Origin of the sequence: Paraburkholderia sp. IW21 (genome assembly GCF_041321145.1) — a bacterium.
Lineage (GTDB): Bacteria > Pseudomonadota > Gammaproteobacteria > Burkholderiales > Burkholderiaceae > Paraburkholderia.
Map to the genome: position 1 here is coordinate 114312 of NZ_JBGGWA010000010.1, position 57671 is coordinate 171982.

The 57671-nt window shown below is 59.1% G+C and carries 30 protein-coding genes, 1 tRNA gene, 1 pseudogene and 3 riboswitches (2 of these 35 cut by a window edge); of the genes and pseudogenes, 18 read left to right on the top strand and 14 right to left on the bottom strand.

All coding sequences use genetic code 11. The features are described from left to right. The 4 genes from atpG to ACAX43_RS23090 form a co-directional block, all read left to right on the top strand. A protein-coding gene (atpG, locus tag ACAX43_RS23075) for a F0F1 ATP synthase subunit gamma (protein ID WP_115781412.1) crosses the window boundary here: on the top strand, window positions 1-723 show its 3' portion. 162 nt of this gene lie to the left of the window's left edge; 723 of the gene's 885 nt are visible here — the last part of the coding sequence; its start codon lies beyond the left edge, outside the window; it ends in the stop codon at window positions 721-723. 115 nt (window positions 724-838) lie between these two features. After that, window positions 839-2233 (top strand): F0F1 ATP synthase subunit beta, encoded by a 1395-nt coding sequence (gene atpD / locus ACAX43_RS23080; RefSeq protein ID WP_074281813.1) that lies wholly within the window; start codon window positions 839-841, stop codon window positions 2231-2233. A 212-nt stretch (window positions 2234-2445) separates the two neighbouring features. After that, on the top strand, window positions 2446-2871 hold the full coding sequence (locus tag ACAX43_RS23085) for a F0F1 ATP synthase subunit epsilon (protein WP_012434800.1): 426 nt from the start codon (window positions 2446-2448) through the stop codon (window positions 2869-2871). A 231-nt stretch (window positions 2872-3102) separates the two neighbouring features. Beyond that, a complete protein-coding gene (locus tag ACAX43_RS23090) occupies window positions 3103-4833 on the top strand; it encodes an AMP-binding protein (protein ID WP_370710726.1) in 1731 nt (576 codons plus the stop codon). A gap of 883 nt (window positions 4834-5716) precedes the next feature. On the opposite strand, the gene ACAX43_RS23095 is transcribed toward ACAX43_RS23090, so the two are convergent. Next, the gene (locus ACAX43_RS23095) at window positions 5717-6514 is read right to left on the bottom strand and encodes a transporter substrate-binding domain-containing protein (RefSeq protein ID WP_370710727.1); all 798 of its coding nucleotides are present in this window, start codon (window positions 6512-6514) and stop codon (window positions 5717-5719) included. Between the two features lie 218 nt (window positions 6515-6732). On the opposite strand from ACAX43_RS23095, the gene hemE reads away from it, so the two are divergent. Both hemE and ACAX43_RS23105 read left to right on the top strand, forming a co-directional pair. Continuing rightward, window positions 6733-7833, top strand: coding sequence for a uroporphyrinogen decarboxylase (gene hemE, locus ACAX43_RS23100; protein ID WP_370710728.1), 1101 nt, complete (start codon window positions 6733-6735; stop codon window positions 7831-7833). 464 nt (window positions 7834-8297) lie between these two features. Then, window positions 8298-10544, top strand: a complete 2247-nt coding sequence (locus tag ACAX43_RS23105) for a primosomal protein N' (RefSeq protein WP_370710729.1) — start codon at window positions 8298-8300, stop codon at window positions 10542-10544. A 75-nt stretch (window positions 10545-10619) separates the two neighbouring features. On the opposite strand, the gene ACAX43_RS23110 is transcribed toward ACAX43_RS23105, so the two are convergent. After that, the gene (locus ACAX43_RS23110) at window positions 10620-10811 is read right to left on the bottom strand and encodes a hypothetical protein (protein ID WP_370710730.1); all 192 of its coding nucleotides are present in this window, start codon (window positions 10809-10811) and stop codon (window positions 10620-10622) included. A gap of 314 nt (window positions 10812-11125) precedes the next feature. Between ACAX43_RS23110 and putA the strand changes: the two genes are divergently transcribed. The 3 genes and pseudogenes from putA to ACAX43_RS23125 all read left to right on the top strand — a co-directional run. Beyond that, window positions 11126-15067, top strand: coding sequence for a trifunctional transcriptional regulator/proline dehydrogenase/L-glutamate gamma-semialdehyde dehydrogenase (gene putA / locus ACAX43_RS23115; RefSeq protein ID WP_370710731.1), 3942 nt, complete (start codon window positions 11126-11128; stop codon window positions 15065-15067). 89 nt (window positions 15068-15156) lie between these two features. Continuing rightward, a complete protein-coding gene (locus ACAX43_RS23120) occupies window positions 15157-16305 on the top strand; it encodes a branched-chain amino acid ABC transporter substrate-binding protein (protein WP_370710732.1) in 1149 nt (382 codons plus the stop codon). Window positions 16306-16460: 155 nt separating this feature from the next. Continuing rightward, window positions 16461-16622 (top strand): annotated as a pseudogene (locus ACAX43_RS23125) (phytanoyl-CoA dioxygenase family protein); the annotation flags it as partial. 44 nt (window positions 16623-16666) lie between these two features. Here ACAX43_RS23125 and ACAX43_RS23130 read toward each other — a convergent pair. The 10 genes from ACAX43_RS23130 to ACAX43_RS23175 all read right to left on the bottom strand — a co-directional run bounded on the left by ACAX43_RS23130 (window position 16667) and on the right by ACAX43_RS23175 (window position 45545). Then, window positions 16667-23428 carry a cytotoxic necrotizing factor Rho-activating domain-containing protein gene (locus tag ACAX43_RS23130; protein WP_370710733.1) on the bottom strand — a complete coding sequence of 2254 codons (6762 nt, stop codon included), beginning with the start codon at window positions 23426-23428 and terminating at the stop codon, window positions 16667-16669. A gap of 522 nt (window positions 23429-23950) precedes the next feature. Continuing rightward, window positions 23951-32908 carry a cytotoxic necrotizing factor Rho-activating domain-containing protein gene (locus tag ACAX43_RS23135; protein ID WP_370710897.1) on the bottom strand — a complete coding sequence of 2986 codons (8958 nt, stop codon included), beginning with the start codon at window positions 32906-32908 and terminating at the stop codon, window positions 23951-23953. 1564 nt (window positions 32909-34472) lie between these two features. Then, window positions 34473-36188: a thiamine pyrophosphate-binding protein gene (locus ACAX43_RS23140; RefSeq protein WP_370710734.1), complete on the bottom strand. Its 1716-nt coding sequence runs from the start codon at window positions 36186-36188 to the stop codon at window positions 34473-34475. 39 nt (window positions 36189-36227) lie between these two features. Continuing rightward, on the bottom strand, window positions 36228-37616 hold the full coding sequence (locus ACAX43_RS23145; RefSeq protein ID WP_370710735.1) for an L-serine ammonia-lyase: 1389 nt from the start codon (window positions 37614-37616) through the stop codon (window positions 36228-36230). Window positions 37617-37644: 28 nt separating this feature from the next. Next, window positions 37645-38775 carry an alginate lyase family protein gene (locus ACAX43_RS23150; protein ID WP_370710736.1) on the bottom strand — a complete coding sequence of 377 codons (1131 nt, stop codon included), beginning with the start codon at window positions 38773-38775 and terminating at the stop codon, window positions 37645-37647. 128 nt (window positions 38776-38903) lie between these two features. Then, the gene (gene gcvP / locus ACAX43_RS23155; RefSeq protein ID WP_370710737.1) at window positions 38904-41840 is read right to left on the bottom strand and encodes an aminomethyl-transferring glycine dehydrogenase; all 2937 of its coding nucleotides are present in this window, start codon (window positions 41838-41840) and stop codon (window positions 38904-38906) included. A gap of 94 nt (window positions 41841-41934) precedes the next feature. Continuing rightward, window positions 41935-42315, bottom strand: a complete 381-nt coding sequence (gene gcvH / locus ACAX43_RS23160; RefSeq protein ID WP_370710738.1) for a glycine cleavage system protein GcvH — start codon at window positions 42313-42315, stop codon at window positions 41935-41937. Window positions 42316-42378: 63 nt separating this feature from the next. Continuing rightward, entirely contained in the window at window positions 42379-43497 is a 1119-nt protein-coding gene (gene gcvT / locus ACAX43_RS23165) for a glycine cleavage system aminomethyltransferase GcvT (RefSeq protein ID WP_370710739.1), read from the bottom strand. A gap of 79 nt (window positions 43498-43576) precedes the next feature. After that, window positions 43577-43730: riboswitch (glycine riboswitch) on the bottom strand. Between the two features lie 32 nt (window positions 43731-43762). After that, window positions 43763-43864, bottom strand: a riboswitch (glycine riboswitch). A 142-nt stretch (window positions 43865-44006) separates the two neighbouring features. Further along, on the bottom strand, window positions 44007-44357 hold the full coding sequence (locus ACAX43_RS23170) for a hypothetical protein (RefSeq protein WP_370710740.1): 351 nt from the start codon (window positions 44355-44357) through the stop codon (window positions 44007-44009). 138 nt (window positions 44358-44495) lie between these two features. Continuing rightward, the gene (locus ACAX43_RS23175; protein ID WP_370710741.1) at window positions 44496-45545 is read right to left on the bottom strand and encodes an oxidoreductase; all 1050 of its coding nucleotides are present in this window, start codon (window positions 45543-45545) and stop codon (window positions 44496-44498) included. Window positions 45546-45859: 314 nt separating this feature from the next. On the opposite strand from ACAX43_RS23175, the gene ACAX43_RS23180 reads away from it, so the two are divergent. Next, complete coding sequence (locus ACAX43_RS23180; protein ID WP_370710742.1) at window positions 45860-47959, top strand: UvrD-helicase domain-containing protein; 2100 nt, start codon at window positions 45860-45862, stop codon at window positions 47957-47959. A 214-nt stretch (window positions 47960-48173) separates the two neighbouring features. On the opposite strand, the gene ACAX43_RS23185 is transcribed toward ACAX43_RS23180, so the two are convergent. Further along, window positions 48174-49073 carry a cytochrome c5 family protein gene (locus ACAX43_RS23185; RefSeq protein ID WP_370710743.1) on the bottom strand — a complete coding sequence of 300 codons (900 nt, stop codon included), beginning with the start codon at window positions 49071-49073 and terminating at the stop codon, window positions 48174-48176. 285 nt (window positions 49074-49358) lie between these two features. On the opposite strand from ACAX43_RS23185, the gene ACAX43_RS23190 reads away from it, so the two are divergent. Beyond that, window positions 49359-49434 (top strand) — tRNA-Arg (locus tag ACAX43_RS23190). Between the two features lie 127 nt (window positions 49435-49561). On the opposite strand, the gene ACAX43_RS23195 is transcribed toward ACAX43_RS23190, so the two are convergent. After that, window positions 49562-50581, bottom strand: a complete 1020-nt coding sequence (locus ACAX43_RS23195) for an NADP-dependent oxidoreductase (RefSeq protein WP_370710744.1) — start codon at window positions 50579-50581, stop codon at window positions 49562-49564. 104 nt (window positions 50582-50685) lie between these two features. Then, a riboswitch (yybP-ykoY riboswitch) is annotated at window positions 50686-50857 on the top strand. Between the two features lie 106 nt (window positions 50858-50963). Here ACAX43_RS23195 and ACAX43_RS23200 point away from each other — a divergent pair. From ACAX43_RS23200 to ACAX43_RS23230, 7 genes are all read left to right on the top strand, one after another. Beyond that, a complete protein-coding gene (locus ACAX43_RS23200; protein ID WP_370710745.1) occupies window positions 50964-51974 on the top strand; it encodes a sodium:calcium antiporter in 1011 nt (336 codons plus the stop codon). 792 nt (window positions 51975-52766) lie between these two features. Next, on the top strand, window positions 52767-53546 hold the full coding sequence (locus ACAX43_RS23205) for a hypothetical protein (RefSeq protein WP_370710746.1): 780 nt from the start codon (window positions 52767-52769) through the stop codon (window positions 53544-53546). Between the two features lie 24 nt (window positions 53547-53570). Then, window positions 53571-53726 (top strand): hypothetical protein, encoded by a 156-nt coding sequence (locus tag ACAX43_RS23210; protein ID WP_370710747.1) that lies wholly within the window; start codon window positions 53571-53573, stop codon window positions 53724-53726. A 28-nt stretch (window positions 53727-53754) separates the two neighbouring features. Beyond that, a complete protein-coding gene (locus ACAX43_RS23215; protein WP_370710748.1) occupies window positions 53755-55239 on the top strand; it encodes a DUF1254 domain-containing protein in 1485 nt (494 codons plus the stop codon). Window positions 55240-55340: 101 nt separating this feature from the next. Beyond that, window positions 55341-56309, top strand: coding sequence for a transporter (locus tag ACAX43_RS23220; protein WP_370710749.1), 969 nt, complete (start codon window positions 55341-55343; stop codon window positions 56307-56309). A 15-nt stretch (window positions 56310-56324) separates the two neighbouring features. Further along, window positions 56325-57506 (top strand): BamA/TamA family outer membrane protein, encoded by a 1182-nt coding sequence (locus ACAX43_RS23225; protein ID WP_370710750.1) that lies wholly within the window; start codon window positions 56325-56327, stop codon window positions 57504-57506. Window positions 57507-57655: 149 nt separating this feature from the next. Further along, on the top strand, window positions 57656-57671 hold the start of the coding sequence (locus ACAX43_RS23230; RefSeq protein WP_370710751.1) for an alkyl/aryl-sulfatase. The gene runs 1967 nt beyond the window's last position; only the first 16 of its 1983 coding nucleotides appear in the window; the start codon lies at window positions 57656-57658; its stop codon lies beyond the right edge, outside the window.

A 57671-nucleotide genomic window follows, 5' to 3' on the forward strand; every position in this document is an offset into this window, starting at 1 on the left:
CACATGAGCCGTGCGAACCCGGAGTATCGCCACCCGTTCATGGTGTCGAACGAAGGCGCGAAGACGGCCGGCATCATCCTCGTCACGACTGATAAAGGTCTGTGCGGCGGGATGAACACCAACGTGCTGCGTGCATCGCTGCAGAAGTTCAAGGAGCTGGAAGGCCAGGGCAAGACGATCGAAGCAACTGCGATCGGCACGAAGGGCCTGGGTTTCCTGAACCGTCTGCGCGCCAAGGTGGTGTCGAATGTCGTGCATCTGGGCGACACGCCGCATCTGGAAAAGCTGATCGGCGCGGTTAAGGTGCAGCTCGACCTGTACTCGGAAGGCAAGGTTTCGGCGGTGTACCTGGCGTACACGCGCTTCGTCAACACGATGAAGCAGGAGCCGGTGATCGAGCAACTGCTGCCGCTGTCGGCAGATCAGTTCGAGCGCAAGGACGAAGACGGCACGACGCCGAGCACGCAGTGGGACTACATCTACGAGCCTGATGCGCAGGCAGTGGTGGACGAACTGCTGGTGCGTTATGTCGAAGCGCTGGTCTATCAGGCCGTCGCGGAAAACATGGCATCGGAGCAATCGGCACGGATGGTTGCGATGAAGGCCGCTTCGGACAACGCGAAGACGGTCATCAATGAACTGCAGCTCGTGTACAACAAGAGCCGTCAGGCTGCGATCACGAAAGAACTGTCGGAAATCGTCGGTGGCGCAGCGGCAGTCTGACCATAAAGGTCAAGCATGCCGCTACGGGTGCGCCCTCGTGGTGCACCCGTCTAGGCGACCCCATCGAAACTGCGCCTTTGCGCGAGTGAAGAATTGAGTATCTAAAGGAAAAGCGATGAGTACTACTGCTTTGGTAGAAGGCAAGATCGTACAGTGCATCGGCGCGGTGATCGACGTGGAATTCCCGCGTTCGGACATGCCGAAGATTTACGACGCGCTCATTCTCGAAGGTTCAGAACTGACCCTCGAAGTCCAGCAGCAGCTGGGTGACGGCGTCGTCCGTACCATCTGTCTGGGTGCATCGGACGGTCTGCGCCGCGGCACGACGGTGAAGAACACCGGCAAGCCGATCAGCGTGCCGGTTGGCAAGCCGACCCTCGGCCGGATCATGGACGTGCTGGGTCGCCCGATCGACGAAGCCGGCCCGATCAACTCGGACGTGGTTCGCGGTATTCACCAGAAGGCGCCGGCGTTCGACGAACTGTCGCCGTCGACGGAACTGCTCGAAACCGGCATCAAGGTTATCGACCTGATCTGCCCGTTCGCCAAGGGCGGTAAGGTTGGCCTGTTCGGTGGCGCCGGTGTGGGCAAGACCGTGAACATGATGGAACTGATCAACAACATCGCTAAGGAGCACGGTGGTTACTCCGTGTTCGCCGGTGTTGGCGAGCGTACCCGCGAAGGGAACGACTTCTATCACGAAATGAAGGACTCGAACGTTCTCGACAAGGTCGCGCTGGTGTACGGCCAGATGAACGAGCCGCCGGGCAACCGTCTGCGCGTCGCGCTGACCGGTCTGACGATGGCTGAGCACTTCCGTGACGAAGGCCTCGACGTGCTGTTCTTCGTCGACAACATCTACCGTTTCACGCTGGCAGGCACGGAAGTGTCGGCACTGCTCGGCCGTATGCCGTCGGCAGTGGGCTATCAGCCGACGCTGGCTGAAGAAATGGGTAAGCTGCAAGAGCGTATTACGTCGACCAAGACCGGCTCGATTACGTCGGTGCAGGCTGTGTACGTCCCTGCGGATGACTTGACCGACCCGTCGCCGGCTACGACTTTCGGCCACCTGGACGCAACGGTCGTGTTGTCGCGTGACATCGCTTCGCTGGGTATCTACCCGGCAGTGGACCCGCTCGATTCGACCTCGCGTCAGATCGACCCGAACGTGATCGGCGAAGAGCACTACGCGATCACGCGCGGCGTGCAGCAAACGCTGCAGCGCTACAAGGAATTGCGCGACATTATCGCGATTCTGGGCATGGACGAGTTGGCGCCGGAAGATAAGCTCGCCGTGGCGCGCGCTCGTAAGATTCAACGTTTCCTGTCGCAGCCGTTCCACGTCGCTGAAGTGTTCACAGGCTCGCCGGGCAAGTACGTGCCGCTGAAGGAAACGATCCGTGGCTTCAAGATGATCGTGGAAGGCGAGTGTGACCACCTGCCGGAACAAGCGTTCTACATGGTCGGCACGATCGACGAAGCCTTCGAAAAGGCCAAGAAGATCCAGTAACGGTCGGGTGTAACGAAGCGGGCGCCGCTCGCGCCGAAATACTACCCAAACGGTAGCGTTTCGCGAAAACGGCGCCTCTTACTACGCTCAACCCAGCCTTGCATGGGACGAGGCGCGCTAGCGCTGCATGGGACCGCAGTAAGTGCTAAAGCACTAACTGCGGTCGACATAAGCGCTAAAGCGCTAACTCTCGTCTACAGGAGTCGACACTTATGGCAACAATCAAGGTAGACGTCGTCAGCGCGGAAGAGCAGATCTTCTCGGGCCAGGCGAAGTTCGTCGCGCTGCCGGGCGAAGCGGGTGAACTCGGCATTCTGCCGGGCCACACACCGCTCATCACGCGGATTCGTCCGGGTGCGGTGCGCATCGAAGCCGAAAACGGCGAAGAAGAGTTTGTGTTCGTCGCCGGCGGCATTCTCGAAATCCAGCCGGGCGCTGTGACGGTTCTCGCCGACACGGCGATCCGCGGCAAGGATCTCGACGAAGCCAAGGCTGAAGATGCCCGCAAGCGCGCGGAAGAAGCGCTGCAGAACACGGGTTCGAACCTCGAATACGCCACCGCGCAAGCGGAACTGGCGTACGCGACGGCTCAGCTCGCTGCGATCCAGCGCCTGCGCAAGCTGCGCGGTCAGAACTAAGCAATACGTATCAGAGAGAGAAAGCAGCCTTCGTGGCTGCTTTTTTTTGACCTCTACTTGACGTTTACGGAAAGGTCAGCAAAATTGAGTGTTCGGAGCGACCGGTAATCCGTCGCCGCAGCCGCCCATTCGCTGCGGGTAAGACTTGATGCCGTATGGACATACGCCGGTGGCACAATCGGTTTCAAATTCATTTCAATAGGGCGAGCTTCCGCTCACGGAGACAACACCATGGCAACGCACGTGTCGGGCGAAGGCGCACTTATCGAACCCCAAGACGGCCTGTCTTACGTTCGCGGGTCGACCGAGATCCCGTTGAGCGAAGCACCGGTCGGGGAGTTTCTGCGTGACACGGCGGAGCGCTTTCCTGATCGACCGGCCGTGGTATTTCGTGAGCAAGGCATCCGCTGGACGTGGAAGGAGTTTGCGGAAGAGGTCGACGTGCTGGCGTCCGGACTCCTCGCGCTCGGCATCGTGAAGGGCGACCGTGTCGGCATCTGGTCGCCGAACCGGGTGGAATGGCTGCTTACGCAGTTCGCGACCGCGCGCATCGGCGCCGTGCTCGTCAATATCAACCCAGCTTATCGGCTCGCGGAACTCGAGTACGCACTGAACAAGGTCGGCTGCAAGGCGATCATCGCCGCTGAGCGTTTCAAGACGTCGATGTACCTCGAGATGCTGCAAGAACTAGCACCGGAACTTGCGACGCAGGCGCCGGGCGAGTTGCACGCCGCTCGCTTGCCTGACCTACGCTACGTGATCCGAATGTGCGACACGGAAACGCCCGGCATGCTGACCTTCTCCGACGTGATCGAGCAGGGCCGCGCGACGCTCGACGTCGCGAGACTCGACGCGATCGGTGCGAACCTGTCCTGCCACGAACCGATCAACATCCAATTCACCAGCGGCACGACGGGCAATCCGAAGGGTGCGACGCTGACCCATAGCAACGTCGTCAACAACGCGCGCTATATCGCGATGGCGATGCGTCTAACCGAGCAGGACGGCCTATGCATTCCCGTCCCGCTCTATCACTGCTTCGGCATGGTGCTGTCAGTGCTGGCGTGCGTATCGGTCGGCGCGAATATGGTGTTCCCGGGCGAGGGCTTCGATCCGGTTGCGACCCTGGCTGCCGTCTCCGAAGAGCAATGCACCGCGTTGCACGGCGTGCCGACCATGTTCATCGCCGAACTCGATCACCCGAACTTCGCCACCTACGACTTCTCGCGTCTGCGCACCGGCATCATGGCCGGTTCGCCTTGCCCGATCGAAACGATGAAGAAAGTCGTCTCGAAGATGCATCTGAACGAGATCACCATCGCCTACGGCATGACGGAAACGAGTCCGGTGTCGTTCCAGAGTTCGACCACCGACCCGCTCGACAAGCGCACCACGACGGTCGGCCGTATCCAGCCGCATCTGGAAGTGAAGATCGTGGATCCGCTCGGCGAAATCGTGCCGGTGGGTGAAACGGGCGAACTGTGCACCAAAGGTTATTCGGTGATGCAAGGCTACTGGGGCGACGAAGCGAAGACTCGGGAAAGCATCGTCGACGGTTGGATGCATACCGGGGATCTGGCGACACTCGATGCCGAAGGCTACTGCAACATCGTCGGCCGCCTGAAGGACATGCTGATTCGCGGCGGCGAAAACATCTACCCGCGCGAGATCGAAGAGTTTCTTTTCCGTCACCCGAAGATCCAGAGCGTGCAGGTGTTTGGCGTGCCCGACGCGAAGTACGGCGAGGAAGTGTGTGCCTGGATCGTATTGCGCTCAGGAGAGCAGGCCACGGCTGAGGAAATCCAGCAGTTCTGCCAAGGGCAGATCGCGCACTACAAGGTGCCGAAGTACATTCGTTTCGTCGACGAACTGCCTATGACGGTGACCGGCAAGGTGCAGAAATTCATCATGCGCGAACGGATGATCAGCGAGTTGAAGGTGAGTGAAGACAAGACGGCTTGACGGCCCGCTGGTTCGGCGCCGGGCGAAGACTCTCGCGGCGCTGGCCAAACATTTTGTGGGGAAAACCGTGCGTTGAAATGAGCCAATAAGCGAAGAACCAGCGCGGCTGGATCAACCGCAACATCGACCCGCCCAAAGCGGGCAAACGTTTGACAGACGAAAAAAAAGCGGGCCTGGAGCCCGCTAAAAACCACACGCTACGGGGTTAGCGCGAGGAGACCAAAGTTGGAACCGACTGAAATGACAACTCTTCGTCGACGACGGTCCCAGCAGGGATGCCCCTTCACAGGGCTTCGGCATAGGCCGACCGGCAAGTGCATCGTATCCGCTCACACCACGCACCCAGCCACATCCGTGTTGAAACCGTTGAGGGCATTGTGGGCGAATTAACTTACCAGCGCGGTAACAAAGTGTTTCAGGTTGTAACGCCCGCCAGATAAGGCATTGCGGGCTCTATTACTCGGCTGAAACGGTTTAAAGGTAATTTTTGCCTATGCCGGGCTGGCAATTTCATACACATGATTGGTGTTATTTGCGACGCACGCTGCGGCGTAATCCGTTCAGTCAATTTCGCATGAAATGGTTGCATGCACATCTTTTTTGGAAGCAATCCGCCTGCTATGGGCGCTTTTCCGGCTGCAGCAAAACCATCGGTGTGCAATCGAGCAGCGTGTTGCATCGCGACATTTTCACTCAGGGATGAAAGGTGCGCAGAGGGTGGATTCGCTTGAACTCTCCCTAAGCGCATTGTTCGGTTTTTGCTTAACACCTTGGCGCCCGGTTACACGATTGTGCCAGGATGCGAATCTATTAATGCTATTGCCAGTCAAACCGCCTGCTTTTCCGGTCGAGAGGGAACCAGGCGGCCAAACAGCGCGGCCCCTCACTTCAGCCACTTATCCGAGATCGCCTGATACTCACCGGTTGCCCGTGCCAGGTGCAGCCACTGGTCCACGTACTGCTGGAACGCCACATCGCCGCGCGGCAGCAGCCAGGCCTTCTCGCCATACTGGAAGGGCTTGTCCGGGTGCACCGAGCAAAGACCCGGATTCAGCTTTTGCTGCAACAACGTCTCCGACGCATCCGTCACCATCACATCGGCTTTCCCGGCAAGGATCTGTTTGAAGATCGTCACGTTGTCCGGATAGACGGCGAGGTTCGCATGCGGGAAATATTGCTTCGCGAAACGCTCATTGGTGCCACCCGGATTGACAATTACTCGCGTAGCCGGCTGGTCGATCTGCGCCACCGTTTGATATTTGTTGACGTCGTCGCACCGAACGATCGGCGTCTTTCCGTCGACCATGTAAGCCTGCGTGAAAAACGCACGCTTCTGTCGTTCGAGCGTCGGCGATACCCCGCCCACGCCGATGTCGCATTTCGCAACGAAGTCGTTCATCAGATTCGGCCATGACGTTTTGACGAATTCCGCCTTCACGCCGAGTGATTTGGCGAGCGATTCGCTCATATCGATATCGATGCCTTCGAACTGGCCGTCCGTTTTGTAGAACGAGTACGGTTTGTAGTCGCCGGTCGTACAGGCGCGCAGCGTGCCGCGCGCGAGAATTTCGTCGAGCCGCGAGGGCGGCGCGGCGGTGGCGCTCGTCTGCGCCTGGACGGCGCCTGTATGCATCAAAATTCCGGCCAAAACGCCGAGCAGTGCGAGTGCTGCCTTGTTCATCGAGTCTCCTGGGTTGCGCGTAATTGTTTGATAAAGCCGTCGGATGATAGCCCGGCAATTCCCGCTTGAACATTAGCCGTTCAGCTAAGTCATGGCGCTGCGGAAGGCAGAACAAAAGCCGTCCGCACGCAAGGCTCGTGACAGTTATTGCCCGCATCAAGCGCGATGCGGCGAGCCGGGTCCGGTAAAATGCTCCTTTGCCCTCAGTCGTACGCAACGTGGCCCATAAACTCCTGAACGACACTTTCCTGCGCGCGCTGCTGCGCCAGCCGACCGACTACACGCCGATCTGGCTGATGCGGCAGGCTGGCCGCTATCTGCCGGAGTACAACGCCACGCGGGGTCGCGCGGGCAGTTTTCTTGGTCTGGCCAAGAATCCGGCTTACGCAACGGAAGTCACGCTGCAGCCGCTCGAGCGTTATCCGCTCGACGCCGCGATTCTGTTCTCCGACATTCTGACGGTGCCGGACGCCATGGGTCTCGGCTTGGAATTCGTCGCCGGCGAGGGTCCGAAATTCGCCCGGCCGGTGCGCACGGAAGATGACGTGACGCGCCTCGCGGTGCCGGATATCGACGCCACGCTGCGCTACGTGACCGACGCGGTGCGCGAAATCCGCACCGCGCTTACCGACGCGCAAGGCCGTCAACGCGTGCCGCTGATCGGTTTTTCCGGCAGCCCGTGGACCTTGGCGTGCTATATGGTCGAAGGCGGCGGCTCGGCGGATTTCCGCACCGTCAAGTCGATGCTGTATGCGCGTCCGGATCTGATGCACCGCATTCTCGACGTCAATGCGAAGTCGGTCGCGGCGTATCTGAACGCGCAGATCGAAGCGGGTGCACAAGCCGTAATGATTTTCGACACGTGGGGTGGGGCGTTGGCAGACGGCGTCTACCAACGCTTCTCGCTGCATTACATCCAGCAGGTCGTGAGCCAGTTGAAGCGCGATCACGACGGTGAAAAAGTACCGGTGATCACCTTTACGAAGGGCGGCGGCCTGTGGCTCGACGAGATTGCCGAGATTGGCGTGGACGCGGTCGGTCTCGACTGGACCGTGAATCTGAGCCAAGCGCGCGAGCGCGTTGGCGGCAAGGTGGCGCTGCAAGGCAATATTGATCCCTCGGTGTTGTTCGCTCCGCCGGCTGCAATCCGCATGGAAGCGCGCGCCGTGCTCGACAGCTTCGGCAATCATCCGGGCCATGTTTTCAATCTTGGCCACGGCATTTCGCAGTTCACGCCGCCGGAGCACGTCGCCGAACTGGTGGACGAGGTGCACCGTCATAGCCGCGCGATTCGCAGCGGCACGCATGCACCAGTGTGACGCCGTAATCGTTGCCGTTTTTGCGGCGGTGCAACGAACTGGGCTCTCGCTCTAAGGTGAATTTTGCAGTGAGGGGGCCGTCAGATGGCGCTCTCACGAAAGTCAAGACTTGACTTATGCACATTCATCACGCTGCGGCGCGGTAGAAGCTTTCGCCTTGTCCCGGCCCGCGCACAGTGCAGGCGCATTTGATCTAAGCCTTGTCTGGCAAGGGTTTCACGGTTTCACAACACAATGTGCGGAATCCCACAGAAGGCCGCTGCGGCGCGGTTCCTGGCCCTTCTGGGCGAAGTTCTCAACAAAGTTATCCACAGGCAAGCGGACCGATTGCAATTGTTCAGCCGAATCCAAAACTTAGCGCCGAAATTGAAGTTTTACTTTAACTTCGATGGGCTCGCCGTTTGCCCCAAGTGCACCGCGACGGGGCGTCGTGCTGCATCCGGTGCCTCGACCTGCACCCCCGCGTGAGCGAAGTGTTCGTCCGCGTCGCGCTGGATCACCCGCTGCCGACTCTGTTCGACTACCGCTACGACGCCCCCGAGCATGTCGCGCCGGGCATGCTGGTGAGCGTGCCGTTCGGCAAGCGTCATGTGGTCGGCCTGGTGTGCGAAGTGACCGCTCACAGTGACGTGCCGGCCGAGCGCTTGCGGGCGGTGAGCAGCGTTTGCACCGCTTGCCCGCCGGTGTCGACGGAATGGCTGGCGCTCACCGCTTTCGCAGCCGACTACTATCAACGCGGTCTCGGCGAAGTCGCGCTGCCCGCATTGCCGCAAGCCCTGCGTGACGCCTTGCGCTGGACGCGCCTGTTCGCGCCGGAAGAGCGTTTCCGCCTCACCGCCCCAGGTCGTGACGCACTGCCGGCCGTATTGCCCGTCCGGGCGAGCGCCTTGAGAAAGCTCGCTCAGGCGCTCGCCGACACGGAATTCCTGCTTGCCGCCGACGCCCGCGCGATCCATCCCAAAGCGATCGCAACCTTGCAGTCGTGGCAAACGGAAGGCTGGGTTGCGCTGGACGTCATCGAAGCCGCGGCGGCGATCGCCACCCCCGTGTCACATGGCGCATCCGCGCCCAGGCTACCCACCCTCACTGACGAACAGGCGGCCGCAGTCGAAGCGGTCCGCGACGCGAGCGGCTTTGCGCCGTTCCTGCTGCACGGCGTGACCGGCAGTGGCAAAACGGAGGTGTATCTACGCGCGCTCGCCGAGATTCTTGCCGCGAGGCCTGACGCGCAGGCGCTCGTCCTGGTCCCGGAAATCAATCTGACGCCGCAGTTCGAGGCGGCCTTCCGCGCGCGCTTTGCGGCGCTGGAAGGCACATCGATCGTCACGCTGCACAGCGGCCTCGCGGAAGGCGAACGCGCCCGCAACTGGTTCGCTGCGCACACCGGACGTGCCCGCATTGTGCTCGGCACGCGGCTGGCAGTGCTCGCATCGTTGCCGAAGCTCGCCATCATCGTCGTCGACGAGGAACACGATCCGGCCTACAAGCAGCAAGAAGGCTTGCGCTATTCGGCACGCGATCTGGCGATCTATCGCGCCAAGCAACTCGGCCTGCCGGTCGTGCTCGGCTCGGCCACGCCGTCGCTGGAAAGCTGGTGGCAGGCCGACCAGGGACGCTACACGCGCCTCACGCTGTCCCGCCGTGCCGTCGCCGAGGCGGTGCTGCCGACCGTCAAGCTGATCGATCTGGAAGAAGAGCGGCGGCGCGGGCGCGCCTCGGTAGAGGGTTTGTCGGGCCCACTGATCGCCGGGTTGAAGGCGCGGCTTGAGCGCGGCGAGCAAAGCCTCGTATTCCTGAACCGGCGCGGTTACGCGCCACAGCTGGCCTGCGACGCCTGCGGCTGGGTGGCCGGTTGTCCGCGCTGCAGCGCCTACGTCGTCCTGCACAAACCCGAGCGCGCACTGCGCTGCCATCACTGCGGCTGGGAATCGCGCATTCCACGTTCGTGTCCGGAATGCGGCAACGTCGACATCGCGCCGATGGGACGCGGCACGCAACGCGTTGAAGAAACGCTGGCGAGCGCGGTTCCCGGCGCCCGCGTGCTGCGCATCGACGCCGACAGCACGCGCCGCAAAGGCAGCGCGCAGGCGTTGTTCTCCGATGTACACGCCGGCGAGGTCGATATCCTCGTGGGTACGCAGATGATCGCGAAAGGGCATGACTTCCAGCGGGTGTCGCTGGTGGGCGTGCTGAACGCCGACACGGCCTTGTTTTCACACGACTTCCGCGCGAGCGAACGCCTCTTCGCGCAATTGATGCAGGTGAGTGGACGCGCGGGTCGTGCCGGTTTGCCGGGCGAGGTGCTGGTGCAGACGCGCTATCCACGCCACGCGCTTTACCATGCGCTGGGGCGGCACGATTACGTCGGCTTCGCCAATTCGACGCTGGCCGAGCGGCGCGATGCCCATCTGCCGCCGTTCGTCTATCAGGCCTTGTTGCGCGCCGAAGGTCGCACGCTTGAGGCTGCGCTCGCCTTCCTGCAGCAGGCGGCTGCGGCGCTGACGGAGATCCCGGCCGCCGAACGCGTGACGGTCTATGACGCCGTGCCGCTCACCATCGTGAAGGTGATGCACGTGCATCGCGCGCAACTGCTGATCGAAAGCGCCTCGCGCGCCGCGCTGCAGGCGACCTTGCGCGCATGGCAACCGATGCTGCGCGGCGTGAAAGGCGTGCTGCGCTGGAATCTCGAAGTCGACCCGCTCGACATCTGACGCCCGGCGCCGGCCGTCGGCGGGGAGCACTCCCTGTTCATTGTCAGTCGAGGAACGGAGTCTCTGTGTCTATCGCTAGCCGCCGGACTTAGCCACTGTGTCGTTCAAAGCCGCCCGCGCCTCGCCAGCCGAGGCGCGCGATGCCGGGCGCGCACGCCCTTCGTCAGGCTCGCGTTTGCCCGAACCACCCGTCGCGCCACGGATGAACAGCACGGCACAAGTCGCGCACATTGCCCAGATGCCCAGTACCACCAACCACTTTTCCATTTCGCCCGTCCTCTAAAGCCCCGTACGCTTTTATGTGTGTGCCTTGCGGCCGCGACCATCCATGTTCTGTATAACGGCCCGCCAAGCGATCTGATAAGGGTAAATGCAAAAAGAATCACGCCAGGGAAAATACTGATCGCAACCGCCGCTGCCAAACGTGGCGCCATCAGGCGCAAACCCCTGCAGCACAAGGCTTTTAGTGCGGTGCAACCAATGCGATCAGCATGGTTGCACCTTTTTATTGGGAGGCGTACGATTCGCCCAACTTTTAGTCTTTCACCAGCATAGATCGTCTGGTATCCGAAGAAGGAAACATGGCTAGCACCACCCTTGGCGTTAAGGTCGACGACCTCCTGCGTTCCCGGCTGAAAGATGCCGCCACGCGTCTCGAACGCACTCCGCATTGGCTGATCAAGCAGGCGATTTTTGCGTACCTCGAAAAGATCGAGCACGGCCAATTGCCTCCTGAACTGTCGGGCACAACGGGCTCGGCAGAGCTGGCCGACGGCGCCACGGTCGAGCAGGAGGAAGACGGTGCGTCGCACCCGTTCCTCGAATTCGCGCAGAACGTGCAACCGCAATCGGTGCTGCGCGCGGCGATCACCGCTGCGTACCGCCGTCCCGAGCCGGAATGCTTGCCGTTCCTGATCGGTCAGGCGCGTTTGCCGGCCAACCTCGCGGGTGACGTGCAGGCGATGGCCGGCAAGCTGGTCGAAACGCTGCGCACCAAGAGTAAGGGCGGTGGCGTGGAAGGACTGATCCACGAATTCTCGCTGTCGAGCCAGGAAGGCGTCGCGCTGATGTGCCTCGCCGAAGCGCTGCTGCGCATTCCCGATCGCGCCACGCGCGATGCGCTGATCCGCGACAAGATCAGCAAGGGCGACTGGAAATCGCACGTGGGCCAGGCACCTTCGCTGTTCGTCAACGCCGCGACGTGGGGCCTGATGATCACCGGCAAGCTGGTGACCACCAACAGTGAAACGGGTTTGTCGTCGGCGCTCACGCGTCTGATCGGCAAGGGCGGCGAGCCGTTGATTCGCAAGGGCGTCGACATGGCGATGCGCCTGATGGGCGAACAGTTCGTCACCGGCGAGAACATTTCCGAAGCACTGGCCAACAGCCGCAAGTACGAAGCACGCGGTTTCCGCTACTCGTACGACATGCTCGGCGAAGCCGCCACCACCGAAGCCGACGCGCAGCGCTACTACGCGTCGTACGAACAGGCGATCCACGCGATCGGCAAGGCGGCCGGCGGCCGCGGCATTTACGAAGGCCCAGGCATTTCGATCAAGCTGTCGGCACTGCACGCCCGTTACTCGCGTTCGCAGCAGGAACGCACGATGAGCGAACTGCTGCCGCGCGTGCGTTCTTTGGCGATCCTCGCGCGCCGCTACGACATTGGCCTGAACATCGACGCGGAAGAAGCCGACCGCCTCGAAATCTCGCTCGATCTGCTCGAAGCGCTGTGTTTCGATCCGGAGCTGGCCGGCTGGAACGGCATCGGTTTCGTGGTGCAGGCGTATCAGAAGCGTTGCCCGTTCGTGATCGAATACCTGATCGATCTGGCGCGCCGCAGCCGTCACCGCATCATGGTCCGCCTCGTGAAGGGCGCGTACTGGGATACCGAAATCAAGCGTGCGCAAGTGGACGGCCTCGAAGGCTATCCGGTCTACACACGCAAGATCTACACGGATGTGTCGTACGTTGCCTGCGCGAAGAAGCTGCTCGGCGCGCCGGACGCGGTTTATCCGCAGTTCGCCACGCACAACGCGCACACGCTGTCGGCGATCTATTACCTCGCGGGCAACAACTACTATCCCGGCCAGTACGAGTTCCAGTGCCTGCACGGCATGGGCGAGCCGCTGTACGAAGAAGTCACCGGCCGCGACAAGCTGAACCGTCCGTGTCGCGTGTACGCGCCGGTCGGCACGCATGAAACGCTGCTCGCGTACCTTGTGCGCCGTCTGCTGGAAAACGGCGCGAACACGTCGTTCGTGAACCGCATCGCCGACGAAAACGTCGCGATTTCGGACCTGATCGCCGATCCGGTCGACGAAGCGTCGAAGATCGTCCCGCTCGGTTCCCCGCACGCGAAGATTCCGCTGCCGCGCAATCTGTTCGGCGCCGAACGTCTCAATTCGATGGGCCTGGATCTGTCGAACGAACATCGGCTGGCCTCGCTGTCGTCCGCGTTGCTGGCGAGCGCGCATCATCCGTGGCGCGCCGCGCCGATGCTCGAAGACAACGAGATCGCCGTGGGCACCGCGCGCGACGTGCGGAATCCGGCCGATCATCGCGATCTGGTGGGAACCGTCGTTGAAGCGACGTCGGAACATGTGAGCGCCGCATTGGCGCACGCGGTTGCCGCCGCACCGATCTGGCAAGCGACGCCGGTCGACGCGCGCGCCGATTGCCTCGCCCGTGCAGCCGACCTGCTCGAAGCGCAGATGCATACGCTCATGGGTCTGGTGGTGCGTGAGGCCGGTAAATCGCTGGCGAATGCGGTCGCGGAAATCCGCGAGGCAATCGACTTCCTGCGCTACTACTCGACGCAGATCCGCAACGAGTTCTCCAACGACACGCATCGTCCGCTGGGTCCGGTCGTGTGTATCAGCCCGTGGAACTTCCCGCTGGCCATTTTCATGGGCCAGGTGGCGGCGGCGCTCGCGGCGGGTAACACCGTGCTCGCGAAGCCGGCCGAACAAACGCCGCTGATCGCCGCGCAAGCCGTGCGTATCCTGCGCGAAGCCGGTGTGCCCGCGGGCGCGGTGCAATTGCTGCCGGGTAACGGCGAAACTGTCGGCGCCGCTTTGGTGGCCGATCCGCGCACCCGCGCGGTGATGTTCACCGGCTCGACCGAGGTCGCGCGTCTAATCAACAAGACGCTGTCCAATCGCCTCGATCCGGACGGCAAGCCAATCCCGCTGATCGCCGAAACTGGCGGCCAGAATGCGATGATCGTCGATTCGTCGGCGCTCGCTGAACAGGTGGTCGCGGACGTGCTGCAATCGTCGTTCGATTCGGCCGGTCAACGGTGTTCCGCGTTGCGCGTTCTTTGTCTACAAGAAGATGTGGCGGATCGCACGCTGGAAATGCTGACGGGCGCGATGCGCGAACTGTCGGTGGGCAATCCGGATCGTCTCTCGATCGATGTCGGTCCGGTGATCGATCTCGATGCGAAGCGCGGCATCGACGCGCACGTCGCGGCGATGCGCGAGAAGGGCCGCAAGGTCGAGCAGCTCCCCATGCCGGAAGGCGGCGCACAAGGCACGTTTGTTCCGCCGACGCTGATCGAACTCGACAGCATCGACGAATTGAAGCGTGAAGTGTTCGGCCCGGTACTGCATGTGGTGCGTTACCGCCGCAGCCAGTTGGACAAGCTGCTCGAACAGATTCGCACGACCGGCTATGGCCTGACGCTCGGTATCCACACTCGGATCGACGAAACGATCGCTCACGTGATCAGCCGCGCGCACGTTGGCAACATCTACGTGAACCGCAACGTGATCGGCGCGGTGGTCGGGGTGCAGCCGTTTGGCGGCGAAGGCCTGTCGGGCACGGGTCCGAAAGCGGGCGGCGCGTTGTATCTGCAACGTCTGCTAGCCACGCGTCCGGCTGGTTTGCCGAAGTCGCTGGCGCAGTCGTTGATCGTGGAAGTGCCGCAAACCGGCTCGAGCGGGGATAATCGCAGCGACAATCCGTCGGCTGCCTTGACGGCGCTGCGCGACTGGCTGATCGGCGAACAGCAGCCGGCCCTGGCCGCACGCTGCGACGGTTATCTGTCGCATGTGCCGGCGGGCGCAACGGCGGTATTGTCGGGCCCCACCGGGGAACGCAACACGTACACGCTGGGTGCGCGCGGCACGGTGTTGTGTATCGCCTCGACGGCAAGCGGCGCGCGCGTGCAGTTTGCCGCGGTGCTGGCTACGGGAAATCGCGCGTTGTTCGAAGGCGCGGCGGGTGAACAATTGGTGTCGCAGTTGCCCGCCGCGTTGAAGTCCCACGCAAGCGTGAAGAAGGGCGCCGACACGCCGTTCGATGCGGTGCTGTTCGAAGGCGATAGCGACGAACTGCTGGCGCTGGTGAAGGAAGTCGCAAAACGTCCGGGGCCGATCGTCTCGGTGCAGGGCGTCGCGGCTCGCGCGCTGGAAAGCGGCGATGAGGATTACGCGCTGGAGCGTCTGTTGACGGAACGCTCGGTCAGCGTGAACACGGCAGCAGCAGGCGGCAATGCGAATTTGATGACGATCGGTTGAGCGAACCTCATCGATTAATTCAATAAAACGGAAGCGGTACGGCGACCCCGAAAAACCGCTCCATCCACACCTGGTACCAAGGAGAAGCTATGCAACACAAGATGAAACAGCTGGCAGGCGCAGCGCTGGTTGCGGCAATGTCGCTGGCGGGGACGGCCAATGCGCAATCGACCGAAGACGTGAAGATCGGCTTTGCCGGTCCGATGACAGGCGCCCAGGCGCACTACGGCAAGGACTTCCAGAACGGCATCACGCTGGCAGTGGAAGACATGAACGCGACCAAGCCGGTGATCGGCGGCAAGACGGTTCGCTTCGTGCTGGATTCGGCCGACGACCAGGCTGACCCGCGCACCGGCACGACCGTTGCACAAAAGCTGGTGGATGACGGCATCAAGGGCATGCTCGGCCACTTCAACTCGGGCACCACGATTCCGGCTTCGCGCATCTACGCGAACGCAGGCATTCCCGAAATCGCAATGGCGACGGCGCCTGAATACACGCAGCAGGGCTTCAAGACCACGTTCCGCATGATGACGTCCGACACGCAGCAAGGTTCGGTCGCCGGGACGTTCGCGGTGAAGAGCCTCGGCATGAAGAAGATCGTGATCGTCGACGACCGCACGGCCTACGGCCAGGGTCTGGCTGATCAGTTCGAAAAGGCAGCGAAGGCAGCAGGCGGCCAGATCGTCGACCGTGAATACACGAACGACAAGGCTGTCGACTTCAAGTCGATCCTGACCAAGCTGAAGTCGGTCAACCCGGATCTGGTGTACTACGGCGGCGCGGATTCGCAAGCGGCACCGATGGTCAAGCAGATGAAGCAACTGGGCATCAAGGCTCCGCTGATGGGCGGCGAAATGGTCCACACGCCGACGTTCATCAAGCTCGCGGGTGACGCGGCGAACGGCACGGTGGCATCGCTTGCCGGCCTGCCGCTGGAAGAAATGCCGGGTGGCAAGGACTACGTCGCGAAGTACAAGAAGCGCTTCAACGAAGACGTGCAAACGTACTCGCCGTACGCTTACGACGGCGCAATGGCCATGTTCGACGCAATGAAGAAGGCTAACTCGACCGATCCGGCCAAGTACCTGCCGCTGCTCGCGAAGACCTCGATGCCGGCAGTGACGGCAGCGAACCTCGCGTACGACCCGAAGGGCGACCTGAAGAACGGCGGCATCACGCTGTACAAGGTTGTCGACGGTAAGTGGACGACGCTGCAAAGCGTGGGCGGGAAGTAAGCGGGTTTTTGCTGCTTGCTTTAGCGTCACGGAACCCCGCCTATGCGGGGTTTTTTTATACTGCCTAAAATGCTGGTTTTTATTCGGTAAGGTGGCCATAAGCGCTAAAAGGCCGCTCGACTGCACAAGAAAATATCCAGATTGCGATGCGTCATCAATTGGGTGACGTGGTGCTCTTTCACTGCAACACGCCGCATTCGGCTGAAAAGAATCTCAGCGGCCAGATGAAAGTTCTCTTTGGTGTCCACTTATCACCGCGCGAGCAATGTGCCTCTGCCGGGACGCGCTCGGCGACCAAGCCGGAAGACGCGCTTTAGGCCTTTTTACCAATGACCGCCTCACATTCCCTACGAACCTGGCGTCAACCTTTTAGGACGAACTGCTTGCCGGGTGTTTTCTGTCTGGCCCCACCGTGGGGCTGCGTCGACGAAGCGCTCGCAGCATAAGCCGTTATTTTTAGATCGCCGTCGCGCCGGGCTAGCAGCGCATAAGCATGCCCTTTTTCCGCCGCCGAATCGGTTGCCGAATCTGCCGCCGCCGGCGCGTAGTCGAGCCATTCGATAGGTTTTTCGGCGTTCATTTCCCCCGGAGGACTACCTGCCGATTTTCCGGAAAAAGCAAAGAATCCGCTTTCGTAATTTCCCAGGATATCGACTATTCCGCTATTCCCTGCCAATTCGTTACGTTCATTGACAAGCACCATATCTTCAGAAATTCTTAGGCTTGGTATTTCCTCTCCGTTTAAGGAAAGATATGCACGATAGATGCTTGCGGCGCCTTCCTGATCGGGGCGCCACTTGTGATCGCTACTTTTCTGTCCCGCGTGGAAAGCATAAAAATACTGTTTATCCACGCCGAAAACAATGGTCGATCCATCCAGTTGGCCTCCGGATACGACCACGGGATACCCGTCCCTTATGTCGTTCAATTTTATCCGAATTGCAGCGGTTCCCGATTTTCCGCCCGCTAACTCGATAATGGATATATCGTTGTTAAGCAAATTATCTTTCCCCCATGTCCCCGACCAAACTTCGTCTTTCCCTTGAGACGTAGCGTCGCCGCCCTTCCACGTATCCAGAATTTCAGAGAACTTGCCGTCGGCCAGAGAAAACTTTTCGATTCCGATCGAACGGGAGTCAAATCTTGCAGCGTCAAAGCCAAGCCCAATCTCACTGGATGATTTTCTATACAACAGTCCGTTCCTGGTAAGGGGCTCGACATCACCTCGAACCAGAGCGCCAATGTCCGTGTGCGCTAGCTGGATCGGGCCGCCTTTTTTATGATGCCCCTTAAATTGCCATTCAAGCGGCGAGTTCCGATCGATTTTCCATCGATTATAGTCGGTGATGAATTTATCGTGACCGGAATGATGGGTGCGGACATAATCGAGAAGCACCGTCAAATAAGCCAAATTATCCGGATTCTGTAATGCTGCTTTATTGGCTGTCTCAAGAAAGTTGTTCAGTTCCGACGGCGAGAGTCCAAATTCCAGCATGATTTCCTGAACGTTTTCCCCCCGCAACTGTGGTTCCGGCAACGCAACGATATCGGCAATGTCCAGGGAATTGCCTGAGATTTTCGCGTATTTAAAGTCGGGCGTGTCACGTTTCACCGCGTGATAAGCCTCATGAATCAAAACGGTTGCCAGGTAATCCTTGAACTCGCTTTGAGTAAAACTCTTTCTGAAAGATGCATCGACTACTGCATCGACGTATATATTAATAAGTGGTAATTCATTTTTCCAGTCACCCAGTGCGGCAGCAGCTCTCGTGACCATAAGTATCTTCGGTTGATTCGCGAGATAACCGGCCTGATAAGAAATGTCGCCGCCGACGTTGAGTTGATTTAAAAAAGACTTAATTTTCCCCAACTCATTTCGGAGCCTTTCTTTCGCAGCGTCGGTATGTCTCCCCAGAAAGATATCCAACGCCTCATCGATCTTTTGCACGTCTTTCTTCTGGCTGAGGGCTTTGAGCGCGTTGTCTAGAGAATCCAACGCGCGCTTGCGCGAGCTGGTTACAAACTTGCAAATCTGCTCACTCTGGACCTGGGTCAGGCCAGTAAGGTGACTAGCCTTGATGCCCCCGATCGGGGCACCTAGCAAAGCTTCCTCTTCTTTAAAAGAATACGAGTATTTATAGTATCGGATGTCGTCGTCATTTCGAGCTAACACAACCCCATTGGCTTTGTTGGAGACGTTTTCAACAGGTTTTTGTCCGCCGGCAGTTTCTGGATTTAAGGCGTTGATTTTTTTCTTTGAAATTACCTTTGGCGATGTTAATTTAAACCCGGATCTAAACTTGAATGTTCTGGCGCGTCTGAAAAGAGAGGTTGCGATAGCTTTGAGCGGCAATGGCTCCCAGAACGCAAATAACTCGTAACTGGCAGTCGCAAAAAGGCGAAGCGGAAAAAGTGAAAAATCCTTTGCCGTATCTGCCGCAATCGCTATTAATAAATTTTTTCCTCTGTACCCTTTGATGAGATTTTTGAACATTGATATGCGTAACGCTTTTGCACTTTGCAAAGAAAGTCCCGCGCCCGGAATCACTATCGATACCATGGTGAGAAGATCAAGTGCTACTTCTTCCGCGATTTCTCTCTTTGAGGGATGGTAATCAGGATCATTTGCGGCGTGGTAAACCATGTCGAATCCTGGAATAAACAAGGTAATGTATTGCCACCAATGCATATGATATTCCAGGTCCTCCCTCTGGTCGATTATTCTTTCAAGCAGGGTTTTGCCAACAGCGTCTGTGATTTCGATGAGTCGCTTTCCTGAAAAATCAGGTCCGTCTAGTCCATCTAAAACAAGATAAGCTTCACTGAACTTCGTCGCATCGAGACTCATCGTGTTTTGGAAGACTGGATGTATTAATTCTTTGAACAACTTATTTTTCCTCCACAGCAAATGCTTGGTCGGGAAGAAAGCAGAAATGCCTTCTGAAGGCCGAAGGTAAGATTTTTTTAGTGAAATGGCCAAAAGTATTTTATTTGCAGTCATTTCGGCTGCAGTTACGGTCTTGATAATAAGTCGTCCGTTAAGTGTGGAAATGACGGTCCAATTTCCAGATGCCATTTCGCAAAAAATCAATTCACCAGCTATCGAATACCCTGCGCCATATATATCGCGAATCATTTGGTAAAAATTATACGCAAGATTGATAATCTTAAGGAAGGCGATCATTAAGTTGCGTTCTTTTCGAGGCGATAAGGGTAATTCTAAAGCTGGTTTTGCAAATACATTTGTTCTGATTGTCCGGATTGGCTTTTCCGTGAGAATCAGATAGGGATGCAAGCCATAATCGAAGAGCGCGAGGAGGCTGAGCGCTTCTGCCAATGGCGAAAGATATTTAGATCGAAATGTGACGAACTGATTGTAGTACTTTGCGTCATTACCTGTTTCGGTGTTTGGCTTGATATCTTTTAGGAATTGCTCTGCTTCGGCGACCTTCCCGCTGCGCCGCTTTGTGAATGGCAGGTCGTCAAGTCTATTATTGAACTCAATGAGTAATCTGGCAGGCTCAAATTTATATAAATTTAAATCATAAATGCTTGATCCTGTCAATGCCTTATAAAATATAGCTTCTGCGAATGAAGCGAACGTCGTTACTTCCGGACTCGAGCCGGTGAGCAGGGCGAAATTATCCAGGCAACCTGTCGTCGATAAATTATGAAGGCTGTCAGGTAGTTTTTTATTCTTTCCGAGCATCTGCAGCGTCGCTTTGACAGCCAATGCTCTGGCTTCGAAAACAGTGGCATCCTCCGGGGTTGATACTGCAACAGGGAGTTTTGATTTGACCTGGTTCAGCACCTTGAGATAGTTGTGGGATAATACTATGCGCTTTTCCGCATAATGGGATGCATACCGGTGTGCAAGAAGCGCCTTGGCTTTAATCTCTAATTCGATACGATCGCGTGGACCCCGAAGGTTATATATTTCTTCCTGTAGTTCGAGGATCTTCGCCTGGATTGTGGACCTGATTGTAGATATCATTTCCCGGGGGAGGCTGCTCTCTCCATTTTGAACCTTGGGGGTGTTGCCGGCCCACAACCGAAGCGCAATACTCACTCCCTCCTCCAAGAGGCCAGATGGCTCTGTCTTGGAACTGTTGCCTAGTTGATTGACAATATATTCATCCACGCTTTCCATAGATAATGGAAGTTCGTTGATATCGATTGGCAAATGAAAAACCGATTCCAATTTGGCGACCACTCCTTCCTTACCCTCTGGACGAAGGTCTTGTAGCCTACGAAGGACGAAAGTTTCGTAGGCTTTTATTTTTATCAGGGTTGCCTCGAGACGGCGCAATTTTTCAGGTGTGCATCCCTGACCCTCGCTATTATTGATGTATTCCAAAATCGTACAAAATTCTTGACTATATCGATGTTCTGAGGAGAGGTGGCACACGGGAGGGAGAGAATCATTCGAATAATCAGTAAACGCTCGGCGTACGGCCGCTTTGTAGATTTTCTTCTCTTCCCAGAAAGGCTGCCCCTCATCTTTTATATCAGGAATTGAATCGAGAGCATCTAAAAAAAACCGATAATCGAATTGAGTTATGAGGAAAGATCGAACACATTCAAGGCCCTGCCCCTTCAAACCAATCCATTTTGACTGCGCGGCATACATGGCTGAATCAACGCCGGGACATTGCTGGCCTAGTGGTTTGGCATCGGGCCGGAACATCTCAACTTCGGAGGTTTTCGTTTCTCCCGCGAGACGAATTCCTGATCTGGCTAATCCGGCTGTGAATACGGCGAAGGCGGTCAGGGTTATGGCGGCGAGGACCGTATCGGTGCGCGATAGCCCTGTAGCCCTCGCAGCAGTTGCGGTCCCGACGGCGACGGTGATGAAGGGGTTCGCTTTTGTCGTCCCGGATCCAGCCGAGTGTTGAGCGCTAGCTGCGGGATCGGCCCTAGGCACACCCGAAGCATCACCGGGAGCTACGGCATTCCCGCCGGGCGCACTGAACGCCGCGTGGTCGACGACGGTAGCGGCCATGGTCGCTGCCATCGGGACTGAAACGTATCCGCCGCTCTTTGCCCCGGTCGATCGCGCGCATGCCTCCGGGACAGCGCTCTGCACCGCCTCCGCCTTCAACTGCGCCGATTGAAGCGTGGCATTGGTTTGTTTCTCTAGACGTGATTGCCACGGCGGCGTTGTCGAGCCCGTCGTTTCTGCACCGCCTGACAATATCGAGCACACCATAGCAGCCGTTGCGGATACATCCTCCTCGCCTAGCCTGTGAATGACGTCAGCCATGACCGTCGTAAGGTCCGGCGGCTCGACACCGTTGCCGGCACGCGCCGCTCGGGCGAACTTTGGACAAGAAGCCAATACAGCGCGGTTCGTATCGCGTAGTGCCCGTTTTGTTCGGCGCTGGCTTGCCTTCAACTGCGGATCCTGCGCAGACTCCCAGGTGCTTGACGCCGCATTCACGATAGTCTGCAAAATGGTATATCCCTGTACCGCCCGCTGCAGTTTACCGATCATCCCCGCCAGATGCCTGCCAAGCGGGGTCTCGGGAGGCTGCATATCGTTTCCAAGGACGAATCCGTTTGGTGGGTAAGCTCTTTGCCCGAGAACGCTGGACACAAGTGGGTTGACTACTTGCCGGTTGGCAAAATATCCGTAGTACGAAAAGAGTGCGACAACCCCGACAGGCATGTAAATGTTGTCCCGTTGAGCGCTCAGGCATTCGGGAACCACCCCATCCAGCACGTCGTCGATATATCGTTTAGTCTCGTCGGCGATGGCAAAAAGCAGCGATTGGGGAGACAGCAACTGATAGGGAAGTGCCAACAGCACCTGGATGAGTCCGCCCACCACATCGCGCTGCCGCAAGGCGTTCCACAGATTCCACACGGTGGTGCCCGCCGCGGCAACGCCACTTAACATGGGCGAGACTTTCGCGAGAGCCCAATACCCAAATGTCAATAATCCGCTGTAGGCAAGCCATCCGCTGGTCTGAGATCCGGCGAAAAAAAGCACCCGCTGAAATTCGGTGTGGCAGGCATGCGGAATGGGACGGTATTCAACGAGCGGCGTATCCCATTTGACTCTTGTCGGCGTGCGGAGCAATGCCGCTATTTCATCCCGGTCCGATTCGGCCAGCCCCGCATCCTGTGCGGTTTGAGGCAGCCAGTCGGCATCGCAGGCAGCGTCCTCGAAACTATCGGGAATGAGAACCGGAGACAAGGCTTTCAATACGTCATCGGCACCCAGCGCGTGAGATATCTCTTGCCCTTTTCTATAGGCTCGGCTTGTCACAACCGTGTCGCCCACCTGCTGGCCCGCCCGCCTTGCAATTTGCGCAGCCGTATGGAAGAAACGACTTTCCGACGTCTCCTGGTTGGTGCCTGAAGCACTTCGATGCTGGTTGGCGAAGGGTGTGAGGCGCCGGACCCGTTTCTGCGGGCGGGACGTTTCATTGGAACTGGTCCGTTGTGATTCAACCGCAGGTTTTTCTTGCCGCGCGGGTTGCGCCAACCAGTCGGCGGTATCAGAAGCATCAAGGAACTCATCCGTATCCGTTGGTGAAGTGCGCACCTCGGAGTGCCTCTGTGGCTGCCTCCGTCGAGCGACCGGGCTGCCATCGTCACCCAGCAGAATCGCTTCGAGCTCCGGATGACCGAGCGCGTAGTCCCGTATCTCGCGACGAAAGTAATCGGACGCCTCCCGTTCGTTTGCAGGCACGCGTCCCCGGAAAATCCGCTTGATCGCATCCGCATTCCCGGACGCTTGCAGCGCCTTCCAGATGGCGTTGAAGAAGCAGTTGCCATCAGGCCGAATCCAGACTCTTTCGCCATCTATCAGCGCCCAGTAGTGCTCCCCCGCCACCTCGATATACACATCGCCAACGCTGTGCGCTGATGCACCAAAAGACGCATGGGTTGGACCGTTCCAGATGTGAAGCGCGAGGCCGCCCTCCTTCCAGCAGGGAAGTTCAGAAACCAGAAAGGGCATGGAATCCGCGAGCTCAAAATTCCACTCGCCATTGCAGCCGATGCGCTCTACCTGATCGGCCCACCTCGATTGCGCAACATCGGGTTGCCCGACAACATCGTCGTGTCGGCGTGGCTTCGTTCTGGTCGAGGAATCGTTCTCTGCGTAGCTGCGCATAAGCCACCTCGGAATCGGACAGTTGACTTTGAGTAGAGCCGTGCGTGACCCGGTCGTGGCGCGCGCCGTTTCCGGCAGGTCATCACTACGCGGCGACGCCTGTCGCAAGGGACGGGGTTCTATCTGGAACAATCTGCACAAGCGATTGCCGGCGCACGCCGGCTAACCGCACGTTGGCGAAGACGCACTGGCCGGTGCTTCGCATGGGTCGCGCTAAACCCTCGACATCGTCGAGAATTAGCGGATATGAATTTAAATATAGCCAGTGAAGATGGCCATCAAAATGATGGCTGCATGACAATTCCGTCATGAGACGGCGATATCGCGTACAGCCCAAAAGCGATCTCTGAACCGACGCGAGATCGGTGCACGCACCGGCGTCGCGACGGCGCAATGAGATCGCTATACCAGTGCGCGGCGGACAGACACGGCGGCGTTGTTCCAGGCGACGGGGAATCCGCCGGTGGAGTAGGAGCCGTCTGCTATCCAACTCCACCGACCACTGTAATGCCTGGGTCTCCGCTATAGCTCCGGAATCTTCAAGACCTGACCTGAAAAGATCGTGGACGGATTCGTCACGATTGCCCGGTTGGCCTCGTAAATCACCCGCCACTGACGACCGTTCCCGTAGTACTTTTCAGCGATTCCCCACAGCGTTTCACCCCACGCCACAGTGTGATGTCGCTGCTGCATATTGGGTATCGTCCCTTCGTCCGCACGGGGCCGTAATGCCGAAAGTGATTGCTTCGACTCGGACACCGACCGCACCTCCTGTTCTGTCAGCGCCCTGTTCCACATGGCTACGTCGTTGAAACTCATCGTGCCGGGCATACCGTTGCCTCGCGAGTAGTAGTCGCCGCGCGCGTCTTCGTTAAAGCCAATGGTCGAGTGGATGCCGCGGATCATTTCCCCGTCGATGCCGGCGAGACTCAATTCCGCGCTCTGCAAGCCGCGGACATGATCGCGAACATACGCCGTAGCCATGCGCGCGGCTGTATCGAAGGTCATCGCCACATAAACCCACCCGCTATTCGAGAATTCGATCCATTTGTCCACCCGATTGCTGCCGTCGCCAATGTCGAACTTGAACGTGCCATTGCGATCCTGCGATATCATAAATCCCCGGTTTCGGCCCACGTACCAGTCCTTGTTGCCAAGCACCGGTGAAAGGTTCTGCGCGCCGTTCGAGTTGAACCAGAAACCGATCGAGAATTGCGGGCGGGTGCTGACGTCGTCGGCGAGCTTCATGCCGTTCAGCGCACCTGTTGCGATATTCAGCGACGATACCTGCATGGCCTTGCCGCCGAAACTGTCGGTGATGGATGTCTCGGTGGTCGTCGACGCACCATCAAATGGACGCAGCGATATATTCGGCGCGATCGCATCCGAAAGACCATTGTCGAATGAGAAGAAGTGGACCAGCCCGCTGGCGAGTGCCGGGGACACGTCACCACTTTGCGCGGGCGCGGTAGTTGGCGGCGCGGACGACGAGGTAGCGTTGGCCCGACCCGGGGGCGCCGCAGGCGTGAACGCACGCGGCTGGACAGTGTCTGGCACAGCGGGCATCACCTTGGCCCGGGTAGGGACGTCTTGACGATACCAGTCGGATTCCCGGAGCAAATAGGCCCCCTCGACGAAAGTCCGTGCCTCGACGGGGTATGCAGGACTGAAATCCACGGCATCCTCATACGAGGGAAAGTCCTTGTATTTCAAGGTTGCAGTCGTATTTGAAAACGCCCGCTGATAGTCTTTTACCCAGTCCTCCTCAAGCTTCATCAGAGGCACAGCGATATTCTGAATAAGTTCGGCGGCCGTAGTATCCAGAATAAATTGCACCTTGCCGAACTTCAGCAAGAATGCGAGGTGAACCTCGTTGAGGGTCGACTGCTTGCCATTCTCCCAAACGTTGATGGCCCTTACACCGGTGGAAAAGTCGCGTTCTTGAACAAGATTTTTAAGACCTTCCACCTTCCTGGCCGCGGCCGCTGATAGGCTGCCACCCAGCATCCCCTGCGCAATTCCACTATTCTCACCACCATCAAAAAGAAATCGCAATCTTTTTATCGCATTCCGGCAATTTCCATAAGGATTTTTAACATATGTCTTCATTTCCTCATCTTGCGAAAATACGACATCAAGAACAGATTTTTTTTCCTCCACGTCAGGCCCCCGGTAAACCGAAGACTCGTCAACCAGTCTGACCCGCTCAAATTTTCTCCCTTCAAAATCTTCATCGAAATCTTTAATAACATGTTCCGAATTCGCCAGAGTTAGGTATTTCGTCGTTCCTTCGCGCACTTCAATCGACATGTCTTCAGAGTAACTGGCGACTCTCACCTTACCCTGGTCTCTAACAAGCAGCGCATACGCAAGACCTATCCGAGGATTATCTGAATCATAAAATCCATTATAATCAAATTGATTTACGCTGCCTCGTCTTTCTGTCGGCTGCGTCCGTCCCCCATCAGGCATCAATTTTCCGAAATAATTTATAGTACTTCTGGCGTAAGTTGAGAATATTTGCACTAACGCATCATTACCCGACACAGCGGTTCCACTTCCGTCGACCAGTCTATTATTCTCGATTTTCAAATCAGATACAGCTCGCCCCGTGAACGAAAGATGAGCCCTATAGATACTTGCCGCCCCCTCCCGACTTGTCAACCAACCAGAGTCCCCTGATTTCTGACCCGCATGATATGCATAAAATTTATTCCGGTCCACCGCATAGATCATGGAACAACCGCTCAGTTCGCCCGCCGATATAATAATCGGCTTGCCTTCCTGCAACTCGTCAAGCGGAATGCTTATTCCAATCGTACCGGACTGTCCGTTTGAAATGTCGATTATTATTACATTACTGTCTAACGAGCTATCCACTCCCCACGAACCCAAAATCGGGCCATTTTTTGACACAGAGCTTACTTGATCCCCCGTTGAAATATCAACAAAACCCCGCAACCGGCCATTTTCCTTAACAATTTCCGACATTGAAAATTTCTGCGGCGGGAGATCTGCGGTATCAACCACCGCATCACTTCTCACGAAATCAAATTCAACACCTGGATTGCTGGTCGATTTACCGAACAAAGCCCCTTTTCCAATTAGCGGTCGTGTGACGCCATGCCGGATGGCTCCCTTATCGGTTCCAACTAGTGGGAAGGGCTTTTCCGTGCCGTGCCGGGGAAAATTCCACAACAACGAATCATGCGGACTTGTCTTCCACGTGCTGTAACTTTTTATAAATTCTTTATAAAGATCGGGGTGTTTTTTAATATAAAAAACCTGCGTCAAAAGACAGGAAATATTGTCAGCGCCTGTAAATTTCGCTTTGCCGCCCAGAACTGGTCTCACAACATCCGAAACGTCAATTGAGCCATCAGAGATTTTTCCATATTGCTCGCCAACCTCTTCAATACCGGTCACGCGGCGACTTTCCCGGAGCATCATTGCCGCCGTGAAAATCACGAGCTCGTTTTTATTCTTAAAATTCTCAGCACCAGCGTCAACAATAGCGTCCACGTAAACCGTGATCACGGGGCGAGGCACCGCGTCAGAATTGAATCCAGCCTCAAAAAGATTAGCGATATCTTTACGGGAGTACCCATCGCAATACACAATGCTCCTACGGATTTCAACATTTTTCAGAAATTTTTTCTGGGTTTCAAGCAAGGAAAGCAGATCTTTCTTTAATGCGTCATCATGGGCGCCCACAAAAATATCCATCAGGTTATTAATCTCCTCTTTATTCTCTCCATTGCCAATGGCATTTCTGAAATTATCGATTATATCCAGAGACTTATGGCGTGCCTGAGCCAACAGATTACCAACCGGCTCAATCTGGTTTTCCGCAAGATTGAATGATTTGGCTACTCCGCCAAATTGATCCATTGGATTCCCCGCCCTTCCTGGAATGTCATTATGCGTTACCCATCGGCCGCGCTCATTTAATTTGATGGGAACTGCATAGTTGAATTTTTCTGGGTGCGCGGGATTCATTACACGCCAGGTACGCGCATAGTCATCCCATCTGACCTGAAAGAGGTCGGAACCTTCCTTGATATAATAATCAAACCAGTCCGTATCGGCGGAGGTGCCTGCGACGGGATTTCTGTAGACGCCCTTGCTGAAGGGGCCATCGCCCTTGATCATTCCATCCAGGGAAATATCCATTTTCCGCCAGCTTTCATCAATTTTCCCCATAGCAGCACGATCTCCTGGGGAGGTCACAGGTATTTTCCCCGACGCAGCGCTATTACCTTTTGGACGTGGCGGCGCTACTTTCGCCAAATTGCCGAGATCAGGCAATTTGGCCGATTGTCGTAGTCCTTTATAAACAAGGTTGAGACCCGTTTTTAGGGGAACAGGCTCAAGCAAATCATACAACCCTATAATATTAATTTTGAGGGTCCCCGCAGCAGCACTCAGTCCCACGCCTGGTAGCTTCGCCAGAACTGCACTAAACAGACGCTCGCCAGTGAGGCCCGTCTTTCGAGCTTCCCAGACCAGCCTGACAACCTTCTTTAAGATATCCTGACTCAAATTGGCAAGCGAGACTCCCATTGACGCTGCCGTGAAAAAAACAGTGACGGTATCGAATAAGATCTGCTTGGGGTCCGGCACATATTCCCTGTCGGTCTGCCATAGATAAATTTCGCCGTAAAACGGTACGAAAGCTGTCGCAAGGCTTTGCCAGAAGGATGGATAATACAAATTATTTTTTTGACCAATCGCCATCTCTTTCAAGCATTCCCGCATAAAAATCTGCGCCTCGTCAAGCAGAAAGCCTTCAGATGTACAATATCGTCCCGTATCGTCCGCAACAAGTAGCAATGGCCGCCAACCGGCATATGTCGATTTGCCTCCCAGAAAAGGAATGATGAAATACTTTTTCAAATCTTCCCATTCGCGAGGGTTGAAATCACGATATCCCGATCCGCCCTTCGGATTAACGTGCGGCCTTCTGTCACCTCGGGGAAATTTTCCAAATGGATTTCTTATCCAGGAGCTTAAATATTTATTATTGGACATGTCCTGGCGCGAATAGTATTTTGAACGCACCAGATTTGGAAGGCACGAAAACATTAACCAATCACCATCATACAGCTCGACGAATGCAACTCCGCCCGCGAAAGCGGTACCTTCATAACGATCAAGAAGATTAAACCGGTAAAAATTTTTAAACCCTGTATAGATCTGCAACGGACTCAGCACGGATGAAATAACGAGCTGAATTGATATTAAATTTGCCTCGTACTTGCTGAATCTGTCTCTATAGTCGGCGAATTGATTTGTGAATTCCAGCTGCGTCACAAATTGATTGCTATCCTTCATGTCCTGAAGCGAAACATATCCCGCCGGTTTATTTTCCACGTTAGCCAACGGCGCTTTGGCTTTTTTATCTGATAGAAACTTTTCGACGATACGCTCAGGAGAAGCCGTTAAGCAATCGAACTTCGCATGAGGGTATTTCATGACCTCGTAGATGGTTGCCGCCGTGAGAAGTAAAATCCCCTCCGTCTCCTCGCCAGAAATCGATAATTTATAATATGTGTCCAGCAATAATTCCTGGGTCCCGTTTTTCGATGACGGGTCAAGGCTTTTCTGGTGAAATCTTGCGGCCTCTATTTGAGCGGAATAAATATCGCGGTAATCATCATGAAAAGTAGTTTTTTGAATTTCAGAAATTGGCAGTTTGATCAATAAATCAAAATATTTTTGAAGCAGAAGTGAATAATCATACACATACTTCTTGGCGACATCCGCATTTTCCAGTGCCGCCATTTGATCCATAGTGTAGCCGTTTCGCACTTCTCCTTTTATGTTCATCTGTGACTTGATGAGACTGAAAAAGGCACGATAATATGCGACCCTGCTTTTTTGAGCGCAAGATAAGATACCTTCGGAAAGAAGAGCTTCGCCCAGATTCTTATTTACTGTTTTGCGGATTTTATCTATCGCCTCGCGATAACTGTTGATCCGGCTCTCTTCCTGATTTACATTGTCATTGTAAGAAGCTAAATTAATTTCTAGCCTGATCGATTCTTTTGAATTCAAATTTATTTGTTTTTTGTTTTCAGCCAAAGTAGATCTGGCAGCCATGAATTCATTGGATTTGTTGATTTTTTCATTTTTTATTTTTAAAATATTTTCCCAGCAATAATAACGCTCATGTCCGCGATATGCATCTTCGCAGGATTTATTTAGGAAATCAAATTCGTCGCGCAAGGATTTTAATTTATTTTTGATATTACTTAGGGACGCAACTATTTCGTCATTTTTATTTTTTAATTTTTCCGTATCAGCAGCCAGTCCGTCAATTTCTGATTTCAACTTTCCACGATAAATCGCGAATCGACTTGTTTCATTTGTTGTCGTCAAGGCATCCATGAACAGGGCACTATCAACCGCTTGCAATGACAAGGATCGGCCATATTCATCGAGGAGGGGAACTACAACTTCAAGGTTGTAATAATCCCACAGGGATTTGAGATTATCTGAAGCATCACTTCTTCCCGAAAACCGGAGATGCGCCTCCCGAGTTTCCATTTCGTCTCGCGCCAGCATTATTTCAGCGATCACCGGCGATTTTTCGTTCAAATACTCTTTCGCAAACCACGCATCACACTGGTCCTTCACCTCATCAATAAGATCGGAATATTTTATTTCCTTTTTTCCACCTAAAACCGCCCTCACGATTTCTTTAAGCTGGATTTTTACTTCATTACTGTAAAAATCATAGCTGAATAAATTTTCGATAATATGCCTGCTTTCGGGCCGGCTCGCGTCCGTAGCAGGAATATCACTACCGGGGACAACATATCTATTCCAGGTTTTTCCGTCGAATTGAAGAGAGACAATTTCATTGTTCTGCTGGTTGGACAACTCCGCGCGGCTTCGGTCGGCCAGAAATTGGAATTTCCACAAACCGCCGTTCACCTTCAAAAACAAACTTCTATCTTTGGCTTCGTAAAGACCGTCGGAAATGCGCACCCCACCGCCCCGCACGTCCGCACCGCGTTCTCCCCATCGCGCCGCTACCCAGGAGGATAGATCTTCGGAAACTGCAACCGGCTTCGGTATATCGATGTCGGGGATTGGCCCAAGTTTTAATTTATTTCTGTCCTGCCGGGTGAATCCCCAGACGAAATTTGGCATTTCCCGATATAGCGTTAACTTACTTTTTTTCGCTTCATTTTCCAGTTCGCCAAAATTTAAACTCTTATCGGTGAATTTCCAATAAGCACCACCGATGAACAGGTATTTCTGTCCGTTTTTTGACCTATAAATTCCCTTTGCGGTTGGCTGCATGGGATCGTCTGACGTGGGAATAAAAGCATCGCGTGCCTGCCAGTTGTTCCATATCCATGAATTCAACTCGTTGGTTGCAGGCGTATCGACCGAGCGCGGGCCTTCTGCGTCGGCCGATCTGCGGAGTCGATTTGAAGAGACGTTCACACTCTCCTGATCCGATCGGTATAAAACGAGATCGATCAGATCCGGAGTCATAAAGCCAACTCGTGGAATGGCTAACTCGTCGGTCGACAGAAATTCAATGTCTTCTTTGGTTATGGTAATGATGAAGTCGTCCACCATTTCATCTAGCTCGATGCCGGATGGCCAAGGCTGGCTGGTGGCCTCGCTTGACGCAGCAGCCGACTGGGTTGATCCGAGCGTCACGGCCGATTCTGAAATGACCGCCGTCGCGGCTTCACTCTGTGGGCGAGTGCTATCCGTCTGCCGCTCCATCGCAGTGGTCCGAGGATGCATGTGTTCTGTCGGTGGACCGGACTCCGTTGCGGCCGCCAGGTTTGCGGCTGTCCCGGAACCAGCCTCCTCCTGCGTACTCACCAGCGTCGAGCTGCTCAACCCATCGCTCTTGCCATGCATCGCAGTGCTGCCGTTCTCACTAACTGTCGTTGCATCAACGCCTTCCGACACCACGGATGTTGAATTCTCCTCATGAGCAAGGACTTCGCCGTCCGCTTGCTGCAGCCAGGTCACCAGCCGATATAGACCGTATGCTCCTGCGCCTAACGCGCTGACGCCCCCGACCACGCCACCCACGAGCGGGCTCTTCCTGACCAGCGATTGGACGCCCGCTGTTGCGGCCAGCGCACCCGCTTCTCCATCAACAAGCAATGCAGTGTTCTCCACGGTAAGCGCCACGGCCTCCCCGCCGGCCGTACTGAACGCCGCGTGGCCGACGACCGTAGCGGCCGTGGCCGTGGCCGTGGCCGCTGCCATCGGGACTGAAACGTATCCGCCGCTCTTTGCCCCGGGCGATCGCGCGCTGGCCTCTGGAGCAGCGTTGCCCACCACATCCAGCTGGGGTGCCTCAATCGTGGCATTTGTTTGTTCGGCTTGAATTGACTGCGGCGACACCGTGGTCGAGGCCGCCGTTTCTGCACGGCCTGACCATATCGGGTGCTCCGCAACCGCCGTTGCGGATGCATTCGTCCCAGGAATTGCATGCGCAGTCACGCCGGTACCAGTCGTGATCGGCGTGGCGTTCGAAGTAGTGTTTATCAGCCTCGAATAGGCCCCGTCTTCACTCGGGTGCCCGACAAGGAAACCATCCGCCTCGCCGTGCCGGCCCATGGCACCGGCCGCCGTCGTCAAGGAAGCCGGCGTTTCCAGACCGAGTTCGCCAATCACCGGCCTCGTGGCCTTTGAACGAATCCGGGCAGATCGCGCTTCGTCGAATCGTGCGCGCTTCTCCCGTTTCTGGATGGCCTTTTCCTCCGGACTCAGCACCATCCGCTCGGCCTGCAGGTCCTCCTGCCCGGCATGAATGTCATGCTCCCGGGTGCCTGACGCCGCATTCACGATCGTTTGCAAAACCGCATATCCCTGTACCGCCCGTTGCAGTTTGCCGATCATTCCCGCCATGGTCTGGCCAAGCGGGGTTCCGGGAGGCTGCATATCGTTTCCAGGGAGGAATCCGTTTGGTGGGTAAGCTCTTTGCCCGAGAACGCCGGACACAAGTGGGTTGACTGCCTGCCGCTTGACAAAATATCCGTAGTACGAAAAGAGTGCGACAAGCCCGACACCCATGTAAATATTTTCCCGCTGGCTCGTCAGGCATTCGGGAATTACCCCGTCCAGCACCTCGTCGATATACCGTTTCGTCTCTTCGGCGATGGCAAATAGAAGCGATTGCGGGGACAGTAGCTGATAGGGAAGCGCCAGTAGCACCTGGATGAGTCCACCCAGCACATCGCGCTGCTTCAAGGCGCTCACCAGGTTGTACACCGTTGTGCCCGCAGCGGCGACGACACTCGCCATGGGCGAGACTTTCGCCAATGCCCAATATCCAAACGTCAATAATTCGCTGTAGGCGAGCCACCCGCAGATCTGGGACCCTGCTGAAAAAAGCACCCGCTGAAATTCGGTGTGGCGGGCATGGGGAATGGGACGGTATTCAACGAGCGGCGTACTCCATTTGACTTTTGTCGGCGTGCGAAGCAATGACGCCATTTCATCCCGGTCCGATTCGGCCAGCCCCGCATCCTGTGCGGTTTGAGGCAGCCAGTCGGCATCGCAGGCAGCGTCCTCGAAACCATCGGGGATGAGAACCGGCGACAACGCCTTCAATACGTCATCGGCACCCAGAGCGCGAAAGATCTCCTGCCGTTCCCTGTAGACACGGCTCGCCACGGCTGCGGGGCGGCCTATCTGCTCACCCGCCCGCTTTGCGATATCGGCAGCGGTACGGAAGAGGCCGTTTTCAGGTGTCTCCTGGTCGGTGCCTGAAACTCGCTTCTGCGGGCAGGACGCTTCATTGGAGCCGGCTTGTTGTGGTTCAACCGCAGGCTTTTCTCGCTGCTCCCCGGGTTGCGCCAGCCAGTCGGCGGTAGCCGATGCATCAAGGAACTCATCCGCGTCCGTTTCGTCGACCTCGCCACGTAATCCCGGGCGCGCTCCGACATGTTCAGGTGTTGCGCCAATGTCGTTTCCAATCGCGACAACTCGCGCGCTCCGGGATTCCCGCTTGCGCTCGCCGGGTGTCTTGCGCGCCTCGCAGCGGCTTTGTGGCTGACTCCATTGAACGACCGGACTGTCATCGTCCCCCAGCAAAATCGCCTCGAGCTCCGGATGACCGAGCGCGTAGTCCCGTATCTCGCGACGGAAATAATCGGACGCCTCCTGTTCATTTACAGGCACGCGTCCCCGGAAAATCCGCTTGATCGCATCCGCATTCCCGGACGCTTGCAGCGCCTTCCAGATGGCGTTGAAGAAGCAGTTGCCATCAGGCCGAATCCAGACTCTTTCGCCATCTATCAGCGCCCAGTAGTGCTCCCCCGCCACCTCGATATACACATCGCCAACGCTGTGCGCTGATGCACCAAAAGACGCATGGGTTGGACCGTTCCAGACGTGAAGCGCGAGGCCGCCCTCCTTCCAGCAGGGAAGTTCAGAAACCAGAAAGGGCATGGAATCCGCCAGCTCAAAATTCCACTCGCCATTGCAGCCGATGCGTTCCACCTGGTCTGTCCACCTCGATTGCGCAACATCGGGTTGCCCGACAGCATCGTCGTGTCGGCGTGGCTTCGTTCTGGTCGTGGAATCGTTCTCTGCGTAGCTGCGCATAAGCCACCTCGGAATCGGACAGTTGACTTTGGGTAGAGCCGTGCGGGACCCGCTCGTGGCGCGCGCCGTTTCCGGCAGGTCATCACTACACGGCGACGCCTGTCGCAAGGGACGGGGTTTTATCTGGAACATCTGCACGAGCGACTGCCGGCGCACGCCGGCTAACCGCACGTTGGCGAAGACGCACCTGCCGGTGCTTCGCATGGGTCGCGCTAAACCCTCGACATCGTCGAGAATTAGCGGATATGAATTTCAATATAGCCAGTGAAGATGGCCATCAACGTGATGGCTGCATGACAATTCCGTCATGAGACGTTCAGTGGCCGCCGCAGGGAAGGGATGCGACATCGCGCGCAGTGCCGACCCCTCTCCCAATGCAACCTCGCCAATACACTTCGTCACGCTGGACAGCGACGCCGTTGCCCTCGAGTGACTGCGAAACGGACCGCCGCTAACCTCCGGTTGCCCGCAGCTTCCTTCCCTGCTCCCGAATCTGTTCCAACGTGGCACCCGGCGTGCTCGCTTCCTGCGGCATCCTGATCTCGATCACCGCCGCGCGCTTGGCCTCCATCGAACGCTGCAATGCAGGCAGGAAATCTTCGGTGCGCTCCACTGTTTCACCATGCGCGCCGAACGAGCGCGCAAACGCCGCGAAGTCCGGATTGGTGAGACCCGTGCCGTGTACGCGATTCGGATAATGCCGCTCCTGATGCATCCGGATCGTGCCGAAGTGGCTGTTGTTCACGACAATGAAAATCACATGCAGGTCGTACTGCATCGCCGTCGCGAGTTCTTGCGCGGACATCATGAAACAGCCATCGCCCGCGAGCGCGACGACAGCGCGATGCGGATACATCGACTTCGCGGCGATCGCCGCCGGCACGCCGTAACCCATTGCGCCGCTGGTTGGCGCGAGTTGCGAGCGGTAGTGGCGATACGAGAAATGCCGATGCAACCACGTTGCGTAATTGCCCGCGCCGTTCGTGAGGATCGCGTCTTCCGGCAGATGCGCGCGCAACTGCTGAATCACTTCGCCCATTTGCACGTCGCCGGGAATCTGACGCGGCTTGCGCCAGTCGAGATACGCTTGATGCGCGTCTTGTGCCGCGCCGGCCCATGCCGGTTTGTTGGAAGACGGCTTTAATGCGGCAAGCAACGCTGTTAGCTCCGGCATCCCAGAGACGATTGGCAGATCCGCGGCATAGACGCGCCCGAGCTCTTCCGCGCCTTGATGCACATGCACGAGCGTTTGCTTCGTCTTCGGGATATCGAGCAACGTGTAGCCGTTGGTCGTCGCTTCGCCTAGCCGTGGGCCCAACGTGAGCAGCAAGTCCGCCTCGCGGATGCGTTGAGCCAGCGCCGGATTGATGCCGAGGCCGACGTCGCCGGCATAGTTCGGATGCTCGTTATCGAGCGTGTCCTGGAAGCGGAAAGCGAGGCCGATCGGCAATTGCCAATGCTCGACGAAGCGTTGCAGGTCGGCGCATGCGTCGGGCGTCCAGCCGCTGCCGCCGGCGATCACCATCGGCCGTTGCGCGCCTTCCAGCAACTGACGTAGCGCTTCGATCTGAGCCGCGGACGGCGACGCCGCCACACGCTTATATCTCGGCGCGCCGGTGACCACTTCGCATGCATCGCTCAACACATCTTCCGGCAACGACAACACGACTGGCCCCGGACGGCCCGACGTCGCCGTGTGAAATGCATGGCTCAGATACTCGGGAATGCGCTTCGGATCGTCGATTTGCGCGACCCATTTCGTCATCTGACCGAACATGCGCCGGTAGTCGATTTCCTGGAAGGCCTCGCGGTCGAGATGCTCGCGTGCGCATTGACCGATCAGCAGGATCATCGGCGTGGAGTCCTGAAACGCAGTGTGCACGCCGATCGATGCATGCGTCGCACCCGGTCCGCGCGTGACGATGGCGACGCCCGGACGTCCGGTCAATTTGCCGACTGCTTCGGCCATGTTCGCCGCGGCCGCTTCATGCCGGCAGACGATGGTCTGGATGCGGTCGGTTTCGTCGTGTAGCGAATCGAGCACGGCGAGAAAGCTCTCGCCGGGGACGCAGAAAACACGTTCGACACCGTGTGTCACCAAGGCATCGACTACTAGACGCGCGCCGGTTGTGCGGGCGGTGGGAGAAGATTCAGAAGCGAGCGGCATTGCGATAAAGCCTCCAGACAGTGCGTTGGGTGCGAGGGTTCAACACTCCACAATATTCACCGCCAACCCCCCGCGCGACGTTTCCTTGTACTTCGTCTTCATATCCGCGCCGGTCTGCATCATCGTCTTGATCACGGAGTCCAGCGACACGTAGTGCGTGCCGTCCCCGCGTAACGCCATTCGCGCGGCATTGACGGCTTTCACCGAGCCCATCGCATTCCGCTCGATACACGGAATCTGCACCATCCCGCCGACCGGGTCGCACGTGAGCCCCAAGTTGTGCTCCATGCCGATTTCCGCCGCGTTCTCGACCTGCTTCGGCGTGCCGCCCATCACCGCAGCCAGCGCACCCGCGGCCATCGAACAAGCCACGCCCACTTCGCCCTGGCAGCCCACTTCCGCACCCGAAATCGATGCGTTCAGCTTGTACAGAATGCCGATCGCTGCCGCCGTCATCAGGAAGTCCATCACGCCCTGCTGGTTGGAGCCCGGCATGAAACGCGTGTAGTAATGCAGTACCGCCGGGATGATGCCAGCCGCGCCGTTGGTCGGCGCGGTGACCACGCGCCCGCCCGCAGCGTTTTCTTCGTTGACGGCGATTGCGTACAGGTTGATCCAGTCGATCATCGACAGCGGATCGCGCAGCGCCAACTCAGGGTTACCCGATAACGCGCGATACAACTGCGGCGCGCGGCGCTTCACCTGGAACGGGCCAGGCAAATTTCCGTCCGCATCCGGATTGTTGATGCCGCAACCGCGCGACACGCACGACTGCATCACGTCCCAGATCTTTAGCAAACCCGCGCGCGTCTCCTCTTCCGTATGCCAGACACGCTCGTTTTCCCACATTAGTTGCGCGATGCTTTTGCCGGTCGATTCACACAGCGCGAGCAGCTCGTTGCCGCTGCGGAACGAATGCGGCAATTGATCGACGGCGCTCAGTACCTTGGTGTTCGCCGCGCCGGCCGTCACCACAAAGCCGCCGCCAACCGACAGATAGGTCGACTCGCGCAGCGTCCCGCCTTGCGCATCGAAAGCGCGCAGCTTCAAACCATTCGGATGTTCAGCCAGCGCCTGGCGATAAAACGAAATGTGCTCTTTCTGGACGAACGGCACGTCGTGCGTGCCGAGCAAGGCGAGCTTGCGCGACACTTTCACCGCTTCCAGACGCTGCGCGATCGTATCGGGATCGACCGTGTCAGGCGCGTCGCCCATCAAGCCGAGCATCACGCCGCGATCGGTGCCGTGACCCTTACCGGTCGCACCGAGCGAGCCATACAGCTCCACCTTCACCGATGCCGTCGCATCAAGCAGCCCGTCGCGTTCGAGCCCGTGCGCGAACATCAGCGCCGCGCGCATCGGCCCGACCGTATGCGAACTGGACGGACCAATGCCGATTTTGAAGAGGTCGAACACGCTGACTGCCATTTACTGCTCCCTGCTGATAAAAGTTAGTTTAGCGCGCCGGCAGCGGCAAACACACGGCGAGCCACGCGGGCGGCGTCGGTGCAAGCTGCAGCGCGATCGGCGTATAGCGTCCGTCGAGACGCGCCGCCAGGTGAAACAGTTCCGTCGCGTTCTTCGGATCCCATTGGCCCGAATAGCCGGACAAACCGGCCTCGCGACGTTTGGCATCGAACGGGACGTTCGAATGCACGAATTCTTCATGCGTCTTGCTGCCGGCCGCATAGGGCGCCAGCCAGTTGAGCGCGGCCTCCAGCGACGCGCCGTTCGCGCCCTTTTCCGGCAGCCAGTTGCGATTGTGGCGGCGCGCGGCGACCGCGGCGGTCACGAGCGGCTGCAGATCGTAGGTGACGTAATGCAGCGCATCTCGCTCACCGAAGTCGAACGTCGAGCCGTCCGGCGCGATATTGTCGGCAATATGCTCGTCGAACAGACGTTGCGCCGCGTTGACCATTTTGCGGTTGTCGAGCGTGAATGCGGCCATCGAGATCAACTTGATCCGGTGGCTCTGCCAGTTGTTCTTAAACGTGCCCTTGAGGGGGCGCGGCTGTGCGTCGATCTGTGCGATGTAACCGTTCGCGAGCTTCGTCAGAAACGCCATTGATGCGTTGCGCGTCTTCACGGGCAACGCGCTCGCGGTCATGTCGTAGGCGAGAATCAGGCCTTCGAAACGCGTTTCGTCGATCGGATTGAAGCTGGGCTGATAGGTCGTGACCCACGCATACAGAAAGCGGTCGACCAACTTCAGATAACGCTCGTCGCTGGTCGCACGCCATGCGAGCGCGGCATTGCGCAGCAGATCGAGATCTTTCTCAGCCTCCACACTTTGATCGTAGATGCCCTCGTGCGGCAGCGTACCTTCGGTATGCAGTTTCGCCAGCGCATGCGGCTGGTCGTTCAGATGCGCCAGCACGTTGCTGACCAGCGCCTTGACGCCGGGATCGGCGTTCGTGCGTTCGCTGGTTTGCAGCGCGGGCGCCGCGCAAAAATTCATCGCGGCTTGCGCCTGCCTCAGCGGCAGCAGCACGGCTGCGCCGGCCAGCAATAGCGTGCACGCCTGCTGCCACGTCTGGGCCTGCCGTGCTTCGGTCCGGCTTTGCATCAATCGCACCTTTCGCGCCATGCGAAACTCCTCGTTAGGCTGATTCGGTGTGTGATGTTAGCCGGTTGCGGACACAAGCGACAGAACCGCGGACAGAACCGCGCAACGCCTGCTTACAACGGTCAGGCGACGCGCGGTCGCGGCCGCGCTTACTCGTAGTCGGCGATCGGCACGCAGGAGCAGAACAGATTGCGGTCGCCGTACACGTTGTCCGCACGGCCAACCGGCGGCCAGTACTTCTTCGCGATCAGGGTGGGCAGCGGATACGCGGCGGTTTCGCGCGCATACGCATGCTTCCAGTCGTTCGCGATGACCACCGCTGCCGTGTGCGGCGCGTGCTTCAGCGGATTGTCCTCGCGGTCCGAGCGGCCTTCTTCGACGGCGCGGATTTCCTCGCGGATCGCGATCATTGCTTCGATGAAGCGGTCGAGTTCTTCCTTCGATTCCGATTCGGTCGGCTCGACCATCAGCGTGCCCGGCACCGGGAAGCTCATGGTCGGCGCGTGGAAGCCGTAGTCGGCGAGGCGCTTGGCGACGTCGTCGACGGTGATGCCGCTGGTGTCCTTGATCGGACGCAGATCGAGAATGCACTCGTGCGCCACCAGTCCACCCGGGCCCGAATACAGCACCGGATAATGCGGCGCCAGCTTCTTCGCGACGTAGTTCGCGTTGAGGATCGCGGTTTCGGTAGCGGCCGTGAGGTTCTTCGCGCCCATCATCGCGATGTACATCCACGAGATCGGCAGGATCGAAGCGGAGCCGTACGGTGCGCCCGACACTGCGCCGATACCATTCGGCGCGCGCTCATAGCCCGACGAGGTCTGATTCGGCAGAAACTGCGCGAGATGCGCGCCGACCGCGACCGGGCCGACGCCCGGTCCGCCGCCGCCGTGCGGAATGCAGAACGTCTTGTGCAGGTTCAGGTGCGAGACGTCGCCGCCGAACTGACCCGGCGCGCACAGGCCGACCATTGCGTTCATGTTTGCGCCGTCCACATAGACCTGGCCGCCGTGCGCATGCACGATCTCGCAGATCTCGCGCACGTTCGCCTCGAACACGCCGTGCGTCGACGGATACGTGATCATGATCGCCGCGAGCTTGTCGGCGTGCTGATCGGCTTTCTTCTTCAGGTCTTCGGTATCGACGTTGCCTTGCGCGTCGCATGCCACCACGACGACCTGCATGCCGGCCATTTGCGCCGACGCCGGGTTCGTGCCGTGCGCCGATGCGGGAATCAGGCAGACGTCGCGATGCGCTTCGCCGCGCGACGCGTGGTAGGCGTGGATGATCAGCAGGCCGGCGTATTCGCCCTGCGAGCCGGCGTTCGGTTGCAGCGACACCGCCGCATAACCCGTGGCCGCAACCAGCATCTCTTCGAGCTGATCGATCATTTCGCGGTAGCCGACGGTTTGCTCCGCCGGTGCGAACGGATGGATCTGGCCGAATTCGGGCCACGTGACCGGCAGCATTTCCGACGTTGCGTTCAGCTTCATCGTGCACGAGCCGAGCGGGATCATCGAGCGGTCGAGTGCGAGGTCCTTGTCCGACAGGCTGCGCAGATAGCGCAGCATTTCCGTTTCGGAATGGTGGCGGTTGAAGACGTGGTGCGTGAGATATGCGCTGGTGCGTTCCAGTGCGGGCGGCACTGATGCGGTGTTCGAAGCGGCGATGGCCGAATCGAGCGCATCGACCTGCGGCACGTCCTTCGCACCTGCGGCTTCTGCGAACACGGCGAGCAGATCGGCCAGATCGCGACGCGAGGTGGTTTCATCGATCGACAGACCGACTTGCGTGTCGCTTACACGGCGCAGGTTGATGCGCTTCGCTTTCGCGGCGTCGTGCAGCGCTTGCGTGCGTACACCGCTTTCGAACGTCAGCGTATCGAAGAACGTTTCGTTGACGAGTGTGTAGCCGAGTTGCTTCGCGCCTTCCGCCAGCAACGCAGCGATACGGTTCACGCGCAGCGCGATCGTCTTCAGCCCGTGCGGGCCGTGATATACCGCGTACATGCTGGCCATGATCGCGAGCAGCGCTTGCGCGGTACACACGTTCGAGGTCGCCTTCTCGCGGCGGATATGTTGTTCCCGCGTTTGCAGCGCGAGGCGCAGCGCGGGATTGCCTTGCGCATCGACGGTCACGCCGACCAGACGGCCCGGCATCTGGCGCTTGAATTCGTCGCGCACGGCGAGGTAAGCCGCATGCGGACCGCCGAAGCCAACCGGCACGCCGAAACGCTGCGTGTTTCCGACGGCCACGTCCGCGCCCCATTCGCCCGGCGGCGTGAGGACGGTCAGCGCGAGCAGGTCGGCGGCGACCACCACATGGCCGCCCGCGGCGTGGATGGCGTCGGCCAGCGCGCGGTAGTCGCGCACATCGCCGTTCACGCCCGGGTATTGCAGCAGCACGCCGAACGCATTCGCGTTCGGGGCTTCCGCCGCCGGGCCCACTTTCACTTCGATGCCGACCGGCATGGCGCGCGTCTTCACCACTTCGATGGTTTGCGGCAGCACGTCGTCGGCCACAAAGAACACGTTCGACTTCGGCTTGCCGATGCGTTGCAGCAGCGTCATCGCTTCCGCAGCGGCCGTGGCTTCGTCGAGCAGCGACGCGTTCGAGATCGCCAGACCCGTCAGGTCGACGATCATCTGCTGGAAGTTCAGCAGGGCTTCCAGACGGCCTTGCGAGATTTCCGGCTGATACGGCGTGTACGCGGTGTACCACGCCGGATTTTCCAGCACGTTACGCAGGATCACCGTGGGGGTGTGCGCGTTGTAATAGCCTTGCCCGATGTACGAGCGGAACACCTGGTTCTTGTCCGCCAGCTCACGCAGCGCGGCGAGCGCTTCGGCTTCGCTTTTCGGTTGCTTGAAGGGCCCGAGCGGCAGCGGCTCGGTGCGGCGGATCGTCTTCGGAATGACGGCGTCGATCAGCGCGGCGCGCGAGGCAAAGCCAAGGGCTTCGAGCATCGCATGCTGGTCGGCCGAATCCGGGCCGATGTGCCGTTCGGCGAAGGCGTCATGCACTTCGAGCGCGGCGAGCGAGAGAGGAGTGCGGTTCATCAGACGATCCGGGTGTTCGAGCTTCATGAGGTGTTCCTGCCGGTGCGGGCGTCGTTTCGACAATTGAAGCGGACGCGCCGCACCTGTCGGGTTTAAACGTAATGGTGAAACTTGCGATGAATCAGGCGCCGATCGACTTCGTATACGCGTCGGCGTCCATCAGGCGGTCCAGCGATGCGTCCGCGGCCGGCTTGATCTTGAAGAGCCAGCTGTCGTACGGCGCGGTGTTGACGCCATCCGGTGTGTCGGCGACGGCCGGGTTCGCTTCGATGATTTCGCCCGAAACCGGCGCGTAGATATCGGAGGCGGCTTTTACCGACTCGATCACGGCGACGGTGTCGCCTGCCGTGACGGTCTTGCCCAGTTCCTGGACTTCGAAGAAGACGATATCGCCGAGCGCTTCCTGCGCGTGGTCGGTGATGCCGACCGTCAGCGTGCCGTCCGCTTCAGTGCGGACCCATTCGTGCGATTCGGTATATTTCAGATCGGCCGGGATGCTCATCGGATGCTCCTATGCGGTGTGATTCGGTAATGATTTAAAAGTGGTGACGCACGCGCCGGCTGCTTAAACCGCGAGCACTTTGCCGTTGCGCACGAACGGCAGTTTTACCACGCTTGCGGGGACGTTTTTGTCACGAATCTGGACGTGAACGGTATCGCCCGGCTGCACGCCTTTCGGCACCCGCGCGAAGGCGATCGATTCCTGCATCGTCGGGGAAAAAGTGCCGCTGGTGATTTCGCCTTCGCCCTGCGGCGTGACGACTTTCTGATGAGCACGCAGCACGCCTGCCGCCTTGCCGTTTTCCTTCAACAGGATCAGGCCGACGAAAGCGGCCTGCGAGCCGTCGGCTTCAAGTTTGCCCTTGCCGACGAAGTCGCGCGGCGAGGTCAGGTCGACGGTCCATGCGAGGCCGGCGTCCAAAGGCGAGACGTTGTCGTCCATATCCTGGCCGTACAGATTCATGCCGGCTTCGAGGCGTAGCGTGTCGCGCGCGCCGAGACCCGCGGGGCGCACGCCTTGCGCTTGCAGCGCGTTCCACAGCGCTTCGACGTGATCCGCCGGGACGATGATTTCGAAGCCGTCTTCGCCGGTGTAGCCAGTGCGGGCGACGGTCAATTCACCGAACGGCGTCTCGGCGACGCGCGCCGCGTTGAAGGGTTTCAAAGTTTCAGTGGCGGCACGTGCGGACGGCACGGTTTGCCAGACTTTTTCGCGTGCATTCGGGCCTTGCACGGCGACGATCGCGTAATCGCGGCGCGGCGTGATAGTCAGTCCGAAACTGCCTTCGGCGTTGAGCTGGCCGAACCAGGCGATGTCTTTGTCGGCGGTGCCGGCGTTGACGACCACGCGGAAATGATCTTCGCCGAAGTAATAGACGATCAGATCGTCGATCACGCCGCCGTTCGGATTCAGCAGACAGGAATAGAGCGCGCGGCCGGGCGTTTGCAGCTTGGCGACGTTGTTGGCCAGCGCATATTCGAAGAAAGCGCGCACGCGCTCGCCGGTGAAATCGACGACGCACATGTGCGAGACGTCGAACATGCCGGCGTCGGTGCGCACGGCGCGGTGTTCGTCGATCTGCGAGCCGTAGTTGACGGGCATGTCCCAGCCGCCGAAATCGACCATGCGGGCGTTATGTGCACGATGGGTGGCGTTGAGCGGGGTGTGTTTGAGTTCGGTCATGGGGCCTCGGGCATCTCGAGAAACAAAAAAGGCCATGCGGCGCCAAGCCTCGCGGCTGATGCCTGCGAGCGGTGCGTTGCATGACCCCTCTGTCCTCGATACCTGAGAGATTGCGCCGCCGTGAGGACGTTGCTTCGTCACGGTGAGACGCGCGCCCCTTCGGTGGGCAGCCTGCCAAATCTGCTCGATGTAGACGACGCAGACGGCTACTGCCGCTCTCCAGAGTGCGAAAAACCTGGGCCTGATGTTGCCTTGACGCGGGTTTTTCGACGCGGTCGGTCCTTTTGCCTGAGAGTTTGCGGGTGTGCCCCTTCGGCGGCGCGGCCTGCGGTTTTCTGCGGCCAGCACGCTCTCCCGACGCGTGCGGCGAATGTACGCGAGGGCCGGGGGCTTGTCAAATAAAGGCCCGCAAGGGGCGTGGCCGTTGGTGCGGCGGCTTCGCGCAGGTCAAAAAAAACGCGGGACGTGATGCCCGCGCTCGGTCTGCTTCAGGTGCCTTTACGTCGCGATTATTCGCCGATGGCGTGAGCGGCGTTGTCCAGTTCCTGGTTCAGCACGCGCTGTTCGTCGCCGGACAGGCCGCCGCCGTGTTGCGCGGCCATGTCGTGGGCTTCCTGACGGATCACGTCGAGCCGATGATGCAGGGCGCCGCCTTGCGGGGGCGGATAGTAGCCCTGGCTGACGCGGGCGTCGATGCGGCGGCGCAGGTTGTCGATACGGCCGTCGACCTGATGGAGCCGCTGATCCGCGATTTGCTGCGGGTTAGGGCGCGGCGCCGGCGCGGGTTGGGGCGCCACCACGCAGGCGGCCAGTGAGGTGAGCAGAGCGCATGCGACTAGCGCGCGGACGATACGGGGCATGGACTCTCCGGAAGTCATTGTCGTTTTGTGGTGCTGCTGGGGTAGCAACGGATTACTGCGGCTTCGCGCTGACCGGGGAGGCGGCGTTATTTGTAACGTTATGTTCCTTTCGGAGTTGTCAGGAATTTGCTTGAAAGCTCAGCGAATGCGTTCGAACGGCAAGCGAACGCCTTCCTCCGAGCTTCGGGCCGCAAGCTCGATAACCGTCATCACGTCGACCGCATCCTGAGCGCTGACCGGAAATTTCACGCCGTTTTGAATGGCATCGGCCAAGGCAATATAAAAGCCAACATATTCCCCATGACGGGTAGGCAGTTCCCGCTCGACGTCCTGGTCGCCTTCCTGAACGCGCAGCACCCCCGCCGCGTTGCCGGCGCCAAAGCCTTCATCGCCAGGCCGCAGTCCAGCCTTCAACTGATCTTCCTGCGTATCGAGCCCATATTTCACATAGCTCCCGCGCGTGCCGTGAATCGCGAACCTCGGCGCGACCAGCGCAGTCAACGCGCTCGCGTGCAACACCACCTCGAACTCTCCGTACCCCAATTGAATATGCACGTAGTCCGGCGCGCTGGCCTGATCGCGATGCGTTCGCACCGTCGCGGAAACTGTCGCCGGGGCGCCGAACAATGCCAGCGCCTGGTCGATCAAATGCGGGCCAAGATCAAACAGCAAGCCGCCGCCGCGCGAAGCCTCCTCGCGCCACCGCTGCCGAACCTCGGGCCGGAAACGGTCGAAATGCGATTCGTATTGCGTGATGCGCCCCAACTCTCCGCTGGCGAGCAGATCCCGCACGGTGAGGAAATCACCGTCCCAGCGGCGGTTGTGGAAAGGCACGAACAGCTTGCTGCGGGCCAGTGCGATGTTGGCAAGCGTGTGAGCATCGGCGGCAGTCAGCGTGACCGGTTTGTCGACCACCACATGCTTGCCCGCTTCCAGCGTGCGGCGCGCCAGGTCGAAGTGCGTGTCATTGGGCGTCGCGATCACGACGCACTCGACTTCTTCGAGCGCGAGCAACGCGTCGAGATCGGCCACTACCTTCGCGTGCGGGTAATCGGCCAGCGCGCGCTCGGGCTGACCGGTCGCGATGGCCGCGACGCCCGCCCGCCCGCAATGCTCGATCACCGGCGCATGAAAGGTCGCGCCAGCAAAACCGTAACCCATCAATCCAATCTTCAGCGATGCGGACATGCGTGTCTTCCTGCAAAAACGGCGCGCCGCTTTGCCACCGCGGCGATGGCGCGCAACAGCGTAATTGTGGCATGTCCCGAAGGCGGACTGTCGGCCTCGTCGTGGGCGTCGGTCGCAGTCATCCGTCGCGGTCATCCGTTGCAGTCATCCGTGTTAACATCGCTCCTCTCGCGCGGGAACGCAGCGGGCCGGAACACCCTCGCAGCACGTGGGGCGCCTGTTTCAGCCGCTGGCACCGCGCAGCATGCCCCCGGGCCTTCGGTCTCGCGACTCCGCACCCAAGCGCCCTCAACCGCATTACCCATCCACAGACGATGTCCGCAGGCCTGAACCCCGCTCAAAATGAAGCGGTCCGTTATCTTGACGGCCCGTGTCTCGTGCTCGCCGGCGCAGGCAGCGGCAAGACGCGCGTGATCACGCAGAAAATCGCGCACCTGATCGAAGCCAAAGGCTTCGAGCCGCGCCACATTGCTGCCGTCACGTTCACGAACAAGGCCGCGGCGGAAATGCGCGAGCGCGTCGGCAAGCTGCTCGAAGGCAAGACGCTCACCACGCCCGGCAAGGAAGGCCGCAAAGTGCCCGTCAATCAGTTGACGGTCTGCACCTTCCACTCGCTCGGCGTGCAGATTCTGCGGCAGGAAGCGGAACACGTCGGCCTGAAGCCGCAGTTCTCGATCATGGATTCGGACGACTGCTTCGGTATGATCCAGGAGCAGGTCGGCTCGACGGACAAGGGCCTTATCCGCAAGATCCAGTCGATCATCTCGCTGTGGAAAAACGGCCTGATCATGCCGGAAGAAGCGATCGCGATCGCCGCGAATGAGGACGAGCATCAGGCCGCGATCGTCTACCGCAATTATGTGGCGACGTTGCATGCGTATCAGGCGGTCGATTTCGACGACCTGATCCGTCTGCCGGCCGAGCTCTTCGCGAAGAACGAGCAGGTGCGCGACCGCTGGCAAAACAAGCTGCGCTATCTGCTGATCGACGAGTATCAGGACACCAACGCCTGCCAGTATGAGTTGCTGAAGCAACTCGCCGGTCCGCGCGCCGCGTTCACCGCGGTGGGCGACGACGATCAGGCCATCTACGGCTGGCGCGGCGCGACTTTGGAAAATCTCGCGCAGCTCGGCAAGGATTTCCCGAAGCTGCATCTGGTGAAGCTCGAGCAGAACTACCGCTCGACGGTGCGCATTCTCACCGCCGCGAACAACGTGATCGCGAACAACCCGAAGCTGTTCGAAAAGAAGCTCTGGTCCGAACACGGCATGGGCGACACGATCACCGTCACGCCTTGCAACGACGAAGAACACGAAGCCGAATCCGTCGTGTTTCGCCTGTCGGCGCACAAGTTCGAGCGGCGCGCGAAGTTCCGCGACTACGCGATCCTGTATCGCGGCAATTTCCAGGCGCGCATCTTCGAACAGGTGCTGCGGCGTGAGCGGATTCCGTACGTGCTGTCCGGCGGGCAATCGTTCTTCGACAAAGCCGAGATCAAGGATATCTGCGCGTATCTGCGCCTGATCGCCAACGCCAACGACGACCCCGCGTTCATCCGCGCGATCACCACACCGCGCCGCGGCGTCGGCAATACGACGCTCGAAGCGCTCGGCTCGTTCGCGGGCCAGGCGAAAGTGTCGCTGTTCGAAGCGGTTTACATGGGCGGCATCGAGGCGCGCTTGTCGCCGCGTCAGATTGAACCGATGCGCGTGTTCTGCGACTTCATGCAACGCCTCACCGATCGCGCCGAGAAAGATGCCGCCGGCACGCTGCTCGACGAACTGATGGACGCGATCCACTACGAATCCTATCTGTACGACGCATTCGACGAACGTCAGGCGCAGTCGAAGTGGCAGAACGTGCTGGAGTTCACGGAATGGTTGAAGCGCAAAGGCACCAAGGCTGAGCCCGAGGGGTCGGCGGGTTCCGGGAAGGGCGAAGCAACCGGCTACGACACCGCCGCCGGCTTTGGCGACACCGGCAAGAATCTGCTCGGCCTGATCCAGACCGTCGCGCTGATGTCGATGCTCGAAGGCCGCGAAGAAGATCCGGATGCGGTGCGGCTTTCGACGGTGCACGGCTCGAAGGGGCTGGAGTATCCGCACGTGTTTCTGGTGGGCGTCGAAGAAGGCATCATGCCGCACCGCGGCGGCCCCGACGACGAGCCGATCGACGACGCGCGCATCGAGGAAGAACGCCGTCTGATGTACGTCGCGATCACGCGGGCGCAGCGCAGCCTGCATCTGAACTGGTGCAAGAAGCGCAAGCGGGCGCGCGAAACGGTGGTGTGCGAGCCGTCGCGCTTCATCCCGGAGATGCTGCTCGACGACGCTCCGCCGCCGACGCCCGAAGAAGCGCCGATGTCGCCGAAAGACCGGCTCGCGAGTTTGAAGGCGCTGTTGCAGAAGCCTTGAAGGTTGGAGCGAACGTGAGCGCATGCGCGTTTTACGTCGCTTGCTCGGAGCACTTCGGCGTTGGCATTTGTCGAAGCGTTCAGCCGTCCCGCAACTGCATCAGCCGGCACCTAAATCAGCAGCGCATAAAAACGCATCACGCATGAAAAAAATCCCTGCTCGTGTTGCCACGGTGCAGGGATTTTTTCGTTCTACTTCAACCGCCGGAAGCGGCTTATTTCACTGCGCTGACCATGTAATCGACGGCGGCCTTCACATCCGCATCGGAGGCGGTCGAGCCACCTTTGGGCGGCATGGCGCCCTTGCCATGCAGCGCGTAGTTGTAGACCGTGTCGATCGGGTCTTTCAGGCGCGGCGCCCAGGCTTCCTTATCGCCGAACTTCGGTGCGTTCAGCACGCCGGCCGCGTGACACGCCTGGCAAACTTGCTGATACAGCGCCTTGCCGGCTTGCGAGGCGTCCGCGGTTTGCGTTCCACCGGCTGCCGGCGCGGCGGCCTGCGGCACGCTCGCCATGGCCGCCATTGCGGCTGCAGCTTGCGCGGCTCCCGCGTCCGACGCACCCGCTGGCGCCGCTGCGGGTGCGCCCGAGGCGGCCGCCGCAGCGCCCGCTGCCGGTTGCGCGGGTTCCGGGAAGCTCGCGCCGGAATTGTTCGCCATGTAAACCACCGCGCGGGCGATTTCGAAGTCGCTGTAGTCGTCGGGGCTGGTGCCGCCGCGCGGGGGCATCGCGCCCTTGCCGGCGAGCGCCGTGTGCCACAGCGTGTCGAAACCTTGGGCGATGCGCGGTGCCCAGTCGGCGGTATTGGTGAATTTCGGCGCACCTGCCGCACCCGCCGCGTGACACGCGGAGCAAACGGCCTTGTAGACCTCTTCGCCAGTCTTGTAGACGCGCGGTGCATTGGCATCGCGAATGTCGACTTGAGCGAATGGCTTGATGCGCGCGTTGACTTCGGCTTCGGAGAGACTATCTGTGCCGGCGCCAGTGCGCGTCGAATTATCGACGTAGATTACTAGCAGAACGATGATGACGATCGGTACCGCAAAACTGGCAATGATCGCGGCAATGAGCTGCCCGGGGGTTTTGATCGGTGCTCCGTGTGGTGCTTCGCTCATGCTTGTCTCGTCTCCGTGGGTATGTGAGCGGTACAGCGTGACGGCAACTTCTTGTTCTTGATTCAGGCACGGATGATTATAGACGCAAGGTTTCGACGGCGGCGAGGGGCTCGGCGACGTGTTCAGGAGGCGTTTACCCGCATCGCGGGGCGCTTCCGGCATCGCCCGGAAAGCGCCGAGTCCCGTCATGCAGGCCGTCCGGTGGACGGTTTGGCCGAAACCGGGTATCCTTTCGGTCTCGCTTTGGCGTCGCTCCTGTTCAGGTTGCCGCGCTTTCGTGTTGAAGCGCCCGTAGCTCAATGGATAGAGTACTGCCCTCCGAAGGCAGGGGTTGCTGGTTCGATCCCAGCCGGGCGCACCAATTCTGGTCGAGTTCCAACGCGATTCCCCGCTTCTGCTTCCTGGTTTGTTTCGCGCAGTCCTTCCGCGAACGACAGCCGCCATCATGACCACCTGTCGCCCGCCGGTTTCAACTAGCCGTCACCCTGTCACACCCTGACCAGCAGCTTCCCGAGATTCTTCCCCTCGAACAAACTATTCAGCGCCTGAGGCAACGCGTCGAAACCATCGACATACGTCTCCTGATAAACGATCTCCCCGCTCTTCACCCACGGCGCGACCGTCTGCAGCATCTCGTCCATCCGATGCATAAAATCACGCGCCAGAATCCCCTGGATCGTCGCACGCTGAAACAACATGTGTTGCAGGAAGCGCGGCGCAAGGTCCGGCGTATCGAGACCGCCGTCGTATTGAGCAATCGCTCCGCAGATCACGATCCGCGCGCGGCGCTTGATGAGCGGAATCACCGCATCAGTGACCATGCCGCCCACATTGTCGAAATACACATCGACGCCACCAGTCGCCGCCTGCAGCGCTGACTGTAAGCCTTCGAGCGTGGGATGCGCCCGGTAGTCGACCGCGCCGTCGAGCTTGAGCGTGTCAGTCAAAAACGCGCACTTGTCCGGGCCGCCCGCGATCCCGATGACGCGGCACCCTGCACGTTTGCCGAACTGCGCGACCAGTGAACCGACCGCGCCTGCCGCACCCGACACCACGAGCGTGTCGCCCGGGCGCGGCTTGCCCGCCTCCATCAAGCCGAACCACGCCGTGCGTCCCGGCATGCCGAGCACCCCGAGCGCGGTCGAAACCGGCGCGGCGTCCGGGTCGAGCCGCGTCAGTTCGCTGTGATGACACTTGGCATACAGCTGCCAGCCGCTATACGCCGACACCCAGTCGCCTTGCTTGAAAAGCGGACTCGCCGACGCCACCACTTCACCGGCCACGCCCGCCCGCTGCACGATACCGAGCGGATGCGGCACGTCGTAGGTATTGCGTTCGTGCTGCTGGATACGAATGTAAGGATCGACGCTGACGATACGCGCCCGGATCAACACCTCATTCGACGACAAATTGGCGTCGAGCTCGCTTTCGCGCAACTCGTAATGCTCATCGCCGACGCGTCCTTCGGGGCGCTTGACGTAAAACCACTGGCGATTTTGATAACTCATGTGAAGACTCATTGCTGTCGTAGACGGTGAGCGATCTTACCAGCGCAGTGAGCGTCTCAAGCCAGATCCTCAAGCTTGTTGAAAGCCGCACATCCCGTTAGAATCCCCCGGTCACTGGGGAGTAGCCTTCCTTCATTCCTTGAAGGAGAGCGCGTCAACATACTTGGCCTGCGGGTCATGGCGCGTTCGACCGGGTCGGTTTGGCGAGACCATTGGCGTACTGCTTCGTTCTGGTCGGACGGGTGGCGGTGCGTCATTGGTTCGTCATCTACGTCCGACCGCGGAGTTGCCCTGTGAAATATCGTTGTACCCTGCCAGTCCCTCCATTTGGTCGTCGTCGTCCGTCGCGCCGCTTGCCCTTTGCATGCCCAGGGAGCCGCGCATGACCGGTCTCGTGTTCGAACTCGCCATCATGCTGGTCGTCATTCTGGTGGCGGCCGAGCTCTTCACCAATGCGCTGGAACATCTCGGCGAGCGCCTGAATATCTCCGAGGGCGTGACGGGCTCACTGTTCGCGGCGGTCGGCACCGCGTTGCCCGAAACCCTCGTCCCGCTGCTCGCGATTGCCGGCGGCACGGCCGATAGCGCGGTCAATCAGGAGATCGGCGTTGGCGCCATTCTCGGCGCGCCGCTGATGCTCTCCACCCTCTCCACTTTCCTGATGACGCTCGCGATTCTCGGCTCGCGCGGCGCCAAAGGCTGGGTCATGCCGGAGCGCACGGGTTTTACGCGCGATCTGAACTACTTCCTGTGTGCCTTCGTGCTGGCGGCTGCCGCGATGTACGTGCCGCATGAACAGATGATCGTACGGGCGCTCTTTAGCGCGGCGCTGGTCGGCGTCTACATCACCTATGTGGTGATGACATTTCGCGCATCGAACCAACTGGTCGATGCGGGTCACGGCACCGAAGCGGCGGGCAAGATGCTGTTGGCGCGCCTCGGTGTGCCAACCAACCTCGCAACCATCGCGGTGCAACTGTTACTGGCTGTCGCATTGCTGGTGTGGGGGGCGGAAGGCTTCATTCACGGTGTACGGGGCGTCTCGCAGGTGCTCGGCATCTCGCCGCTGCTGCTGTCGCTGCTGATCATTCCGATCGCTACCGAATTGCCGGAGAAGGTCAACAGCATCCTGTGGATTCGCCGCGGCAAGGACACGCTCGCGTTCGGCAACATCACCGGCGCGATGGTGTTTCAAGGCACCTTGCTGCCCGCGATCGGGATTCTGCTGACGCCCTGGACGCCGCGCATCGAAGTGGTGACCGGCATCGTGATCACGCTCGCCTCCGCCGCGTGGCTGCGGATCAACGTGCGCGAGCGCGGCGTGCCGGTGTGGGCACTGCTGGTGTGCGGCGTGCTGTATGCCAGTTATCTGGTGATCACGTTGACCCGCTGAGCGAGCAATTCGAGCATCGGCTGATACGCGAGGTCGGCGTACAGCCGGTTAAAGCGCGCGTCGCTCGCGGAGTCGAACCATTGGCGCACGAGCGCGGCGTGACGGTGCAAGCTGAAAGAACCACAACGGTCAAAGCAAAGCAATGCAGTACCAGTGCACCGAGCGAATCATGAGGCCTCGTAAAAGGAGTGAGTCGAACTTTAAGCGAGCGCCAGTCTAATCGGGTAAAGCGGTTATTGCAGTCTCTGCGGATTTTTTGCGGCAGCAGCATTTCCCGTTCGGCCGCGTCAATTGCGCGCAGGGAGTTAGGCCTGTCCGAAATAACTAAAAACCGCATGCGGACATGGCGAAAAGATGCCAATTGAATTCGAGAAAAAGTGCATATGGCTTTGATTCGGCGTTCCTTTCGATCATGTTACAATTTTATCTCTGTAAATTTGGGATAACGTTTGCTAATATTCCGCAACGACGCAGTTGATGGAATTTTTTACCGACCGCTGGCTTCGTTTTGTGTTGCGTCTCTCTTGTTCAAGGAGCGTCCATGCACGCCCAATATGCCGTCGTATTGCTTTTCCAGATTGTTCGAGAGACTTAGCGCGATTTAATCGCGCGCCTCATCTGCTTTACATCTTTTACCCGGTCGCGCGTGGCTGCCGGGTGGGCGAACGCGTGCCCGAAACTAATTAGAAAATACGAACGCTATTTCTCTTTGCTTTATGTGCATTGGGTAAAGGAATGCGTTCGCCTATAAGAAGTGCCCATAGACGAGGTATGAGAATGGGTTGCAAGTGCGTGGCTTGGTCTGCAGCGTTATATGCCGCTTCGGTGGTATTGTCGCCGGCGTTCGCTCAGGCATCGGCTGACGAAGCCAATAAAAGTAATAACCCACTCAATCTGGCTGCCTCATTCAATATCCAGAATTACTACACGCCGAGTGTGTTCGGCGCGAGCGCGCACACCAACGATCTGCTGCTGCGTCCCACCGTGCCGATCGGCCCGAACAGCTTGATCGGCGTGCCGGAAATCTTCCGCGCCACCGTGCCGGTCAGCACTCGCCCCGACCCGCGCGGAGGCTATAACACCGGCCTCGGCGACCTGAACCTGTTCGACATCTTCCTGCTCTCGCAAGGCGACGTGCAGATCGGCGTGGGTCCGCTCGTGACCATGCCGACAGCGACCGATCCGAGCCTCGGCACAGGCAAGTGGCAAGCGGGCCTTGCCGCTGTCGCCGTCAGCGCGACGAAGGCGCGGCTTGTCGGGGCGCTGGTGCAATGGCAGCACTCTTTCGCCGGACAAAGCAGCCGGCCGACCACGCAGTCCCTCACCGCGCAACCGTTCGGCATTTTCAACCTGCCGGGCGGCTGGTACATCCGCTCGACCGGCACGTGGACTTTCGACCTGCAGCACGGCAGCTACTACATTCCGGTCGGCCTCGGCGTCGGCAAGGCGTGGAAGGGCGGTTCGACGATCTATAACGCGTTCATTGAACCGCAGTACTCCGTCGCCCATTCTGGCGCGGGTGTACCGAAGTTCACGATCTTCGCCGGCCTGAACATGACGTTCGGCAAATAGACCAGGACCTGAGAGAGATTGGACATGACGTTTATCCAACCCATGTCGCCCGGCGTGGGCCGCGCATCGAACGGGTTGCCGGCGCCGGCCGGCACCTACGACCTGATCACCCGTATCTACGGCCCCGATCAGGCCGCGCCCAACGGCAGCTGGAAATTCCCCGAGCCGAAAAAGCGCTAAGCCGCGCATGGACGAACCGGACAAGGATATGAACAGGAAAACCGCGACCTGGGTCACGGCTGCCGTGCTGGCGTCGGTCGCCGCACCCATTCTGGCGAAGACACAGCAGGGCCAGCCGGCCCATGCGGCGGCTGCCGCGGCGTCCGTGCCGGGCCCCGTGGCCGGCTACGCGATCTCCGAGGCATATGCCCGGCTGGTGGCGCGCCAGACGTACTTCTGGGCGTGGCCGCTGGTGAACGTCTACGGCCGTTTGTTGGCGATGAAGCAGGTGCCGCAGCCGGGTCTGAATGGTGGCATCGTGCCAGTCGCACCGCCCAATCATCTGTCGATGCTGCGCGACTATATCCAGCCGCAGGAGCGTTTTGTCGCGTGCCCGAATCAGGATGTGGTCTACGGCTCCGCGATCCTGGATCTGAACCGCACGCCGGTGGTCGTCCAGGTGCCCGATTTCGGTAAACGCTTCTGGGTCTATCAGGCCGTCGATTTGCGTACCGACGGTTTCGCGAGTCTCGGCAAGATGTACGGCACGCGGCCGGGCTTCTATTTGTTAGCCGGTCCCGACTGGCACGGCCAGGTGCCGAAGGGCATTCGCCAGGTGTTCCGCTCGTCGACCGGAGTCGGCAGCTTTATTCCGCGCGTTTTCATGGACGACACGCCGCAAGATCGCGCGGCCGTGCAATCGGTGCTTGCGAAGGTCGGCCTGTATCCGCTCGCGGAATATAACGGCAAGGTCAAGGAGACCGACTGGTCGAAGCTGCCGAGCTTCGGTGCAGCCGACGGCGCGGGCGGCAATGCCGAAGAGATCAAGTGGGTCGATCCCAACCGTTTCTGGGACCAACTGCCCACGGTGCTGGACGAGGCGCCGCCGCAGCGCGGCGAAGAAGCACTCTACGCGCAGGCGCGCGCGGTGATCGCGGCGGCGCGGAAAGATCCGGCGCTCAAGGCCGCTATTGTCGACGAGGCGGCCAGGGCCGAGACGGATCTGGTCACGCCGCTGTTCAACTTCAACACCTTCGGCAAGCGGCTGCCCGCCAACTGGAACTCGATCAGCAACGGCGCCGCATTCGGCACGGACTACTACACGCGCACGGCCGTGGCGAAGTCGAACATCTTCGTCAACAAGCCTAACGAGACAAAGTATTTCTACGCCGACGCCGACGCATCTGGTGGACGCCTCGATGGCAACGCACGCTACACCGTGACGTTTGCCAAGGAGAGTTTGCCGCCAGTTAAAGGCTTCTGGTCGCTGACGTTATACAACTCGCACCACTTCTTTTCGCCGAACGCGCAGAACCGCTACTCGCTCGGCACCAAGAACCAGGACCTGAAGTTCAATGACGACGGCTCGTTGACGCTCTACGTGCAGAACACGAGTCCCGCCGACGACAAACTCGCCAACTGGCTGCCGGCGCCGGCCAATGAAGCGTTCTCGCTGTATATACGCGCCTATTGGCCGCAGCAACCGGTAATCGACGGCAGCTGGACGCCGCCACCGATCAAGCGCGAACCGTGAGGAACGCGCCGTCGTGCAGGCACGCGGCCTGCGGCCGCAGTCCGTCCACACCTTGTTCCGCTGAGTGAGAATGCGGAAAACCCAATTTAATGAGGATGACTATGCGTCGCCCAAACCGTTTTTCCGCAAGCCGGTCACGCGCCAGGTTGTACGCGGGCGCGCTTCTTACCACCGTCGGCGTGGGTCTCTCACAGCAAGGGTGGGCCACTGAAGGTGGCCTTGGCAGGCCGATCACCGGCCAGCAGGTCACGCCGTACGCCGGTGTCGTGCCGCCTACCAGTGACTGGATCGTGTCGGCCACCACCATCTATTACGAAGGCTCGCTGGGCGCAAGCAAGACGATTCCCATTGCGGGCCAGATCACGGCCGGCGTCGACGTGACAGCCATGTACACCATCGTCAATGCGGTCAAGACGTGGGGCATCACCGCGGGCGGCTGGAACTTCGCATCCACGTTCGGGGTGCCGTTCCAGTACACCGACATCTCGTCGTTTCACGGCCGTCTGCCAAACGACCGCAACACCCAGTTCGCCGACATCTTCTTCACGCCGGTGGTGGCCGGCTATCACCTGACCAAGACCGACCACATTGCGCTGAGCGTGCAGATTTATGCGCCGACCGGCGCGTACAGCATGCGACGGCTTGCCAATGCCGGCCAGAACACATGGACCTTCACGCCGACGGTCGCCTACACGAAGCTGTTTCCGAAAGAAGAGATCGAGCTGTCGCTGAACTACGGCGTCGAGTTCTACACGCCCAACAACGACACGCACTATCACAACGCGCCGGTCAGCGTACTCGACCTGCTGGCGCTCAAGCGTTTCGGTGGCTGGGGCGTGGGTGTGGTGGGTGGCTATATCCAGCAGATCGGCCATGACAGCGGTGGACTTGCCGATGCCACCGGTGGCAACCAGGGGCATTCGGTCGGTATCGGGCCAATGGTCACCTGGTCGGGCAAGCTCCAGAAAACGCCGGTGTCGGCGTCGCTGCGCTGGGTCAACGAGTTCAACGTCAGCAACCGGCCGAAGGGGAATGCGGTGGAGCTGTCGGTCAGTGCCACCTTCCAGTAACGGACGATGCGCCCGTTGTCCCGCCATTCCGTGCGTCTGTCGTTTTCCGGCGGCGCCGCAACGCCCATCGAGGCCGCCGCGCCCCGCAGCCGCGGGCTGCGCGTCTCGGCGGTGGTCGCGGCGTTGCTGCTCATGTCGATCCACGGCCACGCGGAGTCGAAATTCACCGACCCCGAAGACGGCGCATTCGACCTGAGCGACCTGCTCCTGACGCATCGCGGCGTATTGCCTGTACCGACGCTGATTACCGAGCCGGCGGTCGGCTACGGTCTCGGTCTCGGCCTGCTCTACTTTTCGCTGCCAAAGAAAAGTGCCGACGCGCCCGGTGCTTCCAAAGCGCCGCCGAACATCACGGGCCTCGGCGGCTTCGCGACCGGCACGCATAGCTGGGGCGTCGGTCTGATGCACTTTCACACATGGGACGACGACCACATCCGCTACCTCGGCGTAATCGGCAAGGTGGGGCTGCATCTGAACTACTACGGCATCCTGAATCAGCCGCGTGCCTACCAGCTGGACGGCATCGCGCTCGTGCAGCAGATACTGTTCAGGCTCGGCAACAGTCATTGGTATGTCGGCCCGCGCTATACCTTCTTCGACGCGAGTACACGTTTCGGTCCGGTCATTCCGGAGGGCATTCACTCGTTCGAGAAAGACCAGCGCGTCGCCAAGGGCGGCGTGGTGGTCGATTACGACACACGCGACAACATGTTCTATCCCTCGAGCGGCACCTATGCCGAGCTCGAAGCAGACCTTGCACGAGGCGGCCTCGGCAGTTCGACCAACTTTCAGGAGCAGACCGCCCGTGGCTACCAGTGGATTCCGCTGTCGAAGAGCTGGGTCCTCGGTCTGCGTGCCGATACCGGCTTCTCGCAGGGAAACATTCCGTTTTTCGCGCAGCCGTACGTGTCGCTGCGCGGCGTGTCCGACGCGAAGTTCCAGGACAACAACCAGCTTACCGCCGAAGCCGAAATCCGCTGGAACCTGACACCGCGCTGGTCGGTGCTCGGCTTCGGCGGCGTCGGCAAAGCGTATGGCCATCTGCATTCGTTTTCGGATGCCCCCACCGCCTTCGGTTTCGGAACCGGCTTTCGCTATCTGATTGCGCGCAAGCTCGGCGTGACGATGGGCATCGACGTCGCGCACGGGCCTGGGCAGAACGCGTTTTACGTGCAGGTGGGCAGCGCCTGGCGCTGATTCGAACGAGCGGCGCTGATGGTTCGCAGTTCACAGAGGAGACGGGGCATCCGCCCGGTATTCGTTGGTACGCCGGGTTGAAGCAAGCCGCGATTCGATGTTGTTTAGTTCGGCAGGTGCCGATGTTTTGTTGATTCGAGGAAATGACGATGGAAAAACAAAGAC

Excerpts from the sequence above, each read along its gene's own strand:
- ACAX43_RS23185 (WP_370710743.1), bottom strand. The coding sequence starts at position 49,073 with ATGAGCGAAGCACCACACGGAGCACCGATCAAAACCCCCGGGCAGCTC.
- ACAX43_RS23220 (WP_370710749.1), top strand. The coding sequence starts at position 55,341 with ATGCGTCGCCCAAACCGTTTTTCCGCAAGCCGGTCACGCGCCAGGTTG.
- ACAX43_RS23130 (WP_370710733.1), bottom strand. The coding sequence starts at position 23,428 with ATGCGCAGCTACGCAGAGAACGATTCCTCGACCAGAACGAAGCCACGC.
- putA (WP_370710731.1), top strand. The coding sequence starts at position 11,126 with ATGGCTAGCACCACCCTTGGCGTTAAGGTCGACGACCTCCTGCGTTCC.
- ACAX43_RS23090 (WP_370710726.1), top strand. The coding sequence starts at position 3,103 with ATGGCAACGCACGTGTCGGGCGAAGGCGCACTTATCGAACCCCAAGAC.
- ACAX43_RS23085 (WP_012434800.1), top strand. The coding sequence starts at position 2,446 with ATGGCAACAATCAAGGTAGACGTCGTCAGCGCGGAAGAGCAGATCTTC.
- ACAX43_RS23120 (WP_370710732.1), top strand. The coding sequence starts at position 15,157 with ATGCAACACAAGATGAAACAGCTGGCAGGCGCAGCGCTGGTTGCGGCA.
- atpD (WP_074281813.1), top strand. The coding sequence starts at position 839 with ATGAGTACTACTGCTTTGGTAGAAGGCAAGATCGTACAGTGCATCGGC.
- gcvT (WP_370710739.1), bottom strand. The coding sequence starts at position 43,497 with ATGACCGAACTCAAACACACCCCGCTCAACGCCACCCATCGTGCACAT.
- ACAX43_RS23210 (WP_370710747.1), top strand. The coding sequence starts at position 53,571 with ATGACGTTTATCCAACCCATGTCGCCCGGCGTGGGCCGCGCATCGAAC.
- ACAX43_RS23170 (WP_370710740.1), bottom strand. The coding sequence starts at position 44,357 with ATGCCCCGTATCGTCCGCGCGCTAGTCGCATGCGCTCTGCTCACCTCA.
- gcvH (WP_370710738.1), bottom strand. The coding sequence starts at position 42,315 with ATGAGCATCCCGGCCGATCTGAAATATACCGAATCGCACGAATGGGTC.
- ACAX43_RS23175 (WP_370710741.1), bottom strand. The coding sequence starts at position 45,545 with ATGTCCGCATCGCTGAAGATTGGATTGATGGGTTACGGTTTTGCTGGC.
- ACAX43_RS23180 (WP_370710742.1), top strand. The coding sequence starts at position 45,860 with ATGTCCGCAGGCCTGAACCCCGCTCAAAATGAAGCGGTCCGTTATCTT.
- ACAX43_RS23195 (WP_370710744.1), bottom strand. The coding sequence starts at position 50,581 with ATGAGTTATCAAAATCGCCAGTGGTTTTACGTCAAGCGCCCCGAAGGA.
- ACAX43_RS23215 (WP_370710748.1), top strand. The coding sequence starts at position 53,755 with ATGAACAGGAAAACCGCGACCTGGGTCACGGCTGCCGTGCTGGCGTCG.
- ACAX43_RS23200 (WP_370710745.1), top strand. The coding sequence starts at position 50,964 with ATGACCGGTCTCGTGTTCGAACTCGCCATCATGCTGGTCGTCATTCTG.
- ACAX43_RS23110 (WP_370710730.1), bottom strand. The coding sequence starts at position 10,811 with ATGGAAAAGTGGTTGGTGGTACTGGGCATCTGGGCAATGTGCGCGACT.
- gcvP (WP_370710737.1), bottom strand. The coding sequence starts at position 41,840 with ATGAAGCTCGAACACCCGGATCGTCTGATGAACCGCACTCCTCTCTCG.
- ACAX43_RS23140 (WP_370710734.1), bottom strand. The coding sequence starts at position 36,188 with ATGCCGCTCGCTTCTGAATCTTCTCCCACCGCCCGCACAACCGGCGCG.
- ACAX43_RS23095 (WP_370710727.1), bottom strand. The coding sequence starts at position 6,514 with ATGAACAAGGCAGCACTCGCACTGCTCGGCGTTTTGGCCGGAATTTTG.
- ACAX43_RS23135 (WP_370710897.1), bottom strand. The coding sequence starts at position 32,908 with ATGGCGTCATTGCTTCGCACGCCGACAAAAGTCAAATGGAGTACGCCG.
- ACAX43_RS23145 (WP_370710735.1), bottom strand. The coding sequence starts at position 37,616 with ATGGCAGTCAGCGTGTTCGACCTCTTCAAAATCGGCATTGGTCCGTCC.
- ACAX43_RS23150 (WP_370710736.1), bottom strand. The coding sequence starts at position 38,775 with ATGGCGCGAAAGGTGCGATTGATGCAAAGCCGGACCGAAGCACGGCAG.